Genomic DNA, 57,671 nt, shown 5'->3' with positions numbered 1-57,671 from the left:
ACTGCAAATACATAGTAGTATGGTCAAATCTTGTATAAAAATTATCTAAATAAAAGATATGGCTTTCTCCGATAATAAGCATGCCAACAAATATGATACAAAAACTAATAATATACTTAATGGCTTTCAAATAAACCCCTCCGCCACTTTTAATGATTGTCACTCAATATATTTTCTTCATAGACTTTCATATGTATATTTGGTAATTTTAGAAAATTTCCTGAATTCATTTCCTTTATGATCGATAAAAACTTAAGAAAATAAGAAACAATTCTTCCATAGAACATTTTCATTTGAAGCAAAAATAATACCTATATTTAGAATTACTTTACCATGAACCTCTAATATTAACTCTCAAGATCACCTATGAAAATGTGTTCTGTTGTTTATAGATTGAGATATAAGGCTATGTATATACTATACTCCATCATTTTCGTGCTGGGTGTTCATATAAAATAATGTTTCCAGAAAGAAATTCCTCAGTGTATTTAAGTAATATGTCAAGATAGTTAATCAATCTTTGAAATATACAGTTACGGCGGCTTCATATCATAGTTTTTTATTTTTTCCACGATTTAATTATGATCTGAAGCCGCCTCTTTTGTGTTATATTTCTTTTATTTCGATCGGATCCTTGCAAACATGATTGAAAATTTTAAAGCAACAAATAAGTAAATAGTTTATGGATTTTATACACTTGCTATGCTTGAGCCAGTTGAACAATAGGATTCAACTAGTACCATGGACATTGTTAATTTAATAAGTTATTGAATAATAAACGGTTGAACCACTATGTGTAACCTCTATACCAGCCCAATTACCAGCGCTGTCCTGATCAGAGAAAGTGCCGTTAGCATTTCTTAACTTTTGCGATATGACTTGTTGTACTATGTTTTGTATGGGTAAAATCCTCATTTATAAAGTCAGTGTTAAAACCATATTCAATTACCCAATTCGTACCACTATTGTATGCTGTCCAAGATTTGTCAAAGTTTCTCCCTTTGCTTGAATATTCATACGTTGCAGCAAATGCAGATGTCGATGAAGCTAATAGACCTAAAGCTAAAGAAGCAGAAATTAATGATTTTTTCATATGATCTCCCCCTAAAATATTGAAAAATTGTTAAGTGCTTAAATATGAATGTTTTATCATAATATACATTTTTTTCAATATATTTTTATCTATTTTTAATATTTTTTTAATCATTCATTTAACATTATCTTTCTTAACTAATGAACGTGTTGGCATAAATGCACATAAAAAATCCACCACCTTGGAAATCATATACAGTGACAAAAAATAACTCTCCAAGGGGTGGACACGATCATGATTTCCAATTGGAACAGCGAACATGCATGGTCTTATGAAATCAATCCACTTTTAGCCTCCTTATTTCGATATATTGACTCTCTGTCGTTGCCAGAAACACCGTACGTGACAGGAAGATCGCCAGTGTCGAAAAAAATCGTTGTTGAAATGTTTCTTTTTGAAAACCTATTTTGCTATTAATTCCTTGAGAAAATTTGTACGCATCCTGCAACGTTTTCGCTGTTTTCAACGGGCCTGTGGGCTTGGCGAAGTCCCTTATCTGTCTATGTTTTCGCGTGCGGTGAGATGGTTTCAGAAACGCGGTGGAGATCATGAAAAATGCAAAGTTGTTTTAACCCCTTATAGTTAAGATAAAAACGAATAACGCCATTGTTGATGGAGTTTATTTACTCCTGTTTCAATCCCTCATAGTTAAGATAAAAACTCCAAGTGATTGCTCATGAAATCGGACATCATCTCGAGTTTCAATCCCTCATAGTTAAGATAAAAACGATACCGTTCGATACCTTTATTTTATCGGAGTGGCGTTTCAATCCCTCATAGTTAAGATAAAAACCAAACCTGATTTATCCTGGGCAAAAGTTGGTGATTCCAGTTTCAATCCCTCATAGTTAAGATAAAAACACAGATGAACGCCTTGATACCAATGTGTGCGGTCTTGGTTTCAATCCCTCATAGTTAAGATAAAAACGAATTTTTCTTTGATCGTGCCAATTACTTGATCTTGTTTCAATCCCTCATAGTTAAGATAAAAACTTCGTAGAAGGAAATTTGAAAAGCGAAATTGGATTGTTTCAATCCCTCATAGTTAAGATAAAAACTTTCTTGTATCAATCCGTTGTCTTTCAGAATACAATGGTTTCAATCCCTCATAGTTAAGATAAAAACCCCCCACAATCCATGATTAAATCAACATTTGGAAAATGGATACAATTTTATTATAAACTTATCTTAAAATTCGAGCAATAGCTTCTTTTTCTGATCGCTGTAGGAATTCTGGCGGTTAGAAAATTGTCGTCGATCCCCCGGGTTTTTGACGCTACTGGAGATCGACGACAGTTGAGATATTGGATCTATGATGCGCACGTAATCACCAACTTCCTAAAAGTTGAATTTCTTTAATACGTGTTCTATCCCCGTTTTTCTGAAATAGATTCCCCCTTTCAGTTATCCCTCTCCAAAATTCTGCACTTAAGGAAACAGGCTCGAGCCTATCTCTTTTCAATCGAATCATCATCATGCCAACACGGAATCTCACAATCGATCATTTTATCTGGCCAATAAAATTTTTTATTTACAAACCGACGGTCGGTATTTATAATTAATGATAAATACTCCTATACCCTCGAAAGGAGGCACATAATTGAAGCGTGAACAAAAACGAGAGCAAACGAAGCGATTGCTATTGGATGCTGTGAAAGAATTAATTTATGAAAAAGGATGCACCAATACAACACTCCATGACATTATGGAGCGTTCCGGGTTATCTAAAGGAGCCATTTTCCATTATGTAAAAAGCAAAGACGAACTTTTCAGTTGGGTGTTGAAGGAAAGGCTCGACAAAATAAACGAGCGCTTCTTCCATCAGGCTTCGCAAAAGGCCTCATTTGAGGAACCACTCTATGAAATCACATCCCGATTGTCAGATCTGGAAAATCCGCAAGATCCCGGCAATCAAGTGCTCATGTACCTTTTAGGCAAAAGCGATCAACCTGATATAAAAAAAATACTCCAGCAATATTATGAACAAGCCATTCATATGTCCAAATCATGGATCATTGCTGGGCAAGAGGCTGGCGTTATCTCACAGTCCATTGATGCCGACAAAACAGCAGAATTATTTACGCTTATCTCATTTGGTTTGCGGATGCGCAGCGTCATTGATTCAAACGGCTATTTCTTTAATCAAGATTTTGCCGAACTAATGTCTGAAAGGCTTCAGTCAAAGGCAGAAAGGTAGGAAAAACATATGAAATCTCTGTTATTTATGCATATTGCCGGGGTTGTCCTTTTTTTAGGCAATATTATCGTGACGGCTTTCTGGAAAATGCGGGCAGATCAAACGAGACACCGTGACTTCATTCATCGGACTGCCAAAAATGTCATGCTAGCTGATTTCGTTTTCACTATTCCGGGACTGTTGCTCATTATCATATCCGGAGTTTGGATGGCTGTTCAAGCGGGATATCTCGTTTCAGGATTTAATTGGCTAACCTTGTCCTTGATATTATTTGCATTGACAGGAATACTTTGGGCCGGAGTGCTGCTCCCTTTGCAACGCAAAATGATACATCTCAGCGCTCCAACTGCCGAAAACGAATTCAACATAGAATCGTACCGCCAGGCGTCACGGCACTGGATGATATTCGGAACGCTCGCAACATTGCTCCCTGTTCTCATCTTATACCTTATGATCAGCAAAGGGGTCTGATGGTCAGAATTTAACATATCCAATGAGAAATCTCCCACCTTTAAACAGAGTTTAGGTGGGAGAAGCTCATATACGGATATACAATGAAATTTAATATGATCGTTAGCCAATGAGGACTAGCAGAAAATGTTATAGAGAAATGGTAAGCTAGCTATTTCCTGTTTTCATGATTGCCCTCTCATAAAATGGAATATTTTTTCTATTGAATGCATATCAAGATTCAAACCCTTCAATCGGAGGATTTGGAAGAAGAATGGAAGTCTATAGATTTTTCTTCCAATTGGGCAGCGATTCCTGAAAGCGGCTGTTCCACCATAATTTTATTTTCCCTATGTTCCATCCTGTTTCTGTTGTTCGAAGCGAATGAACACGCCAATACATGGGCGGATGAGACATAAACTGAAATTCCAAAAATCGAAAAAACCAAGAATCCCTTTCCAAAGAAGACAATCTTTCGTCCTTTTCCTCCGCTTCTTGCTCTTCTTCAGGAACGACGTGGTATCCGATTGCTTTTTCCGATGCTTGATCTTGATGCTCAGAGAGGATGGTCAAACTTTTGGCCATTTGAACATTCCCGCCATCCAACAGCGTTGCTCCTAAATGATCGGCCCGTACTTCCATCCACTGCGTAATCAGAGACTGGAAAGCAGGAAGCAGAAAAATTAAAATCCAAAGGACGAAAAAAACGAGGATTTGATGGTTTTTTAGCAAATTCGGATAGGTTTCATGTATAAAGAAAATACCGATGACAATCCATCCAATCAAAACAAATCGCAACAACTGTCCAGTCAAGACGTCTCGCTTTTTGACATGAATGGCCTCATGAGCCAAAATGCCTTCAATGGCTTCAAGGGGAAGCTTCAGCGTTTCCGAAGTCAGCGCCACCAGTGATCGGCCAATATTAGCGCCTGCCGCCAACCCATTATATTCGACCGATTCTGTGACATAAATAGTGACATGGGAAAGTCCAGCACGTGAAAAGACTTTCTCGATGATCGGAAGCAACTGAGGATCGCTTATTTCCTTCATATCTAAAGCCATTTTTAATACGCGATCAGAAATCCACAGATTGAATATCCAAAATAGCAAAATAACCATGGCCGTCACAAGCGGGCTGATACCCATAAAAGTGAAAAGTGTTAAGAGAGCCGCATAGGCTCCTACTCCTTTCACCGTTGCCGCAAAATACCCCTTTCCTAGAAGACGCTTCCAATTACTTTGATGATAAAAAGGTTTTACCTCGATCTCTTCTAGCTTCTTCCTTTCCTCTCTGAGGACGAAATCCATCGATTCCGATGGATCAGGGGTGAGATAGATTTTTTCGCCGGAAAAAGATAATTTCCACGTTTTCCCCACGCTGGTCGTATAGTCCGTATGAGGAGAAAACAAAGAAAAAAGCGGAAATAGTTGCAACACATCCGGCCGTGTTTGAACGCTTGCTTCTGAAAGCTCCTTTAATGGATACTTTTTCGTTTCGATAAAAGATATCGCATATAGCGCCTCTTCCTGTTCTGCGTAAAAAAAACGAAGAGAGCGAAACAGTCTTATTCTTTTCGTCAGCCCAGCCACAAGAGAGACGAAGCTGTACAAAAGTACGAGCGTGATGGGGGAATTCGGACCGAAAAGGAAATAAAGAACAGCGATGCCCATAAACAATCCCGCAAATAAGAAATCCAATAGGATACGCTCTTTATTCTTAGACAATACAATTTCTCTTGATCCTTGTTTTTTCAGTTTACCGATGATCTCTTGCGATTGGGCACCGCTTCTTTCTGGCACCGGAAAGCTAAAAAAGCTAAATAACAGTATAGAAAAAATAATCGTCGCTTCTAGAAACCCTTGTTCCAAAAACACATAGACGATCCATCCAATTCCGAATATAGCAGCGAATATACCTACATACACAGACGAACGCCATTTTTTAAAAAAATCTACCAAGAAGCTGAGAAAAAAGCCGATCACAGCGGTTAAAATTGATATAGTCAAATCCGGCATAAATCGTTCCTCCTGTCCGATTGAAAAAGCGCAAGAAAACTACCTACTATGTTTATCTTATCTGATAGAAAACAAGATTTCCATAACAGGAAAAATTAGATAAAAGGAAGATTGCGTATTTCGCCTGAAATAAAAGGGGGAAACTTCCATGATAGAAAGATAGGATGATACACGGAACGAATCGTTCGAACCATTGATCATGGATTTACCGTCACAAGCCTTTTTCAACTCTCTCATGGCTCACTTCCCCCGTTGCAGAAAGAAATCTTTGCGGTTGCTGTATTTTCGTTTTTGTTTTGGCATATGAAATATGAAAAGCACCGCCCTTGATGGACGCATCCATCAAAGGCGGCGCTGCCTTTTTACGTATGTGGCGCGAATTCGGACTTGCGGTTGTTCAAAGCACTCAAACATCCCTTGTCCATTTTATAAACCTCATCACAAAGAAGGTTAATGTCTTCTGAGTTATGGCTTGATAAGAGAATCGTTACATTTTGCGTTTTTAAATTTTTTATTAAATTTCTGATGTCTGCTATACCGTCCTCATCCAGCCCATTCATTGGCTCATCTAAAATAAGAAGGCTTGGTTTTTCCATAATCGCTTGAGCTATACCGAGTCGCTGTTTCATCCCTAAAGAATAATATTTTGTAGGTCTTTTATCTTCAGGGTCTAACCCTACGATTTCCAAAGTCCTTTTGATTTCCTCCAACGAAATTATCTGATTAATGGAAGCCAATAGTTTCAAATTTTCAAGGCCTGAATAATGAGGAAGCAGGCCGTTTTTATCTAACAACAACCCTATGTTTTTAGGGAACTTCCCTGAAGTAATTGGGTCGCCAAATATTTCAACCATGCCTGAGGTGGGTCTGATCAGTCCGGCTATAACTTTAAATAACATGGTTTTTCCTGATCCATTCCTACCCACGATTCCGCAAATTTTCCCCCTGCTAACTTCTAAATGAATATCCTTTAAAATCTTATGGCCCTTTATCTCCTTACTAAGATTTACAATTTTCACTGCACTGTCATTATGGCTATTCATCATATCCCACCTTATAGCGCATTCTTATGTAATAGACTGTCCATGCGTTTACAGCATATATAATGAACGAGTATTATAATCATAAAAATTACAAAGAAATAGTAACTCAATGACCACGCAAACGGAGAAACCTCTGCGTTTCTCGCTGCAAGAACGCCCTGTGAAAACGGCAGCCATTTATTCACATATGGTGAACTTTGTAGTAAACCTACTGATATGAAAATAAACATAACAGAGATGCTAAAGCCTGCTATTGAATTGCCAGCCAATATCGAAACCACATGACTCATTAACATAATGAAAAAAGTCAACAAGATCAGTAAAACAAATTGAAATAACATGAGTTTTAGAGGAGTATAAGTGTTCAACAAAGGAATATCATCTAAACTAGCACTCATGCTTTTTCCGCCATTTATCAGGTATGATAATAGTATGGAGATGGAATACCCTATCGAATAATAAATCACGATAAATATAAAATTAGCTGAAATCATCCCATTTAACCATAAAGAAAAATGACCTGCTCTTGGAAGTATCCAAAGGTTGTTTTCATTAAGTTGTTTGTTTAAAAAATTCCCACATAAAACATATATCGGCGTTTGATGTAGCAACCATCTTAACAAATCGAAATTAAAATAAGCAGGTCCATAGTAAAATGTTATTAAAAGAGAAGCAGGTCCAGCATTTTGCCAATTATAAAAATTGAATGACACAAAATGAAAAACCACAAAAGTTAAAAGGATGATTATCATATTTCTTTTATACAACAAAGTACGAAGAAAATACCTTAAAAGACGTAAGTATTTCATGATTGCCTCCAACTAAAGTCCATCTTTTTCACCCGCGATATTCCTATAAACAATAATAGGGTCAAAACCGTTCCCCAATAGATTATGGACTGGACAAAGTGACTATAAAATGAGCTCCCCATTTTTCCTACTAAAACATGATAAGTGAATGTAAACGGATAAAAGAAAGTGATTTTACTTAAATATATAACGATGCTAATCACATTAAAGCCGAGCGTGATGATAAAGCTAATGACATTATTTCGGACGATTAAGTTAGCCACAAAAAAAGTGATTCCCAATGTTAGAAAAAATAAATAAACAAGAAGTAGACTAAATAACACCAACGTCGCCGGCTTTATATCGTTATATTTTAATAGGAAGTCATATACGGCCGCCCCATATTCACTCCACCTGTTTTCAAATTTCAATGTCAACAATGATTCAAGGATGCAAATGAAAGCCGACGCTAAAACAAATAATAAGGTTGCCATGCCCATACTGATAACAGAAGTGTAAAACCATTTGGCGCGGCTGGCGAATTTAATCATTGCGTACTGATCAAACGAACGAAAAGTGGTGAAAGGAAAGATACTCACTAAATAAATTAATGATAAGAGAAAGAATACATGGAAAAAATCATGAAATGAAAACAATAATAAATCGAAAACATTTTTTTCCTCTTTATACATGAAAAAAGAATGAAAACGAAATAGACTAATGATAATGAGGAACAATAGAATCGTATAAACAAACTTGCCACTATAAAGAATATTAAGCAATCTAATGCTCAAATTACTCCGCATGTTTGGCAGCTCCTATAAAAAATAATGCAACTCCTATGATTAGCAATATCAAATCGTAAAGTGCGACGTATGAAATCTTTAAATCAGGATCATACTCTAAATCAAATAACATAGCAGAATTGAGGAATTTGTTGATTTGAAATAACAAAGTTCCAGAAAGGATATAAAAAGCAAAAGGAAAAACAATGGTTAAATAATGATTATGAATAAACGTAGATACGCCAAGCGCTAAAGTAGAAAAAACGACCCCGCAAACAAAGCTATTCAAAATCATGATCAAAACAAATAAAACCGGCGAATACTCGTATACCCCGCGCAAGACTATGATATTTAGAGTATCTACAACCGACACATCAAATTTTTTTATCAGTAAAAAGAGGATAAACGATACAAGCAGGCTTGATGCAATCACATAACCGCTTACTAGTCCGTTTACCAGCAGGCGAATCAGCAAATATTTTTTTCGGCTCATTCGATAAGATATATAGTGGATGAAGCCAGTGCGAACATCCGTTACATAAGAAGCAGCAAACGGTAAAGAAACTAACACGGGAAACAACAAACTTAATATGGCTGACGTTCCCTCACTATGTGAGTACATAAATAAATAAATGGCGTTTACACCTGGGTACGGATGAAAAATAAACTCAAAAGAGCCTATAAATATGCAAGCGAAAATTAATAGTTGACTAATGAACGTGTTTCGTGAAAAAAACGCCCTTTTTAACTCGCTGACAAAATATCCATTCCCCATGTTGTCTCATCCCTCCCTTTAAAACCCAGAAAAGCTTAAAATAAGGCATTCTCGATTCACTTTTTTATAAATAGAATGCCAATGAAGATGGACAGATTTCTCGGCTATCCCTTCCATTAATGTAGCCATACTCCCCTCTCTAATAAGCAGGGATGGCGAGCGGACGATCCAACAACGCCGCTTGCAGACGCATTCATTTCTCTGAAAACAGCTGGTTGTTCGGTTCTCGGCCAAAAAAACCGAATTCTCCTTAATTGAATGGGTATCTATCTTCTCGTTCGCTCAAGATCATGTGCAAATGAATGGGATGGCGAAATCATTTATCACTTGTATATAATCCATCAATAGTAAGTGATGTGAAAAATTTTTCTTCATTTTATTCAAAAATCCCTTCTTTTTTTTCAAAAAAATACAAAAATAGTCTTTTAGAAATGCGATTCAATGGATTTATGAATCACATTTTGTCACTTATTTTTTTATAAAGTGAGAGAAAGCGCAACATCTAGATCCATTCAGTTGAAGATTCTGATCAATGTCTGTTCTTGTCGATGCTGCTTCTAAACAGGTTAATCATTGAAAAAGCAGCCTGAAACACAAAGATAGGAATCAGGCTGCTTTCTTAAATTCATATTGTTCTCCGTTGTTTTAATAAATGTTTATATGACCGCTCGATACATTTAGATCAATAGGATGTTCACCGGATCCATGGACGCCTTTGATGCTTTTATGCTCTATTTTTTTCTTGGTTAACGGAAAATCACATGTGATATTACCGCTGCTTGTTTTTCCGTTTAAAGTAAAATCAGCACTTTTCGGAAGATGAAGATCCACCCCTCCGGAACTGACTTCAATATCCACAGCCCCTGTTAATTCGTCCATTTGCATACTTACATTTCCAGATGATAAATCGGCCTCAATCGCTCCACTATAATGCCGCACCTTAAGATTTCCCGAACGAATATCAAATGTTCCTGATTCTGCCGTTAATGAGTCGATATCGGCATTCCCCGATGAACTGTCGTGTTCAAAACGTTGAACCGATATATTTTTTAGTTTGACGTTTCCTGAGCTCACATCGAACAGTAATTTATCTAGTTTCATCGGTTTATTTTTTGAATGACCAGAGAAGCTCAAATTCCCTGACCCCAGATTTATCACCATGTTTCGATCATAATCTTCAGGGATATAAAGATTCAGTTTTGCCTTGTTATGAAATGGCCACCCAAACCGTTTCCGCTCCACACTTATACTCACTTTATCTCCCTGACGCTTAACTGTCAGTTTTCCCTTTCCATCTAAATCAGCTTTTATGTCTTCACGGTGTTTCGGAATAATCGTTGTGCTGACACCTGAAATATCCATTTCAATCATATCAATTCCCTCTGATGTAACCGACTGGTTTTTTGGCTTTCCGAAAGGCCACCAACTAAAATCAACTGGATTCCAAAAGATAAGGGATAAGCTAATCAATCCAATAAGACCTAATAAAACAGGAATTTTCTTTTCCAATGTTTTTCCTTCCTTTCCCATTAAATTTTACATCAGTTTCTTCACCCTACTTCGAACCATCAACTTTTTCAGGCGCCCTTAAAACAGCTGAACCTCACGCATGATCTAATGCTTCAGTCATCTTCCATTTAATGGCATATTCGACATTTTGCCTCGATCTACAACTTGGATGGAATCAGATCAAGCGACTCTTCCTTTTCTTATTGTAAGAATACAGTAAAAGGGAATGTTCCAAAATGGACCTCAAATGTATATTCGAATAAGACTTGAGGCTTATATGATAATAAACAAATAATGGGGTCTATCCCCCATCACGTAAATGTAATGAGGGAAGACCCCATATATCTACCGCACAACATAAAATTTGATCTTAAGTTTCCTGATGTGTTTTCTTAAAGCCATTTCAATCACCACAGCCCTATAATTGACGCGCCGTCGATGGCAGTAAAAACACTGTCCGTGCAAAATGTTTTTATTCCTTGTAGTTAAGATAAAAACGCGGCAAAGGCGGTTTTCCTGTATGATCTAGATTTGTTTCAATCCCTCATAGTTAAGATAAAAACTAAACTGTTACCAAACGACGAACAATGTCCATCATAGTTTCAATCCCTCATAGTTAAGATAAAAACAGCTAAACGAAATTTATTTTATCCCATTTTTAAACTGTTTCAATCCCTCATAGTTAAGATAAAAACCAGGCACTAGACCTGTCTTTGGACATGTAGTACAAGTTTCAATCCCTCATAGTTAAGATAAAAACTTTGTGCCCATGCACCAACTTCTCGAAGAATAGGAGGTTTCAATCCCTCATAGTTAAGATAAAAACTGGCGATTGATTCGCCTTCACGTTGCTCCAACTCCTGTTTCAATCCCTCATAGTTAAGATAAAAACAATCGATGGCCGATGGCGAATTAGAATCGATTCTCGAGTTTCAATCCCTCATAGTTAAGATAAAAACTTCGTTCCCCTTCGTGAACTTTTAAGCTATATGATGCGGTTTCAATCCCTCATAGTTAAGATAAAAACGACATGAAGAGATCAATATGTGAGGATGGTGTCATCGGTTTCAATCCCTCATAGTTAAGATAAAAACACGTGACGTACATGAAAAGAGTGAACGGCAGAAATTGTTTCAATCCCTCATAGTTAAGATAAAAACCCCTGCCGTTTCTGCTTATTGTTACGCTTCTTCTCGTTTCAATCCCTCATAGTTAAGATAAAAACGCAAATGAGGGAGTGACGAAGAAGTCTGCTTCAAATTGTTTCAATCCCTCATAGTTAAGATAAAAACCCCAAAAATAATGATAAAAGCAGCATTTGGAAAATGGATACAATGTCATTATAAACGTATCTCAAAGTTCGAGAAATAGCTTCTTTTTCTGATCGCTGTAGGAATTCTGGCGGTTAGAAAATTGTCGTCGATCCCCCGGGTTTTTGACGCTACTGGAGGTCGACGACAGTTTTTCTTTCGTTCATACGTCATTTTTAGGAAAACAAATGAGGATTTTTGAGTTTGCCGAAGCTTGTTAGATTCGGGCTTGCCTTTTCGTCAACGAAAATGGAAATAACGCCATCCTCAGCTCCGCCCACGTTTCCATAAAGCGGCGCTATGGGTCTGCCCGACCGTAGAAAAAGTCCAAACGCTCTATCTATGTCAAAATTAACATGTCACATTGCATCTATCTACTTGTTCACTTATAATAATTTATAGCCATGAAAGATTCATGATATGATAGGAAGCGCCCTCAAGAAGTTGCAAAATTCTTTGTATCCAATATGAGAACGAAAATCGGCTATCTGATATAGATTTTCCAAAATCAGAGCTACCTGATCTGCCGCGCCGATCGGTCGAATTCGTCGAAACCCAAGATTGACGAATAACCAACAATGTGAATAGGGTGTATGTACATAAAGCGCAAGAACACAGCGCAATATTTCAAAAAAGGATGATCATGGTGGAAGCGCTATTAAATCAAATTCTCGAGAAACTAGTTGAACTTCAATCAGAAATTGACCAGATGAAGACAAAACTGGCAACCAAAGAAGATCTTGCTGCGGTTGCGACAAAAGGAGATCTTATAAGCATTCAACAAGCTATCTTAGAGACCAATCGAATTGTTAAAAACATCGAGCTAAATCAAGAGCGCCACGAGCGTATTTTAGACGTTCTTTCCAAACGTTCCATTGAACATGAGGCAAGATATCAGCGACTTACAGCAAGCGCAGTAAAAGAAAACTAGCGAAAAGTACCGAGAAGTTTATCTTGGTGCTTTCTTTTTTATGAGGCTCTGTTACATTTTCGTGTTGATCATTGCGATTCATGAAGGGAAAACCCATTTTTTAGGCTTCCCTTCGTTTGTGTGTGCCTTTACTTTTTAACTTCATAGTGCAGTTCAACGAATTGATTGAAGTTCCTGACACCTTTCAACGAGAGGTTTAATTGATAATCTCCCTCTCTAAATAGAGGAATTCCTGTTCCAAGTAAAATAGGGGCAACTTTAATGATGAATTCATCAACCAATTGATTTTTTATAAAAGAATGTAACAATTCTCCTCCACCCACAAGCCAAATGTTTCTTCCTTCTTGATTTTTAAGTTTATTGGTGAAATGAACCGCATCTTCATTAACAAATTTTACATCTTCTTGATCCTCAAGAGGAGATCTTGTAAATACATAACATGCTTTGTTTTCATATGGGAGTTTTTCTATACCTTGTTTCAGTACCCAATCGTAGGTCCTTTTACCAAATAAAATCGTATCTACCGTTTCATAAAATTCAGAATAACCGTTATCTCCTTCACCTTCGACTTGGAATAGCCAATCAAGAGATTCATCTTTTGTAGCTATATATCCATCTAAACTCGTTGAAATAAATAATACTAATTTTCGTTTTTTCTCCATAAAATTCTCCTCTAATTTAGAATGAATGTTCCATTATTCCGTTGGTTGAATAAAAACGGCAGAACGAGGTTCCCGAGTTTCGTTCATTAATCGACCACCAACGGAAGAGGTTGGAGTAGCATGGCACTTCCCTCATTGATAGACTTATTCCTTTTTAAAAAGCTTTTTTCCATCCAATCCCCGAATGTTTGTTCTTAATGAGATTATACTATAAATTTGGAAAGGTTTCAAATATCAACAATATTTTTTAACAGAGCCTTTTATAAAAAAACAGAAAATACACCAGCCATTTCTTTAAGTCATTTTCATATTTCTAGCGATACTTAAAAGAAAGGATATTTTTAAGGTTGTTGAAACCAACTATAGAAGATGAATGAATACCAACATGTTAGAAAGATGAGCCATATAGCAGCCAACGAAAACTCATGGGGTCAAAAGATCGGCTGAATTATTTACCATTATTCCCCTTTTTAAAGTGGATGTTTCTGATCATTTAAGAAATGATCCAATTTTCATACAAATAATCAGAACCCCCTTAGTTCCAAAACCAAGTTAATCTCACCTTTATACCCATAGCATGATTGTCTCCAAACTCAGATATATTTTGTTAATCATTTTTCATTGATTGGTTCTTTATATTTATTCGTTCTTTCAGTCCACAGGGTACGCATAAATAACGTATCGCTCTGGGGCCGGTCCAACGTAGTGAAACGGATAACATGTTGATAATGTCAAAACCTCTTCCCCTTTAGGGCCTATGACGGAAGTGTCATGTGCTTCAACAATTTCCGCTTTCTTCATTTCGTATTCAAATGTGCCATAAGGCATTTTTACGACAAACCGATCGCCCACTTCCAAATCGCCAAACTTTCGAAACACCGTGTCCCTGTGTCCAGATAAAAGAATTTGTTCATGATCGCCAGGAAAGGCAGTAGAGACGTGATGTCCCACCCCTTTACGCAACATTTCTTCCTCTGTTCCTTCGACAATGGGCAATGTCCCATCAATTTTTGGAATGTATAAGATCCCTATCACATCATGACCCTTCGGTGAAAATTGTTCTCTAGAAACTCGGAAATCTTTCCCTCCTTCTCCCTTCTTTTCATCCACAATCTGTTCTGCTGTTTGTAACGCCTGCTGAGTCGCTTCTTTCGTTTCTAAAATCTGTTGCATAGAAACGAAGATGATGGACAACCCAATCACAATAAAAATAGCAGCCAATCGTTTTCTCATTTGAACTCTCTCCTTGAACAAGAATAAATGCGTTAAAACTCCCCCTCCCCATATAGTTGGGATTTCCACTTAGAAAACTTCCGATACAGGTGTTTTTTAATGTTGAACATATTATAATTGAATTAAAAATAGAACATGTAACTAAAACGACATGTCGTAAGGAGATAGGATATAGATTGTCCAAACGAAAAATCGCTTTCATATTGTCCGTTTTTCTTCTTATCATAATCATGATTCGTTTTCTTTGGATGAGCGCATTCACCATTCCCGATCATCCGACTGCGGAACGTGGGGTGTTAGATTTGCGCGGCTGGGAACCACTCAAGGAGCATAGCTTACCTCTTGATGGAGAATGGGAATTTTTCCCTAACCAATGGTTGATCACAAAACAAGGGAAATCTGTTGTCTCTAGCAAAGAGGTGCAATGGATACGTGTTCCCGGCAACTGGCGCACATCTACCGAAAATGGTCAAGTCTTCGGTTATGGCTCTTATCGTTTACGGATTCTCCTTGATCCACATCAAGAAGCCATCTATGGCATACACATTCCTAGTATCAGCAGCTCAGCAGAAGTGTATGTCAATGGCAAGCTTTTATCTCAGGCGGGAATCCCCGCCTCAGAGAAAGAGAGCTATCAGCCGCGGACCACTCCGCAAACAGTGTATTTCCCTGTGAACCATGCCACTAAAATTGAACTGATTATCCAAGTGGCCAATTACGATCATTCGTTTCGCGCTGGGATTTTGCAATCCGTACACTTAGGGTTGCTTGAACCTCTTTCACAGGAAATCCAGTTTAACACCACGGTAGCGATTATCACTTGTGTCATATACCTCTTCCATGCTTTGTATAGCTTAATCGTCTTCCTTATTGGAAACCGCAATAAAACGTTTCTTTATTTTTCATTGATGATTCTTTGCATCGTCAATGGTACATTGATAGGAAATGGATTGCTATTTCAATGGGTTCCGCTCTCATTTGAATGGAGCATCAAGATCACGTTGCTAACAATGGTGGCTGGTGGGTACACATTATTGAAATGCATTCAGCATTTCTTGCCTGATAAGTTGCAAACAAAAGTACCGCCTTTGTATTATCTTTTGTGCACCATCACTGTGCTCATGATCTTCAGCTTCCCTATATCGATTCATTTAACATGGCAGTGGTACTATATATTCATGATGCTCATTCCTTGTCTGTTAGCTCCTTTGGCTCTGTATCGAGCCACAACCCGAATCAATGATGACAACATCTTTCTGTTTTTGGCGATCATCGCTGCAGTGGGAAGTCTCATTTGGTTCGTGGTCATCTTTATCTTCAGCATTGAGATGAAATCCTATCCTTTCGATCTGATGATTGCTATGATCTGCTTTTCTACCTATTGGTTCAAACAGTATTTTCGTACATTCTCAGAGTCACAAGAGTTGACTAAGAAGCTTCAAAAAGCAGATAAACAGAAAGATGAATTTTTGACGTCTGTCGCTCACGAGATGCGCAACCCGCTCCACGGCATGATCAACATTTCCCAAGCTGTATTGGAAAACGAAAAGGCCCACCTGAGAGCGAATAGCGCGAAGCATCTTGAGCTGATGGTTAGCATTGGCCGCCATATGTCCACATTATTGGACGCGTTGCTGGATTTGGAACGGTTGAAAGAAAATCGCATCAAAATGAAGCGCCGCCTCCTCTCTCTATATGATGTGACGGAAACTGTACTAGATATGATACGCTTTCTGACAGACGAACAATCAATCCGTCTTGTCAACCGGGTTCCAGCGAATTTGCCGCCGGTTTTTGCCGATGAAAACCGAGTGATTCAAATTTTGTTCAATCTTCTGCATAATGCCGTCAAGTATGCACAAGCTGATGAAGTATCCGTCCATGCCTCTATTCAAGGGGATTGGGTCAATGTCTCTGTTGTCGATACGGGAATCGGAATTCATGAAACCCTCTTGGACACTATTTTTGAACGCTACACGCAAGGAAACGCAGAATCGGCCGCGATGGAAAACGGGGTAGGGCTTGGTCTACATATTTGTAAACAACTCGTCGAGCTTCACGGCGGCACTTTAACTGTCCATTCGACTCCAGGGCAAGGTTCGGTCTTTACGTTTTCGCTCGAGCTCGCTAACACGGAGCATCCTAAGGAAGAGAAGGTTCAGGATTCCACAAAAATTCCGGTGCTTAGCAAAACCGATACAGCGAAGCAACAGCAAGCGCTCGACAAATCGCTTCCAAACCAAGGGAGCGTTCGAATCTTGGCAGTCGATGACGATCCAATTAATTTAAGAATTCTAGAAATCATATTTTCCGAAGCGCCCTATCATGTCGTTTCCGTTACCAGCAGTCAGGAAGCATTGGCGCTGGTCGAATCAGAAGAATGGGATGTAGTGATCGCCGATGTCATGATGCCCTACATGTCTGGCTATGAATTGACGCGAATGATCCGACAGCGTGCCTCTAACTTTGAATTGCCCATTTTGCTTTTGACGGCGAGAAGCCATCCCGAGGACATTGTCGCCGGATTTTTAGCAGGAGCGAACGATTATGTGACCAAACCAATCGAAGGATTGGAATTGAAAGCGCGAGTAAACACTTTGATTCACTTGAAGCAATCGATTCATGAGCGGTTGCGGATGGAAGCCGCATTGCTTCAGGCTCAAATCCATCCTCATTTTCTATTTAATACAATTGACACCATCGCATCATTGAGCACTATCGATCATGACCGAATGATACATTTATTGGTTGAATTCGGAAATTATTTAAGAAAAAGTTTTGACTCGGAAAATTTCCAAAAACTTGTCCCTCTTGAGCATGAACTAGAGTTATTGCGATCGTATCTTTATATTCAAAAAGAACGGTTCGGCGATCGACTCACAATTGATTGGGACATTGATCAACATTTGCATGTACTGATTCCACCACTCATCATTCAACCGTTGGTGGAAAACGCCATTAGACATGGGATTCTTCAGCGTATTCACGGTGGCACTGTTCAAATCCGCATCATCGACCAAGGGAAGCATGTTGAAGTCACTATTGCTGATAATGGTGTCGGCATGACTGAAGAAGAAATACGAAAAATTCTTCACACTACTTGTCAAACAAAAGGCATCGGCATTTACAATACCAATTGGCGTCTCAAACAATTATTTGGAGAAGAGCTTCACATAAAGAGCACTCCGGGAGAAGGAACCACTATTTTCTTTAAAATACCCAAAACATAAAGCATGTGATTCGAAGCTCTTATTTTTTAAGCAGTCCCTAGATCCATGGTTCACTTTCTGGGGACTGCACCAAAATTTTACGGTAACAAGGCTATGGATGAAGCCCCTCGTCACCTAATAACGACTCTCTCTTCTATTAAAGCGGATCATTGTCCTCTTTCCAGATGTGGTACCATGTTTTGATTGTCGCCGGCGGATCCATTTCATATTCTTCTTTGAGCATCTGCTTTAAATTCATATATTGCTGAATGACCGCTTTACGGTCTCCTAATTTATTATACAACTGCATGAGCTCAAAATAGCTGTCTTCCATGAACGGATAATAGTCCTGAATCCGATGACAAAGGGCTATAGCGCCAATATAATCTTTTTTCGCCAATAAAAAGTCTGTCACCTTTCGAATGTGGTGCAGCCAGAGGGCGCGAAGTCGCTCCCGTTCGCTTTCTGCCCATAAATAGCCAGATTCGGCCAAATAATCCCCACCGTACAGATCTAAAATTTCCCGATGTTGGTCAAGAGTCGCTTCTGTCATGATAGGCTGTTCATTGATTCGTCGCTCCCATTCGTCCACATCCAATCGAATTCCATTTAAATCCAATTTATAACTATGGTTAAAACTAACAATGGTGATATGAATCCCCGCTTTTTTTAATGCTTGACGAATCTGATAGACGGTTGAGTATAGCTGAGTGACGCTTTTCTCATAATCGATATCCGGCCACAACTGATCTATAATCGCTGCTTTATGGACAGGATTGTGACGATGATGGATGAGAAACGAAAATAACTCTTTGGCTTTGGTTGTCCGCCAATGCACATCCAAAAAGTAGGAAGGTTTATGCGTCTGTTTAAATCGTAATGATTGAAAACAGCACACCATGACATCCTGATTTGGGGAATGGAAGGGCTGTTTTACTACCAGCTCCTTTTTTAGACGGCGTATCGTCTCGTTCAATCTCTCCCGTTGCACCGGTTTTACTAAATAATCGACTGCATTTAATTCAAAAGCCTCTACCGCATACTCCCGATAGGCGGTTACAAAAACGACTTTCGTGCGAGGCAAAACCGTTTGAATTTTTTCTGCCATTTCTATGCCATTGAGCTCTGGCATTTCTACATCAAGGAAAACAACATCTGGCTGCTTCTGTACAATCGCTTCAAAGGCTTGGCGAGGATCACTAAACTTCCCTACAAGTTGAATTCCTTCATTCCCTGTGATTAGTTTGGCAAAGCGATCAAGAATTAATGGTTCATCATCGACCAAAATAACGCGCATGTCATCCTCTTCCTTTCCAACGCGGATGGTCCGTTGTCTAAACGAAGTCATCGCTTAATTTCCTTGCCATAAACCGATATGATAGTGGTATTTTTTATAAAGAGGCTGCCACACGAGTTGATCTTTGGCAGCCTCTCTTTATAAACTTATCTCTGTTTTCCTTTTTTCTTCATGAGCAGCAAGAGCCCTGCAAGAAGCAGGATCGCTCCTATGAACAGACCATTAAACATGGAAGTGGCTGTGTTTGGCAAGGTCTCTCCCGCTTTTATTCCTTCAGCGTGGTTCGAACCGTAGGAAGCTTGATGATCTTGAGGGTCCACGGGCGGGCCAAGATTCCCTGGTCGATCTATTTTTTCTCCTGTGAGCTCTTGTTTTTCATTTGTCACAATAACCTGTACCACTTTATCCGGGCTGAGCGGAATCGTAAATGATACTGGTGTTGTGCGTAGCTGGTAACCTTTAGGAGCCTTGGTTTCAACGAATTGATACACACCTGGCTTTAAATCGTTCACCAACAGTTTTCCTTCCCTGTTCGTGGTCAATCCTTTTTGCAAGATGTTCCCTTTGTCATCACGAAGATCAAACACGGCGCCAGCTAAAGTGTACCCGTGATTCTGTTGATCCACTTTGGTCAACTGGACGGCCCCTGAAATCAATTCATTTTGCGCCACGATGGACAATGTGATCGTTTGACCTTTTTCAATGGTAAACATAATGGGGGTACTGTCCAATTGATAATGTTTAGGAGCTTTCGTTTCAATGAATTGATATCGTCCCGGTTTTAAATCATGGACAACCAATTTTCCTTCGTCGTTGGTGGTTAACCCTTTCAATAATACGTCACCCGATGCACTTTCTAAACGATACTCTGCTCCCTTCAGTCTTTTTTCGTTGTTTTCCTTGTCTACTTTCATGAGCTCCACGGATCCTGTGCTCACTCTGTTTTCCATTTGTTTCACAATTGTTTCCACTTGCCCTTTTTCAATAGTGAAAGAAATCGGTGTTTGATCTATATCATACCCAAAAGGAGCTTTCGTTTCCACAAATTGATAATTACCTGGCTTTAAGCCCGTCACTGTTAATGTTCCTTCATGATCGGTCACCAGCCCTGTTCGCAAGGTGTTGCCTTTATCATCCTGAAGCTCAAACACCGCACCGGCTAATCTCAGCTGGCGGTTATCGCGGTCTACTTTGATGAGCTGCACAGATCCCGTCATCAGTTCATTTTCTGCACTGACTTCCACAATAGTAGAATCGCCCTGATGAATGGTGAAAGGAATCGGTGTCGGATTCAATTGATAACCAAAAGGGGCTTCCGTTTCTATAAATTGGTATGATCCCGGCGCCAATCCAGTCACTAGCAGTTTTCCAGCATGGTTGGTAGTCAATCCTTTTTGTATCGTGTTGCCCTTGCTGTCCTGCAAGTCAAACACCGCACCTGGCAAAGGAGCTCTCTTATTATCTAGATCGACTTTGGTTAATTCTACCTGGCCATTGATGATTCCGCCCTGATCAGGTACTCTCACATTGTAGGCGGTGACTTTAACTGCTTCGGTTTGTTGATCCACGATAGTAAATGGAATCGGTTCGCTTTGTTTTCGATATCCATAGGGAGCGCTAATTTCAATAAATTGATATTCCCCAGGTTCAAGCTGATCTTGATAGATAATCCCTTGCCCATCGGTTGTAAAACGAGCGATAGCTTCATAAGCTTCACCATTTTTTTTCTGCAGTTCAAACACGGCGCCGCCCAATCTTTTTTCTGAATCTTTATCCACTTTTGTCAGCTCTACCGCTCGCATCATTTTTTTGTTTTCGACGACTACTGGTGTTAATTCACTATTTACATTCACCGTTCGCTGATCGGCAATACCGACAAAATATCCTTCCGGCGCTTTTGTTTCCTTCAGAATATAATCGCCATAAAGCAAGTTGCTAAATTGAACCTTGCCGTCTTCGCCAGTCGTAGCAGTTTTTAAGGCGATTTGGCCGCTTTGGTCAAATAAGGTGAATTCCGCTCCTTCTAGCGGCTCTTTGCTATCGGCATCAATTTTGGAAATCTCAAGGCCGCCAATTTCTCCATCAATGCCTCCGCCCATGCCAGAGAGATTAATAGCGACGCGTCGTGAATGATCTGTCGGCACACTTTTCGTTTCATTCCCATTAAAATGCGCGTCATTGCTAATATTTCCATCGCCCTTATACAAAATATACGTATCGTATTCGAGAATATACGGGCGTTCAATCTTATTCAAGAATTTCAAGGTGAATGTTTCCGTATCATCCTCATTGATTTGGAAATTAAGTGAATAATCGACACCTTCGGTTAACGCCTCGCCTTTTACAATGTTGTTTTCTGTCACAATGGTTTCGTAAAGGGTAAAGGTATCTTTGAGAAACGCTTGGTTTTTACTCGGCGTATCGACTAAAGATACATTGGATACGGTCGATTGCGCAAAATTGATATCGACTTTCCAATGGGCGATTCGCGGATTATTTTGATCTTGATTAACATCTTTTTTTGTGTATTCTCCGCCGCGAGTCGGTTTGACCGACGCGGTTAATTCGAGATCGTCCTTTCCCTCGCTTTTAACAATGGCTTTGTTCTGGTATTCAGCGAAAACCAATTGGTTGTTGAGATTCGTTTGAAAGGTGATAAGATACGGCGAATCGATGTCTCCCAGTTTCACCTGGAATCCTGGTTCGCCATTTGGGCCATCAATCTCAACAACTTCGTATTCATCTGAATCAAGCTCGGCTCCCTTTTTGTAACCATTGGCTCCGCCCGTTAATTCCATATGGAAAACGTGCACAGACGCTAAATCGAAATTTTGATCCCCTTGAATGATATCTTCCACTACGACATCTTTTAATGTGGCTTTGTTGTAGTTAACCCCTATCGTCCAATCGATCGCTTTCGTTTCAAGGTTGTATGAACCGGATTTAAATCCGTTGTTTTTTGTATAGTTATCCGGATTGAAAACAGCTTCTGCTTCTTTTTCTCCCGATCCATTGTTACCGTCTGTGTCCCAAGTCAATTGGGCGCTGTTTGTGAAGCTTCCATTTGCTTCTGGCTGCACGTGATCGAAATCAATTTCCGTTTTGTACGTGATCACGACTCTTTGATCGATCGGCTGCAAAAAGTCAATCGTTAACTTCCCATCTTCAAACTTCCACTCGTAATCTTCTTCCGCTTGCAACGATTGCCCGCCATGTGTCACCACAAGATCTTTCGGGGTAAATCCGGCCGGCAATGTATCCACTACCTGCACATTTTCCATGTGATATTCGTCGCCATTGATCGTGATCGTCCAACCTGTTTCTTTCCCATCATAATTGGTTTGGCCGCCATTATGAGATTTGTGGAAAATTTGTTGGGAAATTGGACGAGAAGCCGTCTTTTCATGATCAAATTCGTCTCGCACCGTATTGGTCAGTGTAAGTCCTTGTTCAACACGTTCCGAAGCTTTTGTTTTGTACGTAATTTTATAGGCTTTATGAAGCGCTTTTCCAAAATCAAGGACAAATCCGTCTGGATTAGAAGTAACCGAAAAATCGTCAATTTTTCTTTGTTCTCCTTCCTTTTCCTTTCCTGTATCTGGGTCAATGTCGACTTCAAAAACTTCAATCCCGTCTTTGGCTTCTGTTTCGTAAACTAGCTCATGGCCTTCTCCAAAAATATCGGTTAACTTCGCTTGGTTGGCCGCGATTTCTTTTTCATCGTAATTGTATTTAATTTCCCAAGTGACCGTTTGCGTTCTTGAATCGTAGCCGGATGCTCTTTTATCCAACGGTTGGCCGCGCGTCACGCCAACGCTTGCTTCTGAAGAGACGCCTTCCATGCCATCGCCGGACAAGGTCACTTTATTTTTATAAGAAGTTCCTGTATCCCCCGGTTCGATTTTCGTTTGATAGACGATCCGATAGGCGGAATCAATCGTTCCTAACTCCAATGGAAATTGCGATCCAAATCCATGATTGGTCAGCTCTTCCGTCTTGCTTTCATCGATGCTTCCATCTGTCCGCATCGCCAATTTGTAAACTTTTATCGAACCTGGGACAAGAGCATGATTTCCTTCTGTTTCATCTTGAACCATCGCATTTTTAATGGTTTGTAAATTTTTATTGAGATCGACTGTCCAAGTAATTGTTTCCGTATTATAACTTTTATTCGGAACGCCGCTTTTATGAATCGCTTCTGCATTCCTAGGAATCAAGGTGACCGGATAATCGATGGAATCCCCTTCTGAAATTGGAAACGAAATCACCTGTTCCGCTTCCCCGCTATAATGTGAATCAAACTCCGACCATAAATCGATAAAACCGCTAATGTTTGAATTTTCTGAAATATTTTCGTTAAAGGTGATCACAATTTCCCCTTGGTTATTGATCACAAAGCTGGCATACTCGACTCCTTGCGGCGTCCGTAACGGGTTAGGTTCGGGATTTGGCGGCACATTAAACACATCGGGAACTTGGATGGTGAATGTGGAGCCCGCGCCATAGTCGTGGTTGTTCGGCAATGCGAATGAGTAGTGAATTCTCACTTTAAACTGGTCGTACGGATTGTCTACTCGAATTTCTTCACCCGGCGCTAATAGGCGCTCCGCTTCATCTTCATTCCGTTGATACAATTTCACGTCGGTAATAATGTTTTCCGTTATCGCTTCTGAAGAAGATGCCGACGATTTTTCCGCCTGATTTTCAGTGGTTTCTGCCTCCTTCTCTCTGCCATCATCACCGGATAGATTCACCGCCGGTGTCTCATTCAAGTCCTCTTCCGATTCCATGGCTTTTTTTTCTCCATCCAGTTCTTGCTCCTTATCCATCTCTTGAAGAGGGACTGGAATGATGACTTGGCGGTCGTCAAGCGCAAAAGAAACCGGAATGTTTTTTTGATCGCCAACGGCATCCTGTTTCAGTACGGATTGTATAGTCAATGTTCCTTGAGCCTCTTCAATATGCTGGGCTTCGTTAAAAGTGATAATGACTGTACCATCCATGGTTGCATGGAAGGTGCCAACGGTCACATTGTCGTTAGAAACAAGCGAGCCGGTTTGTTCCTGCTGAATTTTGAGTTCTTTGGGCAAACCAAACGATTGTTGTTCTCCGTCTTTGAACTCCGCCCCGGATAACTTCCAATGATAACGGAGCTGTAACGACTCATCCACTGCGACACGGCGATCCGGATATCGTGTTGAATCAATCTCCTTTCCTTCTTGGTTGAACATCTTCACATCAAAAAGTACCAATTTTTCTTTTCCTTTGTCTTCAGCAACAACAGGCAGCCCTAAATGACTAAAAAAACTTGTTAAAAAAAAGACAAGCGTTAAAACAGCAATACTTACTTTTCTTTTCCTCATTCTCGCCTCTTCATCCTTTCTATACTTTACTGCATTTGTTTGAGTGGCGGGACTCCTCCCGCCTTCCCAGCTAATGGACCATTCCCGCCTCTCAACACAATATTCGCCCCATTGCCACAGGTCGAATATTTACAGTGTAACTGGATATTCTATACAATTTCTGAACATAAAAAATAATCATTCATCTTTTATTTTCCCAGCAAAAACAAAAAGTCGCCTATGCGCGGCAAACACATACTTCCAATCAAAATCGTTTCATCAGCAAATTGATAATATTTTACAACTGCCCATTTTTTAGAAATCCCATCACTTCCATTTTTGAGCATCCTTCTTTTTTTCATTATGGAGCGGCTATCAAAGATCCTATAACCGCTGTTTGCAGCATAACCACGATCATGATGCTTGCTTTGACACGAGTTGGCCACAAATTAAGAACCCATTCGAATTCGAACGGGTTCCGCAGTTTTAAGGATATATCAAGTTTTTATAATTGCTATGAGTAAAGGTACCCCTATTGTTCTTAAAGGTATTTGAGATAACCTCCATTACTTTCGAACAGGTTCAAACGTAACTAGTTGAAATTTTTTAAAGGGCGTTTTAGCTGAGTAAGTTATTTCAAAAAAATTAATGCTTTCTTGAATTCTTCAAGTCTAAGTCTATATCAACTTAACCACAAGCCGAAAAACATTTATTCACTAACACCTGTATATTACGCAGATTGCGAACATGGTATGGATTACAAAACCAACAGCAAGGGAGACATTTGGGGAAATGACAATCAACATGGAACGAAAGCATGTAGCCAGACATTTAGTAAAGGAAGCTGACTTACAATATGCAATCTTACATGATCTCAAAACACTTGCATCCTCACTGAGCAATGTTTCTCCCATACATTCTAGAAAAGAAAAAATGAGAATCAGAAAAGCAAATGAAATTCCTACGGAAAAAAATCGAATGATCGCAATCAAAAAAGAAGAAAACTCTGAACTTATTAGTGGATGAGATCATTTCAAAAGAAGAATATGGAGAATTCATTAATGGACATGAATAAAAAAATCGATGATTTATCGCTTCGAGAATTGAGACAGTCACTTGAGGCAATTGATCGTATTGAAATAAAAGCAGATTGGAGTTCGAGAATCTTTTACAGATTCTCGAACCAATCTGCTTATTCTTCAACTCTCTTTATCAACGCACAGCACTCCACATGATTCGTATGCGGGAACATGTCGACAGGCTGGATTTCGAGTGTTTGGTAGCCGCCATCTTCGAGAATGCGCAAATCGCGCGCTAATGTTGCCGGGTTGCAGGAAACGTAGACGACTCGCTTCGGCTTCATGGCGATGATCGTTTGTAAAAGGGCTTCATCGCATCCTTTGCGCGGCGGATCGACAACGACGCAATCGGCTTGTACGCCTTGTTCATACCAGTGCGGAATGACCGTTTCTGCTTCTCCGACAGCAAACTCTGCATTGGTGATGCCATTGAGCTTAGCGTTCCGTTTCGCGTCTTCAATCGCCTCTGGCACAATTTCGACTCCATACACTTTTTTCGCCTTTTTGGCCAAGAAAAGCGAGATGGTGCCAATGCCGCAATAAGCATCGATCACCGTTTCCTCTCCCGTTAATTGCGCGTACTCGAGCGCCTTTTCGTACAACACCCTCGTTTGTTCCGGGTTCACCTGATAGAAGGAGCGTGCGGAAATGGCAAATTGAATGCCGGCAATATCATCATAAATATATTCTGCTCCCCACAATACGTTCGTTTCATCCCCCATAATCACATTGGTGCGTTTTGGATTGATGTTTTGGATGATAGATTTCACGTTCGGCACCTGTTCCGCAATGGCTTGTACGATTTTCTTTTTATGGGGCAGCTCCTTCGTACGCGTAATGAGGACCACCATGACCTCCTTCGTTGCCGCTCCATAACGCGCCATAATATGGCGAAGCGTCCCGCGATGCGTAGCTTCATCATACGGCTCAACTCCATAAGCCTCACAGATGTTTTTGACCGTCTGCACCACCACATCGTTCATTTCCTGCTGGATTAGACATGCTTGCATATCAATAATGTCGTGGGTACGCTGCTGATAAAAGCCAGCGACAAGCCCGCCAGCGCGCTCGCCAACCGGGACTTGAGCTTTGTTGCGATAGCGCCATGGGTCCTTCATCCCCAGTACAGGATGAATGGTCACATTCGTGATTTTTCCGATGCGCGTCATCACTTCTTGAACATGCTTATGCTTAGCTTTTAACTGCCCTTCATAGCTTAAATGCTGAAGTTGGCAGCCGCCACATTGTTTATAAACCGCACAGGGAGCGTCGATGCGGTCCGGGCTCGGCTGATATAGCTCGACTAAACGGCCATAGCCATAGCCTTTTTTCACTTTAATGACTTTAATTTTTGCCCGTTCTTCCGGCAGCCCGTTCGCCACAAAAATCGGGAAGCCGTCGACTTTCGCAACTCCCGCGCCATCATGTGTTAAATCTTCAAACACAACGTCATAATACTCGTTTTTTTTCACTGGTGCTTCTATCTTTGCCATCGTTCCTACTTCCTTTACATGAGCATGCTGCACTGATTGTATCATACGATCTAGCTGAACACAAAAAGAGAACAGGATTTCCGCTCAAAATCCTGCTCTCATTTGCTCTGCTTTTTCCTTGGGGACAAATACCTCCAAGTGGCGGTACAAGTTGACAAATTCTCCTGGAAGCATGCCGCCGTATTCACCGTCTAAATTCAGCTGCATATGATTCGGGGTGGTCACCTTAATCCGGTTTGCCTTTGTATAAATTAAATGCGGATCGTTAATATGCTCTCCTCTTGAAGCCAGTGTAACCACACGAATAAATTCGGCAAGGTTCGTTTTCTTTAAAATAATTAAATCGAACATGCCATCATTTAACGATGAATCAGGAGCAAGCTTTTCAAATCCGCCGACGGAGTTCGTCAAGGAAACGAGAAACAGCATGATTTCCCCTTCATATACTTTGCCATCATACTCAATTCTCGCTTCAGCTGCGCGAATGGACGGCAGCATTTCGATCCCTTTTAAATAATAGGCGAGCTGGCCCAGCATTGTTTTCAGCTTGCTCGGCACTTCATACGTCAATTCGGTTAAGCGTCCTCCTCCGGCAATATTAATAAAGTAGCGCATTTTTTCTTCAATGATGACTGAGCCAATGTCAATCGGCACGGCTTCGCCATTGATAATGACATCACAGGCTCCTTCAATGGAGCGAGGAACGCCAATCGCACGGGCAAAATCGTTCGTTGTTCCAACCGGAATGATGCCAAGCTGAGGACGGTAGTCTTGATTGGCAATCCCATTGACGACTTCATGAATCGTTCCATCTCCTCCGGCGGCGATGACAAGATCAAAGCGGCGCTCGACGGCTTGTTTTGCCGCTTCTGTGGCATCGCCAGCGCCGGTTGTCGCATGACAGGACGTTTCATATCCGGCTTCCTCTAAACGAATTAAAACATCGGGCAGATGCTTTCTGAACAATTCACGGCCTGAGGTAGGATTATAAATGATTCTTGCTCGTTTCATATCCCATCATCCTAGTTCATGTTTTAGTCGATTCCACTATTTAACATAATAGCGGAAGAAACAAATAGATGCAATTTTTCCGCTTGTCTATTTTGATGTATTCCTTCGGCGCAACATTATATCAGAAAGCAGGCATCTGCTCAATGAATGACCTGTACAGAAGCCTGTTCAATATCAAACAGCTGCAAGCGATGCTCTCCCTTTCCCACTTGCACGCTTCCTTTGGTGGGCTGTTCAGGTGTTTCTTGTTGAGAAGCTTCAATGTCTTTTTTCCAAGCCACATTGCCATCCTTTAAGCTCCCATGAATGGCTGCCGTCACTAACAGATTGGCGCTACTCTCCACCTCAACGGCCACACTGCTTGCGTTTGAAACCGTCCAATCAGCGACAAGCTGACGCGGAGCCACGCGCATTTCGTTGTGAGTGCCGCGCACTTCAAGAGGGATATGGGCCGGTACAACGACAGTTGGCGATAATTCTCCTCCTGTATAAAACCATCCCCTCTGTTTCGACAAGCTTTTGATGATCACATACATCGTGTCCCCCGTTAACTGGATCGCAACATAATCCGCTGGTTTTTTCACATCATGAGACGAAGCGGATTGATAGGTGCCAAAAATATGAACGCTCTTGTCGTTGCTCCCTTCGACCACAACAGGGTCGGTGCCTGTTTGCAGAACAATCCGCTTAATGTCCGGCGCCACCTGATGGCGGGCATCTGGCAGCTGAAAGACGCGCATTTTGCCGCTGGCCGCCGCGCGGATTTCCCCCAATAGACCTGTTGAAGAAAGCAGAAAAAGGGCAATGGCGAAGAAGCCAAGCAGGCCGATAAATACAATACTGAAAAGATCATATTTAACAAATGTATTCTCTCGTTTTGTAAAATAAAGATAGATCAGAATTTCCAGGCCGAGCAATATGAGCAGAAATGGCCACCAACCCATAAAAATATCAGTCGCCTCCACTCGCTTCCATTGCGCAAAAAACAACGCAAAGCCCAGCAAAATAAGCGAGGCCCCCATCGATACCGTTCCAACACGCCACGTTCTCATGTTCTATCCTCTCCCTCCTTTTTGTTTGCTTCCTAACAGAAGTTTGATTCCTCCAGCGATCAACAGCAGGCAAACAACCGTCGTTTGAAAGAACTGATGATATAAAGGGTAAATATCGACATGGAAAAGCGCTGAAAGGCGCGATGCAAAGGCTGGGAGAAAAATGCTGTCCAACAAATAATAGAGACCTAATAACACTAAGCCGATCCCCAACCATTTTTGATGGTGAACAAAATAAGAAACAATCGGTTCATCCTTTAATTCCTTTTCACCATAGCTTGACGCTTTTTGCAGCGCATCGAAAAAACTATAAAACCAAATAATTGGAATAAGGAAGAAGAAAGCGGATAACCTTAATACATCCATCACATAAATGGTTAACAAAAAAGCGGCCATTAATTGCAGTCCCCTCTTTTGTAGCCCTAAATACATATGCCCTGCTCCGGGAAACATGGACAGCAGCATGGCGATGGTTTTGCTTTTTCTTCCATCCTGACGAAGGTTCTCTAATTCCTCGAAAATGGCGCGATCAGCCAGCGGTTCGCCTCTTTGCTTGCGATTAAGCTGCTGAACCGTATCAAACATGCTGTAAATCCAAATGATTGGCAAAATACCTAAAAAGATTAAAAAGCTCCCTTGGTTTGTTAGCACGGCGACAAAGAAAATCATCATCATGAGTCCAAAAAAGCTGACCAATAGTGTCAATCCGCGATTCATAAGCCCCAATTGCAAGTGGCCAAGCCCTGGAACGAATGATAATAAGATCGTATAAAATTTCTCACTGTCCTGATTGCCTCCTTCTTGAGCAGCCATATGCACCGGCTGTCTTTGCATCAAAATGCGAATGATGTCAAGCATGCTGATTAGCCAGATCATGAATGAAAGCAGCACGAGCAAAAGCGGCTCTCTCTGACCTGTTAAAACGAAAAGTCCCGCTCCTAGTACAATTGGAGCGAAAAAACTTAAACTATAAAAGACCCCTCTTCCTTTTTTATTTAAATACAAATGGCCTGCGCCTGGAATGAACGATAAAAAGAATGCGACAAGTGGATGTTTTTTCATCGGCGATGCGGTTCCTCCTTTTGATTCAATTGGATACAATCAAGCAGCGAGATGGTTTTGTTCATCAGCTGCTCTGCATAGGACGGCCGTTTTTCTGATATGCTTGCGCCTACGGCAGCGTTGGCAATCGATTGAAAAATCCCTGAAGACAAAAGCGTAATCGTAATCGCAGCAGCAATACCGTAATGAAGCAGCTTTTGCCCCACTTTTTCCTGCTGCTGGTGCGGCTCCTGTCGAACTTGTGCGATAATCTCATCAGCCGAAATAGAGAATGTAGAAGGAGAAGGCAAAGAAGCTGCATGTTCTTCCATCAGCTCCATATAGATCTCTAAACACCGATCACATGTATACAAATGATCCTCCATTTCGATTCTTTTCGCTTCGGTCAGTTGATCGCTTATAAACTGCTGCCATTCCTCTTTTGAATAGTGACTCATTGAAAATCGCCCTCCTTCCAATGCTTTCGGAGCCAATTGCGCGCTCGATACAGCTTGGTTTCCACCGTTTTGACGGCTATATTTTGCTCTTTGGCAATTTGCTGATATGATTTTTCTTCAATATAATAAGCATAAATAATTTCTCGATAGCTAGGCGGGATCTCCTCCAGCCTTCGCCGCACTTGTTCTTTTTCCGCTTTTTTGATGACGAGCTGCTCTACATTTTCAGCAGCTTCTGGTTCCGTTGCTTCGAGCGCTTCTTCTCGCTTTCGTTCCCTTTTACGCTTCACATCAATGGCATAATTAACAGCAATGCGCGTAATCCAGGCTTTAAAACCTTGTGATTGGTATTGGGAGAGGGAAAGGAAAATTCGAACCAATACTTCTTGTGTCGCATCTTCTGCATCTTTTTCATGCCGGATAATCGAATATACCGTTTTATATAAATAGTCACGGTATTTCTCGATTAGCATGCGCAAGGCGTGCTCGTCGCCGTTTTGAACTTTGTCTATTAGCACATCGTCTTGAATTCCACTCTCCCCCTTTCGATCCTTCTTCACTTATATAGACGAAATGGCTTGGCGCTTCCCCTACACTTTTTTTGTTTTTTATTTTTACCCCATTTTCTCTGAAGTGCGACGAGAGCAGGCTAACTGCAGATGGCTTGAACATCCAAGCCCCGTCTTTGTTTAGCCCATAAAAAAAGGCGCCCCTAAGCGCCTTTTTCCTTCGATTATTCTTGATTCTCCGATCCTTTTGCTTTTTGTTCCGCCAGCTCCTGCGTTAGCTGGTCGATGCTGCTCTTTACATTTCCTTTGCCTGAAAAGTTCTCAAGCATTTCTTTGACATCAATGCCAGAAGCCGCTTTTAGAGACTCCTGCAACGTCGCCATCAGATGGGTCGCATAGCCTGCAACACGATTGGCACCGCCATTCGCATCACTGCCGCCCGTGTCCACAATCGTAATCTTGTCAATATTAGCAAGCGGGCTTGCCACTTGTTTCGCATATTCAGGAAGCATTTTGATCATCATATCGAGAATGGCCGCTTGACCGTATTGTTCGAATGCCTCGGCAATTTTTTGTTTTGCTTCCGCTTCGGCCAGACCTTTTAAACGAATAACTTCCGCTTCGGCTTCCCCTTTTGCCTTTTCTGCTTCCGCCTTGGCCAGACCGTCAATGCGCACTTTCTCTGCCTCTGCTTTTGCCATTGCTTCCACCCGGTATTTTTGCGCATCGGCCTCCGCCATTTGTTTAGCTTTTTCCGCCGCCGCTGCCTGCTCCACTGCATAACGGTCGGCATCGGCTTTCTTTTTCACCTCTGAATCATATTGACGTTCACGGCGCAAAATTTCCTTTTCTTCAAGCTCAATTTGTTTTTGCCGCTCGATAATTTTGATTTGCATTTGCTGTTCAGTAACTTCCTGCTTCGCTTTCGCTTCTTCTAGGTGATAGGCTTGGTCCGCACGCGCTTTGGCAATATCTTGCTCACGCCGGAATTCGGCAAGCTTCAGCTGGTTCATTTTTTCAGATTCCGCAATTTCCGTCAAGCGCTCCAATTCGGCTTTACGAGCATCTTTATCCGCTTCAGCGCGCTTAATACGCGTTTCCTTTTCCGCCTCTGCGGTCGCAATGTCCGCATCGCGCTTCACTTGAGCGATGCGCGGTTTTCCTAACGCATCCAAGTAGCCATTTTTGTCACGTACATCTTTAATAGTAAACGAAACAATAACGAGCCCCATTTTCGCTAAATCATGAGAAGCAACACGCTGCACTTCTTGTGAAAACTTATCGCGGTTTTTATAAATTTCTTCTACTGTCATGGAGCCGAGAATGGAACGAAGATGCCCCTCCAGCACTTCTTTCGCTTCATTCTCCATATCTTGCTTGGACTTTCCTAGAAATTGCTCAGCGGCAGTAGCAATTTCGCCAATCGAACTGCCCACTTTAATAATGGCTACACCATCTGCCATAACCGGAACTCCTTGCTCGGTATAAACTTCCGGCGTTTGGACATCTAGTTTAATAGATAGCAAGCTCAATGGTTCAGCTTGTTGAAAAATCGGCAAGACGAATGTTCCGCCGCCCCGGACAATCTTAATCTTATTTCCTGATTCATCTACATGTACGTTTTTGCTGCCAAGATAGCTGCCGGTTACGATTAAAGCTTCATCTGGTCCAACGGTACGGTACCGCATCATAAAAATGGCAACCAGTCCAAGCAGCAACACAACGACTACTCCGATAACAATTAAAATCGGCGTCATACAAGCTCCCCCTTTATTTATGAAATATAATATGGATCACGCTTCGCCACTACAGCGACACCGTTTTCCATGCTAACCACAATCACCTCTGCTTCCAACGGGATTTCCTCATTTTTCAAGCTTTTTGCCGGTTTTGAAATGGCACCGCTTGCCCGCTGAATTAAAATTTCGCCGAATCCATCTGCCGGCACCGTAATAATCACCTTAGCTCTGCACCCTTCTAAATCCTCTTGAGCATAGTTCAGGGAGGACTCCGCTGAGCGAAGTGGAACAAACACAAAAAAGTGCAAAAGCAACACGACAATCAGTGCAACTCCTGCGCTGATGAGCCCAATGAAATAAGAGGCTGCTGCGGTGTAGCGCTCAAGCAAATACCCAGTAGCGCTGAGAACGGTAAAAAAGGATAAAAATAATTGAGGGCTTAATAAGGGATGATCGAATGCATCAAAGATGCCATCTAACACATCGCTTAACAAAATATAAAGAAAGGTTAAGCCGCCGCTGATGACCAGCGTAAATAAATAAACCGTCTCGATTGGATACCCAAACATCGCTTCCCCCCCCCTTTTTTTGCCCGATTTATCTGTATATACGAATCTTCTAAGCGAACGGTTTCAGTTTTTCCATCATTTTGATAAAATTTCCTTTTCTTTATTTTACTAAATTTTCACTTCTTTTTCATCAAAATTCGCTAAAATTTTTATAAATAAACAGTCATCCCCAATGAAAAAATGGAGGGAACAGTCTCGAAGCAGGCCCATCCAGCAAGTGATATTCAGGTTTTTTTATTCGATCGTCAACATGTCTGATGACCTCCCTCACCTCCATTCCATTTAAGGGGCGGGAGACTTCCTGATGGATGAACACGGCTCCAACTTTTTATTTACAAAATGAAAAACCGAATGATTGAGGTTATACTTGATAATAGAAAACTGAATAAAAGTCACGAATTTTGAATGCCACCGTATAGAGTTTGCATTAGGAAAGAAGGGAGAACAAATGAAGCTGCTGCTTGCAGAGGATGATGTATATTTAGGAGAACTCATCGTTCACATGCTAAAGAAAAAAGGAGCCGATAAAGTCGATTGGGTGCAGGAAGGAGAAGAAGCTTACGATTATGCGCTCGCTTCTTTTTATGATGTGCTCATTTTAGACTGGATGCTCCCAAATGGCGATGGCGTCGAGATTTGCAAGCGACTGCGCAAGCAAGGATATTCAGGTGCTATTCTCATGCTTACCGCTAAAGACGCCGTACAAGATCGCGTCCAAGGCCTTGAAGCAGGAGCCGACGACTATCTTGTCAAACCATTTGAAATTGAAGAGCTAGTAGCTCGCTTGAAAGCATTATCGCGCCGGACATTTATCCCAATTCAAGAAGAAATCGTCCGTTTTAAAGATTTTACCTTAAATCGCACAAGCCATACGCTGCATCGAGGCGGCCAAGAGATCTTTTTGACGCCGCGCGAATTTCAGCTGCTCGATTTGCTCCTGCAAAACAAAGGGCGGGTTTTATCCCGCGACATCTTGTTAGATCGAATCTGGGGATATGATGCCGATGTTTCCCTCAAAACGATTGATGCGACTGTCAAGCTGCTGCGCAGAAAGCTGGATGCAGACATGATTCAAACCGTGCGCGGGGTGGGATACAAAATTGATGAATAAATGGGGGGATTTTTTTAAAAATGTAAAAAATCATGATATATTCCGCCTCGCCCACTGGCGCCTTACCATTTTGTACAGCGGCATTTTCATGATTTTCTTAACTGCCTTTATCCTGATTGTTTGCTTTCTTCTCTATATGATTGTCACCAACGACCAAGAACGGAGAATTTCTAGCCTTGCCAATCAGGAAAAGAAAGTGATTGAGCAGTTTCTGATCAAACAAAGCGATTTCGATCTTATGGACAATGAAAATATTTTGTTTTTAAGCGAGGATCAATTCTTTTTTTATGTAATCGACATGAATGGACAGCTTCTCATGGGCGATGAAGTGAATCAGGACATGCGCCCCTTGCTTCTTGAATCGCTGGCACAATCGGCACCAGAGCAAAATAAGCAAAAATATATAGATGTTCGTCTGCCCGCATACATGAGCAAGTTTTCAAGATTTCATACAAATGAGCTAAAAATTTTAACCGCAGCTCGCCCCGTTGTTGTTCATGGCAATTTGATCGGCATGTTGTATGTAGGTATGGATGTCACCTCATTTTCGAGTGTATTTAAATGGCTTTGGATCGTTCTGATCAGCTTAGCGGTTTTATTTATTGGCATTGCTGTTTTGCTGAGCTACTTTCTGTCCAGGCGGACGCTCGTCCCCATTCATGAAGCTTACAACCGCCAGCGCCAATTTGTGGCCGATGCTTCTCACGAGTTGCGCACCCCGCTGAGCGTGATTTTTTCATCGGTGGAAGCTCTTGAAATGGAAGAAGAAATCACAAACAATGAATTTGCGCAAAAGATGTTGCACCGTTTGCGCGAGGAGATCAAACGAATGAATAAGCTCATGACTGATTTGCTTACATTAGCGCGCGCAGATGCTAGAAACGCCGCGCTTGAGCTTGCGAAGGAGGCATTTGATTTCCGCCCTCATGCGGAACGAACGCTGCAGCTGTTAGCGGATGTGGCCGCAAAGAAAAGCATTGAATTGCAATTTCAAGCGCCTGAAGCAGCACAAATGATCGGCGATGCCGACAAGCTGACGCAATTGCTTTATATTTTGCTAGACAATGCCATCAAGTATACCCCGAACGGAGGCCATGTCACGCTATCGATTCATATTGAGAAAGCAAAGCAGCGCCGGCTGATCATTTCTGTTAAAGATACAGGCATAGGCATTCCAAAAGAAGAAATCGGCCGCATTTTTGATCGCTTCTATCGCGTCGATAAAGCAAGGTCACGGCAGCAAGGAGGGCATGGTCTTGGCCTTTCCATTGCCAAATGGATCGTCAACGCCCACGGCGGAACGATTGATGTCCAAAGCGAGCTGGGGAAAGGTACTGAATTTATTGTTACCATTCCTTTTTAACATGCTTTCCATTTGTGGAAGGCATGTTTTTATTTTAAATTGTCTTGAGAGCTCTTGACCGATAAGGAATGCGGACAATGGCAGTGTGGGACTCAGGATGAGAACGTTTATCAACAGTTAATAAAAAATTTTCTTTTCTCCCTTCTTTTTTCACCTGATTTTCTCTTTTTTTCTTTACAATGCGAATTGTAAGCAGCCATGCGAGAAAACTCAGCAAAAAAAGGAGGTGAGAAGTGATGAAACGGCCCAATCTATTTCTTATTCTTCTCGCAACAATCGCTGCTGTGAGTGGATTGTGTTTGCTCATAAATGCCGGGGTTTCCGGAAGAGTACAAGCGATCCCAATCATGGACATGCCCCATCGCCATGATTTATTTATGGGACGCCACTATGTTGATCACAGTCCACCCATGATCAGAATCTATGAAAACAGTTGGGCCATATGGATTCTCTTCCCTCTGTTGATGAAATGGACCATGATCATCAGCGGCTGGATGCTTTGGAGAACAGCCAAAAGCTCTAGCGGATGGAAATGGGGAGGCTTGGCCCTTATGGGAATCGGCATCACGGCGCTTCTGCCTAAAATATTGCTTGTTCCGTTTATCTTATTTGCGATTTATATGATGTATCACAAGCGACAAGTCCGTGAAGAATGGCCAACAGTTGCCCCTTCATCCGGACAAGCCATAGATTTTCTAGATGAATGGGAAAAAACGATACAGAAAAAGGAGGAATAGAGACGTGGGGATTTTCAAGCGCCTGAAGCGGATCGTCACGGCCGATTTGCACGATTGGATTGACAAATGTGAAGATCCTATTCGCATGACGAAGCAATATCTTCGTGAGTTAAATGAGCAGATTGACAACACCCAGCAAGCACTCGCCCAGCAATTCGCCATCCAGCAGCGCTATGAAATGCTCATTCATCGTACCGAAGAAATCGTGAAAAAAAGAGAACGCCAGGCCAAGCTCGCTATCGAAAAAGAAGAAGAGGCCATCGCAAAAATGGCCCTGCAAGAAAAAATATCCTATGAGAAAAAACTTGAGACATACAAACAGCAGTATAACACATTAATTGAAAAAACAACATACTTAAATGAACAGCTAAAGAAACTGAAAGAAAAGTATGAAGAGCTAAAAATCAAGCATTTTGATTTCATTGCACGAGCTCATGCCGCCAAAGCCATTACAGATGTCAACACGTCACTCGTTTCTTTCAATCCGGAACAGATCCTAAAAGGATTTGAACGTATCGAAGAACATGTTCGGTCCCTTGAAGCAAAAGCCAAAGCAAGCACATACGTATATGAAACACAAAAAACGTTGTCCCTGCCTCCCGTTTTTCATGAAGAAGTAGAACAAGAGCTAGCCAAATTAAAAACAGCCAAATAAAAACGCGTACCCCCCTTTCATATAGATCACCCCCTTGCCAGCCGGCAAGGGGGATGTGTGTTTAGGAGATAATCGATTGATATCGGTCTAAGAGGCTTTGGCCATACATCGTACATGCAAGTAAAAACGCGCCAAGTCCAATATACAAAACCAACCATAGCCACTTCGTTTTTGTATCTGACGCATAATACACTTTTTCTTTTCGCATAGCTTCCTCGCCATCACGGATGGCCTCTTCCAGCTCGTCTTTAGCCTTAAGCAACTTTTCCTCATCGATCATCCAAAAGCTTGTAGCATTTAATAGCAAATCAAGGTTTTCTTTGTAGATCAGCGCTTGATGCTTTCGCAATTTTTGCTGATCCTGTATAACCGGTACGTAACGTTTTCTATCGATTTCCATGCGGCTTTGCTCTTCTGCCCATTTTCGGCGCATCTCATATTGTTCCTGTTCGGTTGCTGACCGGTATGCTTCCAATTGCTCAAGAGCATGCTTGTCTGCTTTTTGTTCCACCTTCAGCATTTCATAACGAAAAGCCTGCCTCATCAGCTCCCAGCATTTCATCGCTCCAAAAAGCAAGATCAAAGCTAATATTCCGTTCGGGCGCCAAATCCAATAAAGCGCTCCTCCTATCAGTCCAAAGAACCAGATTTTTGGAGAGATCACCCCCACAATTCTTCCGCCGTCAAGAGGATGAATCGGAAGCAAATTAAATAAATTAATGATCGCTCCCAGCGCGATTACAAGTCCCCAAAAAGGATCCTCTGTCATCCAATACAGCGGAAAAGCCGGCAAAAACGCCAATGTCCCCCACAGCGGCCCGGCATATGCTAAATAAGCTTCATCATTCGCTGATTCTGGTTGTTTTTTCAGCGCCACCACCGCGCCAATGAAAGGGAGAAAAATCGCTTTAGACGTCGGTATGTCTTTTTTCCGCGCTGCCATGAGATGCCCCATTTCATGCACATAAATCAGATAGATCAACGCCACAGCAAACTTCCATCCATAGACAAGCGCATATAAACCAAAGGAAATAAATAAAGAAATGAGAGAGCTTAGCTTCAAAAATTTTGCAAGCGCCAACAGCCATTTTAGCTTTCCGGCCATAAACAACCCGACAGTCCCTATCGTCACCCACGCTTTTTTCATCCGTGTCAATCCGTTCAATCTTCCTTTCATTTGCGATGCATTTTAAATTCAAGGAACAGTTCATTGTAATAAGCGAGCATCCGTTTTCCCAAATTCTCGTACACTTCTAATCGGCCAATCGAATGGAAATCAGGATAAAACCGTTGATCCTTTACCACTTCTTTTGGCATATATTCCAGCGCTTTTTTGTTTGGCGTGGAATAGCCAACATATTCAGCATTCGCCGCCGCATGCTTCGGATCCAGCATAAAATTAATAAACTGATGCGCTCCTTCAATATTTTTTGCCGTTTTCGGAATCACCATATTATCAAACCATAGATTGGAGCCTTCCTTTGGCACAACATAGTCCAGCTTGTCATTTTCCGCAATAATTTCCGCCGCATCGCCAGACCACACGACCCCAATCGCCGCTTCTTCATTGGCCAGCAACATCTTTATTTCGTCACCGACAATCGCCTTCACATTGGGCGTCAAGGAATCAAGCTTTCTTTTGGCCTGCAATAAATGCGCTTGATTCGTATCATTTAATGAATAATGAAGACTGTTTAGCGCCATTCCCATCACTTCTCGGGCCCCGTCGACAAGCAAAATTTGATTCCGCAAATCCTTGTTCCATAAATCATTCCAGCTTGTCAGCTTTTTGCCGCCAAGCATTTCTGAATTATAGACGATTCCGACCGTGCCCCAAAAATACGGCACAGAATATTGATTGCCCGGATCAAATGATAGATTCAAAAAACGAGGATCGAGGTATTTCAAGTTCGGCAGCTTGGAATGATCAAGCGGAAGAAGCATTCCTTCCTCTTTCATTTTGCTGATCGCATACTCTGACGGTACCGCTACATCAAAGGTCGTTCCCCCTTGAGCGATTTTTGCCATCATAGCTTCGTTCGAATCAAAGGTTTGATAAATGACCTTCCATCCCGTTTCTTTTTCAAATTCCTTAATCAGCTTCGGGTCAATATAGTCGCCCCAGTTATAAACAGTCAGCGTATGGTTTCCAGCATAGCCTTCTGATTCATTTAGGCGATAGGATATATAAAGTAAGGCGGCAGTAATCAGCAAAACAGCGGCAAACGATTGAACAAGCCTTCTCATCTGCGCCCTCCTTCCCCGTACAAACGGCCGCCTTTTTGGCTAATGACATAATATCCAACGATAAGAAGGATCGTAAATAAAAACAGAAGGGTCGACAACGCATTGATCGACAAGGAAATTCCTTGCCGCGCTCGTGAATAAATTTCCACCGACAACGTCGAAAAGCCGTTTCCGGTTACGAAAAACGTCACAGCAAAGTCATCAAGTGAATATGTAAGCGCCATAAAGAATCCGGCAAAAATACCGGGTGTAATAAACGGCAAAATGACTCGTGTTAACACTTGCCATTGATTCGCCCCTAAATCGTGCGCCGCATCCATTAAAGTCGGACTCATTTCCTGCAGCTTTGGCAGCACCATCAATACGACAATCGGAACACTGAAGGCAATATGTGATAAGAGAACAGAGATAAACCCCAGCTTGATTCCGGCAATCGTAAATAAAATTAAAAACGAGGCACCAATAATGACATCAGGACTTACGATGAGCACATTGTTAAACGTAAGCAGCAAATTTTTGGCTCTCCGTCTTTTTACATAATAAATCGAAAGCGCCCCCGCCACACCTAAAATCGTCGAGATCGTAGCCGATAACAAAGCGATCACAAGCGTATTGATGACAATAATTAAAAGGCGAGGATCATGAAATACCTCCTTGTACCATTCGAAGGTAAATCGCTGAAAATGATGCATCGTGCCGCCGCTATTAAACGAATAATACATAAGATAAAAAATAGGCATATATAAAATGACAAATACGATCACTAAATAAATTTGTCCCCATGTCCGATTTCGCTTCATCTGCCTTCCTCACTTCCGGTTTCCTGTTAACCCGATAATAACCGCCATTGCAATCATTAAAAACACGGCAATGGTCGCTCCCATTCCCCAATCCTGGGTCACGAGGAAATGCTCCTCAACCGCCGTCCCCAGAGTAATGACGCGATTGCCAGCGATTAAACGCGTAATCATGAACAGAGATAATGACGGGATAAACACCGCTTGGCAGCCCGCTTTTACACCATCCAGCGTCAATGGAAACACAACGCGGCGGAATGTCGTCCATGCGGAAGCCCCGAGATCGCGTGCAGCATCCACAAGCGACGGATTCAGCTCTTCAAGCGCATTGAAAATAGGAAGCACCATAAACGGGATAAAAATATAAACCGATACGAAAACAAAGCTAAAGTCTGTAAATAAAATTTGCTTTTTGCCGATTCCCAACATTTCCAAAATAGCATTAGCCAAGCCGAACGTTCCAAAAATGCCTAAAAAAGCATACGCCTTCAGCAACAAATTGACCCACGTCGGCAAAATAATCAATAAAAGCCATAGCTGCTTATGTTTCGTTTTTGTTAAAAAATAAGCGGTTGGATAAGCAATCAGCAACGAAAACAACGTAATTAAAAACGCATACCAAAACGAATTCAGCGCCATTTTCAAGTAGATAGGAGTAAAAAATTTCTCGTAATTGGCAATGGTCCATTTTCCTTCAATATCGAAAAAGGAATAATACACAATAAGCAAAATGGGCGCCGCGACAAATAAAGCGATCCACAACACATACGGAATTAAATAAAGGTTACGCACATTATGTCTCATGGCGGCCATCATCCATCTCCCCCATGTGCATAACATGAATCGCCTCCGGTTCAAAATAAAGGCCGATCTCTTCTCCAACTTCCGCTTTTTTCGTAGAATGGACAAGCCACTCATTGCCGTTTTCATCATAGGCGCAAATTTCATAGTGCACGCCGCGGAACAACAGAGAATCTACCCGCACACGCAATTTGCCGCGCTCCGGTGCCGTCATTTCTAAATCCTCTGGGCGAATGACAATCTCGACGTGTTCATTTGGCAAAAATCCGCTGTCTACGCATTCAAACTGTTTTCCGGCAAATTCCACAAGAAAATCTTGAATCATGCGTCCCGGCAAAATGTTCGATTCGCCGATGAAATCCGCAACAAACCGATTCACGGGTTCATCATAAATATCTTTCGGCGTGCCACTTTGCTGGATTTTTCCTTTGTTTAGCACAAAAATTTGATCCGACATCGCCAGCGCTTCTTCTTGATCATGTGTAACAAAGATAAAGGTAATGCCTAATCGGCGCTGCAGCTCCCTTAATTCATATTGCATTTCTGTCCGCAGCTTCAGATCAAGGGCTGATAGCGGTTCATCAAGCAGCAGCACCTCCGGCTCGTTCACAATCGCGCGCGCGATCGCCACCCGTTGCCGTTGTCCGCCCGACATTTCTTGAATTCTACGATTTTCATATCCTTCTAAATTGACAAACCGCAGCGCTTCCTTCACTTTTTTATCAATCTCGGCCTGCTTCATTTTTTTAATGCGCAGCCCGAATGCCACATTTTCAAACACATCCAAATGAGGAAATAAAGCATAATCTTGAAACACGGTATTCACTTGCCGCTTATTAGCCGGAACCTGGTTGATCGGCTGATCATGAAAATAAATCGTTCCGTGCGATGGCTCAATAAAGCCCGCAATCAGCCGCAGAATCGTCGTCTTTCCGCATCCTGATGGCCCCAGCAGCGTATAAAACTTTCCTCTCTCAATTTCGAAGCTTACATCGTCAAGCACCGCAACCCCATCATACAGCTTTGTCACACGCTCAAAGCGGATGATTGCATCTTTCAACTTCCAGCCCTCCATTGTATGCAAAATCGGCGAACCAATCATTCGCTTTACTATCATTCCTATTAGAACATGTGAAAGTCGAAAGCGCAACGGGAAATTTTCTAAAAAACAGAAAAGATCCGCTCCTTTCCAGATTCGCATAAAGCAGGAGCGGAAAAACGGCAGACGATGACAAAATAAGGGCGGCGGAGCCATCCATACAATGAAGCCGCCTAGAACACCGAAGATCGGAAGAGGGTGACAGACTTGTCTCTGTCACAAAAGCACACAGCAAAGAATCGAACAGCAAGCGGTCTAGTTCAAAACATTGATCACCTTAAGTTGAATTCCTTATAGTTAAGATTAAAAACGCATTGTTGATATAAAAAAACAGAAAATTAAAGTAAAATTTATAAAAAGTATACCCGTGATGCTAGATAAAATCAGACAAGCATAAAAAATAGCCCTTGCATGAGGATCTCCTTAAAATGAAAGTGCGACCAAACATTGAAAAGGAGAATTCACATGCAAGAGCACTTTCATTTTACAACAGATCGTGCCAAACTTCAAAAACAATATGGATCGATTTTGTGTTTTGTATCCGCTCCACTATCCAGTATCCAGATTCATCTTCAACGTCGAAATCGTCATTTGTTGAAACAAAAGGACGAGGTCATCATCGCCGTTCATGTCCTTGGAAAGTTGTTAGGCTTCACTTCCGAACGGGCTTGGCACCGGTTTGTGATCGGGAATTTGTTTTCCAAGGACCTTGTTCCCTGAACGTTCTCGATACAACCGTCGTTGCCGAGCGCTTGGCTTGGCGATCAAGTGGAGGCGGCACCAACTGGCCAAGCGTGGACAACACCATGCGTATGCGGTCGTGGACAGTTTGCCGATCGAGTTGTGTCATTCATCCTTCATCCCGAATGTATCGCGCCAAACGGTTTCGTGGAATCGCCGATATGGACGATTGTGCTTCCAAAAGGATCATGTTCTATGGGTGGAAACTTCATCTGCAGGTCACCGACCAAGGGCTTCCGATGGGATAGATTGTCACCAAAGCATCCTGTCACGACCGGACAACTGCGAAAACCGCCGTAGATGAGCCAAAACTTGTGAAAGAAACTGTATAGTGAACACGAAATTGCTTTTTGGATGCCCGTTCGGAAAAAACATCAATCGAAAGCATAAAAACGATGGATGAAACGAAAGCGCAAAGTCATGGAAACCGTGTTTTCCGTTCTCGTTGATCAGTACCGGATCACAGAGATTCGAGCCAACTCTGTTTCCGGATTTGAATCAGCTTTCGATGACATTTTACTAGCTTATTCCCTCGTCATTCTTAGGCTAGTTGAGCGTTAGGGTTCAACTAGCCCTAGGGGATAAAAGAAATATTATATTTCTTACTGTCTCTTAATTTACTATTTCAAAAAGCCCCGGTAACTTATTAATATCTTCATCCATAACCTTCTTTATAATTTTTAGATATAAATCTTGCTTAAAATCTTCCCTATATTCAATTGGAATCTGGTTAAGTACTTTTGTTATAGCCGGCTTAAGCATTTTGATTACTTCTTCTATTAAAATTTTTTTATCCATCATAAGCTCACCCCCTTTCCATACAACTGCTATCAAATGAACGACAGCATCGCTAACCTTTCTAGTGTTTTCTCGAATTGATACAATAAATAGTTATTAGAAACCTAATGTTCTTAATAAGTTAGACAATATTAAAGTCATTCATTACACCATTGTCTCCTTAACTTGTTCAATGCTAATTTTTTCGTTTTAGAAACAGCCTGTTGTGAAATTCCTAATTTATCAGCTATTTCCTTATCCCTCATGTTTTGAAAAAAAGAATACTTAATCACTTCTTTTTGACGTTTTGTAAGGACTTTTATTGAGTTTCGAATAACTTCATTAGTTATGTTATCTTCCCAATTTTCTAAAGATATATTTGAGACATATTGAGAATAATCAACAATCATATCTTTCATGGTAATATTTTCTTCCTCGTCAATAGGAGAATCTAAAATCACCAAAAATCTATCAGCTATTTTTCTTCTTTTCTTATCAAAATGTTTTGCCTCAAAGCTAATCGTTTTTGAGAAGTACGAAAATGTCTTAATTTTCAAATAATAAATTTTAAACGCTTCATCTAATCTTTCTAAATTTTCATTTGAAGGTTGAGATAAGTACATTTTTAAAAGTTGCTCTCCCTTTTCACTTCTAATAAAAGCATTAAACAAACGATTTTGAACGGTCTCTAAACTACATAGACCTTTCACAATATGAATCCCTCCTTGTAAGATTATTGCAAAAAATGAATAAAGATTCATTTTTTAATTAAGAAGACAGAAAATTTTCTTATCTATATAATAATAAAGGGAGTTCAAATCTTTAAAAATAAACCATATATATAAAAATATAGGTTCTCAATGTAAAGATATTCGGATTCTTTAACAAAGTTTAGAAGAAAATATAAATGATCCTTATTTCGGAGAAATTGATATCAAATAGCTTGAGGAATGAGCCTTATAATAAATCAAACAATTCAAAAAAATAGTTTTCCGAATACAAAAATTTGATATAATGAAAAAAATGGCTATACGGGGAGATATTAGATGAAAAAGCTACTTATAAGTATTGTTGTAATTGTTATTTTTATCGGAGGTGGCTACTGGTTACATAGCCGTCAGCCTTATGATGAAGAATACCTAATCCCGAAAAATTTTAAAGGATGTATTTATATTGTGTATAATATACAAGGAGCCCCTCCCTTAACGGTAAGAGAACACACTATTTTTTATACGTTCGATCAGAATGGGGTGCTGATCACATCCTCTCCTGAAGATTTTGGATGGGAAGGAAAATTACAATCTGGATTTTTTAAAACCCATTATTTTTATATTGATGAAAATGGAAAAAAAATAGCCAAAATCCCACAGGAAATGATTGGACAAGTTGTATTAGGTGACTATACTAATGAGCACGCGGTCACTATTACAAGAAAGACCTTCTCTATTGGGGATCCACACGCAACATGTGATACTAATTATAATGAGCTTTTAAAAAAGTTAGAGAAAAACTATAACATAAATTTCTGAAAAATGATGAAAATAGTTGTTATTTCATTCTCCCAAACTCCTTTTTTAAGTGTAAGGTACAGCATCTTACAAAAACTTAAAAAGGAGTTGTTTATATGGCTAAACTCGAGTTACGCGTACGTACATTTATCCCCCATCAAAGAATTTTTTTTACAGAAACAGCGACATCTTATATTTATTATCGAGGAGACAACCGTAATGAAGCATGGGAAGGAAGCTATCGTACATCACAGCGTTTCGTAATCGATACATCACCTTCAAACTATAGTGTATCAGCTTATGCTGATACAGGTACTACTGTTCGAGAAGTATACGACAAAACAACAGGTAAACTTATTTCTACGTCGTCAGCTAAAGCTTCAACCTCTGGTCTTACTTATAAAAAACGTGTCGAGGATGGTATTTTATATCTAGATATTAAATGTTCTGTGGCTAATCCATTAGAGCTTTTAGCACCAGCTATTGATTATGAATTTACCTTGAAGGTAACCCGTCTTGGAAGTGTCCGCATTACTGGACAACATGATGGGTTCCCAGCATACGAATTCTGGAGAAAATTTGATGGACAAAGCGCTGAATTAGTATGGTCTCACGATCCACGCGATACAGGAGAAGGGATCTATTCTCTATTTCCTCCAATGGAGCACTCCATTGACAAAGGCTTAGCTGCTTAATCCATCAGCTTTATAGTTTTTCGGGTAAAGAGCCATGTTCACAAAACGATCCTGGCTCTTTATTTTTTGAAAAGCAACACAATACAATAGAAAACAAAATCAAAAAGATCATTCTGGCTATTGGAATTTTTTGTAGTTAAGGATAGAAAGAGCACTGCAATCGCTCTTTCAGATATTTATTAAGTTTCAATCCATCTTAATTTAATTTATTAAGTTTCAATCCATCTTAATTTAATAAATATGAGATAATAGTATCTGTCATCTTTGCAGTAATTAAATTATTATCATAACTTCACCCTCCTAATAAAAATTGAAAATTTAGTGTCAGTATGACCAGGATATCCAACATAAAAAATTTCAATCCTCAATAGTTAAGATAAAAATGTTGATGTAGATGCATCATGACCTGTCATCTTTGCAGGTTTCAATCTCTTATAGCTAAAATAAAAATTTGGAAATACAGGCTGTAATGTTACTTCCGTCAAATTTCAATCTCTGATAGTTAAATAAAATTTGCCGAATCAACATTTAGAAAATCAATACAACGTTATTATAAACTTATCTAAAGATTCTATCAATATTTTATTTCTCTTATCACGATAGGAATTTTTGCAAATAGAAAATTGTCGTCGATCCCCCGGGATTCGTACGCTACTAGAGGTCGACGACAAAGAAATACAACTACTCTATGATCTCAAACATTCCAAATCCCTGCGAGTTTTTGGAACCGACCCCAACATCATACATAAATTTCAAATAAGCAAGCGGGGCCTGAATTTCATAAGTTCCATTCCATGCATTGATACGGAAATCTTTAAACGCTGTAATCACTTTATCTTTTTCTGTTACTTTGATCGGCTTAATCTTGACTCTCTCCGTTGGCTGCACTTGAAAATAGGCTTGAAACTTATTGCAAAAATTTTTCTCTATCATATCTGAAAAAACAAGATCAAGCGGCGAAAAAAAATGGGTTCGCTTATCGCCATATCGGTTTTCATAAGTACTGTAGACCGTAAGCGGCGATAGCATTCGAATTCGATAGGCGTGCTTTTCAGTGATATCTAGCGCTTTCACTATCGTTTCCTCAATATGAATCGGCTGTCCATTAAGGTTAAAGTGTTCCTTCAATACATAGTTTCTTCCCAAATCGACAATAAGAGACTCCACCACAGATGAAACATGCCATGTCACTTGGTCAAAAAACTCGATTTTTTTCTCATGCCGATGTATACGGTATGTTCCATAAAGCCGGCTAAAGGTAAATAGTTTAAACCTCCGCTTTTCTTTTGTATATCCAACATTGTGCAAAAAATCCGCAAGGTCAAAATCTTGAATGGAACGGTATAAAAATCCTTGCAACACTTCTTCATAGTTGATCGGTAATATAAGGGTTCCATCTTTTGGTCTAAATCGAATCGTAAGCCTCATCTGTTCCTCCTATAAAATGTTGTCTTCTCCGCCTTTTCGTAACCCCATCTCTTCGCGTTTCGAATATTTTTGCGTGCGAAACGTATAAAACACAATAGAATCTGTATTGGGATCCATGATATTCGCCAGTTCCATTTTTAGCTTGACATAATTGGCTTCGGAAATTTCCCCTTCTAACACCGAGTTTTGCACCCAATATAAATACTTCCTTGCAATCTTTAACGCTTTGGCGACACGCTTTTTATCAAAATCATAGACGAGTATCACAAACATAGCAACACCTACCATAACGAGCGATACGGCTCATATTCTTTTTCGCCGAGAAGATGCTTTTGAATCTTATAAAGCTCAAGACGAATGAGACGACGGTATGAGACAGACTTACCTAGATGCCTGTGATTGACCGTTGTTTTCATGCGCTTGTCCAATTCTTCAATAAATTTTCTCCGCCCCTCTTCTGACAGCAAAATCCCTTCCATATGTTTATCAAACTCTTTTTTCGTAATCATCTTTTTATTAATAAGTGTAAAAATGAGACGATCGACCATAATCGGTTTAAATATTTCCGCAATATCCAAGTTTAACGAAAAACGCCGAAAATTCGTCGCGTGCAAAAAACCGATACGCGGATCTAAATAAGTTTTGTAGATTTCACTTAACACCATCGTATAGCAAAACTGATTCCCAAAGCTAATCATGGCATTTAACCGATTGAGCGGCGGCCTTTTTGAACGCTTTTCAAATAAAAAATCCGGATGATGGTTTAAAATATCATCAAACATACGATAATATTTCTCACGCACATGCCCTTCTGTTGACATCATTTCCTCGACGCTTGTCCATTGCTCCAATTTCGCCCGGCTTGACTGGAAATCGAAAATCATCTCCTTAAATTTTTCTTGATTAGTTTTTACACGATTTTGATAATATTTCAACACTTGGATCATTTGTCCGATCGAACCGTCGATAAATTTCCGCGCTAAGGCGAGACGTTTTTCCGGATCTAAATACGCTTCGGCCTGTTTTAAAATAACGTGTCCGGCATTTAAATGTTCACGTGGGTAAAACGTTCCCGTATAATAACCGTGATAATTAAAATAGTGAATACAAATACGTTTTTGCGCCATGAGCTCCAAAAACTTCTTGGTGACATTCACTTCGCCAAAAATATAGATGTCATTAATATCTTCAACAGGCAAGACCCGCTTGCGCTCAGCTGTTTCAAAACAAATACTATTGTCTTGCCGGAACAACTCGCCGCTTTGAAAAATATAAAGTGTTTTTTTCATCATGATTCCTCCGCAAAACAATATTCACGATAGGCGCAGCTTCGGCAAAATTGAATTCTTTTTGGTTCTGGCGGAATAGGTAACCGGGCAATGCGGCGAATATCAGCGACCGCTTCTTCCAATACTTTTTTTCCTTCTTCTGTCCATTCCACTTTCGTTACTTTCTTTTCTTTTGGAAACAATAACTCCCCTTTTGCCTCAATCCCCATTTTCTTCAATGTATCCAGATAGTACAAGAGTTGATAGTAGGCACTTTTTTCATAGGTGGATGATTTTTTCACTTCTCCAACAACCAAAGTGTCCCCCTCGCGACGAATACGGTCCACTTTAATATTGCCAATTAGCATTTCTTTTTTCTGGCGCTGATACGTTGTTTCCGAGATGAAGCGGCCAATTTCGAGGTTATCGTCCTCTTGATCGGCCGCAATTTGGTGGGCAATCAGCCAAACCTCGCGTTTACAAATAAAGTAGTACCAAATATGCGTGCCATTTACATCCACTACATAATCCATGCATCCACCATCTCACTCGAGCGAATCAGTCCATATTCGCTGTTATAATATTGGTTTAATAGATCATTAGACAAATGAAGCATTCGTGTTTTTTCATATAAATCGCGGTCTAAATTTTTCACAAGCTGAATCGGTGCCGAAATTACATACTGACGGATATCTCTTTTTAAACGCAAATCGTTTTCAAACCGCTTCTCGAAATCTTTTTCTTCCACTACATTCTGCATATATTGCCGCCAAATATCTTGTGCCTGTTCGTCTATTTCGACGAACACATCCACTGATTGGCGGGCGTCTTCAATCAATTGAAATTCCGATACATATTTGGGCTTATTTTTATCGATCATTCTATCCTTCGCGTCAAATTTCAGCATTTCCATCGCGCGGATGAGCCCTTCAGAAGCGTCGTGCGATTTTCTTTCCCGCACTTGTGTAAAGTATTGAATGATGATATCAAAAAACCGCTGTTCCGATACGGGTTCTTTCGGTAATATTTCTTTTGCAATATAGGTATGGACACTTTTATATACATATTGCGCTTCCAATTTCCCGTCTCTCTCAATCGGTGTGATATATACCTTGCCAAGTTCACTAGATGTTCCATTACGATTGCAACGGCCTGCCGCTTGGACAATGGAGTCAATCGGTCCTAAATCGCGAAACACCACATCAAAATCAAGATCGACTCCCGCTTCCACCACTTGTGTTGAAATCACCACGACTTTTTGATTATGCTTTAAAAGCTTGCGGATTTTTTCAATGCGCGATTTCCGTTTACGCGGCACAATGTTTGTTGAAAGATACACCACCTCATACTCACGTTCTTGTAACCACTTTTTAACCCCTTTATAGATTTCTATCGACGTCCTGATCGTGTTAAAAATGGCTAAATACGTTTTTCCATCTTCAAAGAGATTTTTAAGCAAGTCCTGCCACTCTTCTGGACTATAGGCTCCCTTGTCGCTTCCTAACCAATGAATTTCAACCCGCTCCATTTCTTGAAAAAAGTCCAGCGGTTTGACCGTTTCAGATTCCAAAAGCTCGACGGTTTCTTCTTCTGGAAAAATCAACGGCTGTGTCGCTGTCAATAGTAAAATTTTACAAGAAAATAAATCCGCCATTTGGTACAATACCGTACGCAGCAAAGGCCAATACTCAACGGGCACATTTTGGATTTCGTCGAGAATGAGAATGCTTCCGGCCATTTGGTGGAATTTTTTTAACGCGCGATTTTCATAGCCGATGAGCGTATGAAACAATTGCACAAATGTCGTGACAATCAATTCGGCCTCCCAGCTCTCTGTCAACAGCAGCGCCTTCCGTAAAGGCAGTTCTTCGTTTTCCGCCTTATACTGAAAGGTTGATAAATGGTGGTGCTTGACTAAATACCGTTGTTCGTTTTCGTGAAAATCATGTAATGGACTGAACAAATCACGGATAACCTGCTCATTTTGATCAATCACGCTCGTAAACGGCAGAGCGTAAATAATTTTCGGTGAATAACCGTACTGCTTTTCCGCTTGCTCCCGCCATTTTAACGCCACAGAAAGAGATAGCAGTGTTTTTCCCGCTCCCGTTGGCGCTGTCAATGTAAATAGCTTTTGGTCAGGATTGGCGCGGGCCATTTGTTCGATTCGTTCCATGACCGTCTTGTACATTCGATTGCGCCACCCGTTTGTGCCTTCTGTCACGCTCACATCATAATTCGCTTCACGGTACAAATCAACAAGATGCGCCGGAATGTGGAGGCGCGCTTTCCGTTCGATGTTAGCCGCTGATAATTTATCGGCATCAATGAGTGCAGAATATAGCAGTAATACATAATAATAAAGCTCCTTCGTCACTTCCTGCTTTTTTTGCTTATCGATCCAGTAATATTGCCGATACACTTCATCAAACGCCTTTTCATAATGTTGCACGAAGCTGTTCAGTTCATCTGCAAGCGACAACGGAATGGACAGTTCCGCCCATAAAGGGGACAAATCTTTGACAATCTTGGAAGCATGGATCGTTATATCGTCAATTTGTTGTTTTAGCACTCTAACTCGGTGATATAATGAATCTTGGACATTATTTTCCGCAATATGGCGTGATTTGGTCACATCTAAAGAAATATCGCGTAAATTTCCATGATGGTGCATAACGACGAAGTAGCCGATGAGCGGGGCAAATGAAAACCAAGAAGCTTGCCATTTTGAGGGATGGCGCAAAAGATGGGCGGCGAACACGGCGGAAATAAAGGAATGATGATGTAAATCTCCTTTTGTTTCACCTGTTTGCAAATATTGTTGAAAATAAGATACATATTTGCCAAAATCGTGTGACACCGCCACAATCTTCCCGATATATTCAAGGGCCGCCCGATCTTGTTTTGATAAAGGCACATACTTAAGCATATCTAGCAAATACACACATACTTCCTGTAAATGAATTGTCAATTTTTTATTTGGATTATTATGGGACAAATACATAGGACTCTCCCCCTTAAAATAAGACAGCGATGTAATCACCGCCGCCTTACATCCATAAAATGTTTTCTTTTTCTCCTCCATATGCAACGGCTACATATGGAACAGTCGGAATCGCGACCATTTGCCGTGATTGTTCAAATACGTAATAGTCTGTTGCTTGAATCATGCGCCCATTGATAAACTGGCGGGTCATAAATTCTTTTAAAAAGCGGGTTTCCTTTGAAAATTGGATGGAACGCTCGCGCAAATCCGAAACGCGCACAACCGAATGGATCGGCACTAAATCGTGGCTTTCCATTAAAATTCCTTCTGCTTCAGCGACCCATTCCAACTGCCCAAGCAATTCGGAAATCCCTAAATATGGTGGATAAATATACCGGTTTGCTTGAATTCTTTCCCGCACGCGTTCATAAACAGATCGGTCGGAGTGAGAAAAATAAATGCGGTATCGCAAATGGTCTTCTTCTTTGGGAAGCACAAATTCAAGCGGGATTTGCGTATGTCCTTTGCTATTGTTGAAATCTCCCTTTCCTTTGACAAACATATAGTTCACCGTTTGCATCATTTTGCGGACTCGTGTGCGCACAGATACCGCCAGTTGGCATTGCTGCGGTGAAAACAGATCATAGTAGCTGTCGCGCTCCATTCCTAAAATGCCAGCGAGTATGCCGGCTATTGTCGTTCGCGGTGGAAAAGAGTATGAAAGCGACGATGAGTTTGTATCGATTTTACGGAAATGCCCCATCTTTCCCACAAGATCAAAAATAAGTATTTTCATAAACGTCACCCTTTTTATAATACAGGAACGAGTTTATCCGCCAGTTCAGATGGAAGAAGGTCTGCCAATAGCCCTTTTTGCCCTTCATAGTTCAACAGCAAATGGGAATCTTGCCAATAATGAATGCGGACAATTTCGTTGTTGATTTCAAGCCACTTATTTACAAGTGCATCAGCACGTAACGCAACTTCCGAAATGCTGCGTAACCCTTCTGTTTCCTCTAAGCGGACAAAATCGCGCAAATCGCCGGCGACAAATTCCGGTGAATGATATTCCACACGCAAGTAAAGCCGAGGGTATTGTCCGACTTTGCTTCGTGTCGCATTTAACGGGATCGCCTTGACCATCGCCTGGTCAAATAAGCGAACATCGTCTTCTTTTAATCTCGTATGTGCCGCGCGGTGGCCGCTAATCAATCCGTGAAACGCCAAGAAGGAATAATATACACGATAGTCCTTGCCGATATTCCCCCCGTCATTTTTACCATCTGAACCAAATTGGGATGTGATGCTTGCCGATTCAACAAGCGTCACTTTGTTTAATGAATAGCCCCAATTAAATTGAATCGGGCCGATAAACGTCATGGAACTTCCTTTATCCTCCGATTTAATCGGCATCGTCGCGCCAAACATACGGACATCGATGAATTGATCAAGCATCCAGTTTTGTTCTTCTTTTGATAGTTTATTCACATTGACCTTTCCTTCATATTTTTGTTCGAACAACCGTTTAATTCGCTCTGTCGCATTGACCGTTTCGCCATCGACTTTCCCGACAAAAATTTCGTTGCCGAGCTGTTGCAAATAATCGCGAATATATCGTTTTAAACGCACATCACTCACTAAGTTTAATGAACGTTCATAATCCATGCGCGGGCGATTTTCATCGTCAATATCGCCGTTTGGATTGGTTAACTTCGCATCATAAAGAAATAAAATTTCGCTATTATCTATCATAAAGAAACAAGCCTCCTTAGCATATTGGTTTTTATCAAGTTGAGCCTTTCTCGCTCATTTTTTAAACAGGAAAAAGTTCCATTTGGTTTCAGTATTTTTCTTCTTCGTTTTTATCATCAGATTGGGAAGCATGAGCTTTAACACCTTTTAAAATACGCTTTGTGCCATACCCATAACCGGATAATAAATAAAAAACACTTTCATGGTCAGAGAGCCATTTTTCTTGTAGGGCCAATTCAAAAAGACGCTTATGTTCCGCATGAATCGCTTCATTTTGTAGCGAATGAATCCCTAATTGTTTAAGTTTGTCGAAAACTTCATTGGAAAGTATCACCAACCGATGTTTATTCATCCCTTGGAAGTTGATTTTGGCCAAGATCGGTTTATGGGTCGTTTTTGCCCCGTGTGCTTGTCCAAGATTTTCCGCCCGGTCGTTCAATTTGCTGACTTGTTTCGCGCCAATCATGGCAATTAAATAGCCTAGCAAAAATAAAGAGCTTTGTGCGGCATTATAATTCATCGTTTCCATATATTCAGCCATATGGGCATCAGGTAAATCGTAATCGACTTTTTTCATCTCCTTTTCCTCCTTTATTAAGTCGAGATTTTGCAGCAATTTTAAAAATAACTGCGCGCGCACCATCGCGTTTACCAAGTTAAAATCATTATTTTCTTTATGATCGCTAAACTGGTAAGTTTCGTAATTCGCATACATGTGAATGTTGGCAAGCCGCACAAATTGTGAAATGATCCATGGATAAGAGAGTGGTTTATTGGTTAACAGCGTCTCATAAACTTGCAAAATCTTTCTTTTTTCCACGTTTTCATTTTTGTTCATGTGCATGGGGATTAAGTAATAGATCGGTTCTAGGCCTAAATTAAATTTTTTATCGCCAAAAGCACGCTGTCCCATTTCCCCGACCTTCCTCATTTCAGCACGAAGCCGGCGCAAATGGGCAAGAGGAACATCGGATAACAGCTTATTCACTTTTAAAGCCGCTTGCGCTTTTGTATAAAAAAGAAAATGCAGTGAGATATGATTGTCCATTTGTTCTTCGTATTCTTTGTAGTCTTCGATTTCTTTTTCCAATTTCTCTGCCGTGTTCACCGTTTTGACCGTGCGGATAAATTCGTGGATATGTTCGCTCAGCTTTTGTAGCGGGACATCTTCAAATGGAACATCGTATAAAAAGTCAGGGATGATATAACAAGGGAGGCCGCTGAAACGAGTATTGAAGTGGCGAAGAACATAAGCTTCTCCCGCCATAAGGGCTTGATAAGCGCCTTTGCCAATGGATAAATTTTTCACAAACCCTTTCTTTTCAAGACCGCTTGCAAAGCTGATCTTGTCATTAATGTAATAGTTGAATTTTAATTTTGTCGTTTCTCCTGTCACTACATCCTCTTTATTGGTTAAAGCACATATTCCTTTTTTCCCATCTTCAAACACACTGAGTTTCTCTGCCATCACTAGCTGTTCATATTCTGGTTGCGCAACCGCCAGTTTCCCGTCAATCGCCAATGTGTAAAGCAAAACATCTTTCGTCCGCACATTCGCTTCTTTTTCCATAAATGCTTGAAATTGTTTCGCAACAGTATTGACCGCTTTTTTCACTTCTTTTTCCGTTAATTGTCCGTCAATATAGGCTGGGTTCAAGATGTAGCGATACCGCTCATCCGCTTTTTTCGTTGCGCCAAGATCGAGAAAAAAAACATGTTGCGCCTCTTGTAAAAGAGAATAGTAGGGATCCGCTTGGTTCCAACGCTCAAGTAGATTGGGAATCGTCTGACTGAGCAAATATTCGACATTGCTCACGGTTCCAAACCATTGCGGGCTCGCAGCTCCGTCGGCAGTGCCGATCCATAACCATTCGAAAGACGTTGACTTTCCTATTTCTGTTGGCGTAATCTGAACTTTCTTTTCTGCAAGCGAGAAGTCAACAATAACCGCATACTTGGTGGCATCATCTGAGGTTCGAATCGGCAAAGTAAGCGATTGAATGAATGACACGTTTTCTTCTGATAAGTACTTGTGCCCGAGGTTGTATATGGTCTTAATCATCGTAAGCACCTCCTTTTAAAAAATGTAAATTTCTGTCGTCATTTTAATTTTATCAATATTAACTGTAATTTCAATATTTTCAATACTATTTAACATTTTGTTTAAAAATACAAATCATTTCCTACTCTTAATGATTTCTAGCAATCCAATCACCTCTTTCGATTTCTGTGTGCAATTAAAAACAAGAAAAGCGATCGGCTTCCATATGCAGGCCAATCGCTTTTCTCTTAATTATAAAAACACGAATTACGACTTTAATCCTTTTGGCGTTACTTTGTTTTCTATTTTCTTTAATATGAGGTCAAATAAAATGGCCAAAATGGCGGCAGGGATCGCTCCCGCTAGAATAAGATTTTTGTCTGCCACCCGCAAGCCGCGGTCGATCAGATCGCCAAGTCCTCCGGCACCGATGAATGTCGCCAGCGCCGCAACACCGATCGTTAACACGGTCGCGGTTCTTACTCCTGCCATAATCACTGGCAAAGAGAGGGGAAGTTCGACCATCCACAAAATTTGCCATGAAGTCATTCCCATTCCTTTCCCCGCATCCACAAGCGCCGGATCAACACCCAAAATGCCTGTATAGGTATTTCGTAAAATCGGAAGCAAGGCATACAGGGTCAACGCGATAATAGCCGGAAGCTTGCCAATTCCGAAGATCGGAAGCATAAATCCCAATAAAGCAAGGCTTGGAATAGTTTGAATAATCGCGGCCACTCCGATGACCGGTTCAGCAATCCTTTTATTCCTTGTCAAGAGAATGCCAAGCGGAACAGAGACAAGGATGGCAACCGCCATTGAAATGGCGGATAACATAATATGCTCTTGAAAGGCAAGCCAAATATCTTGCTTCCTGTCAATAAACGTTTGGATGAGATTCATCTGTTATCACTCCCTCACTGTTGCTTATGAAACTCCCATTCGGCTAAGCCGCGCATCAAGCTCGATCTTGTAATCACCCCTGCGAGCCGATCTCCTTCTAATATCGGGATCACGTTTATATCCTTATTTTGGAAAATTTCAGCCACATTTGTCACATCATCATCTTTCGTTAGCGTCGCACAATTCTCGGCCGTAATATCGGCCAGCACCCATTCTTCTTTGTCATATTGTTTTTCCAACTCTTTTAATGTCACGATGCCAAGAAAGACTTGCTTTTTGTCTGTAATCATTAAACTGTCTACTTTCTTTTCCTTCATCAAGCGAAAAGCCTCGGCTAATCCGCGGTTGGGAGAAGCAGTGACAACAAATGAGGACATTAAATCTTTCGCCGTCGGCACTAATGAGTTCCCCTGCTGAAGCCGGTTTTCCCCAATAAAACCGCGGACAAACTCATTGGCCGGACGTCGTAAAATCTTATCCGGGGTATCAAACTGGACGATTTCCCCTTCTTTCATAATAGCAATGCGATTGGCGATTTTTAGAGCCTCATCCATATCGTGAGTCACAAATACAATCGTTTTTTGCACTTCTTCTTGAAGCTTTACAATATCATCCTGAAGCTGCTCGCGGCTGATCGGGTCCAGCGCGCTAAACGGCTCATCCATTAGAATAATATCCGGTTCCGCTGCCAATGCGCGAATAACCCCTACACGCTGCTGCTGCCCGCCGCTTAATTCCGATGGATAGCGATGCTTAAAAGTGGATGGATCCAAGCCAACTAAGTCAAGCAGCTCATCGACGCGCTTTTCATACATATCGGCTTTCCACTTTTTCAATTTGGGCACAAGGGTAATGTTTTGCGCAATGGTCATATGGGGAAACAAACCAATCTGTTGGATCACATACCCAATGTTGCGGCGCAGTTCTACCGGATCAATCGTCGATATATCTTGACCGCCAATATAAATTTTTCCAGAGGTCGGTTCTGTCAAGCGGTTAACCATTCGCATCGTCGTCGTCTTTCCGCAGCCGCTTGGGCCGATTAACGTCACCAATTCTCCTTTTTTTATTTCGAGATTGATATTTTTTAAAGCAATAAAACCATCATCATACTGCTTTTTTACATTTTCAAATCGAATCATGCTGTCCCTCCTTCAAACTGGCTGTTTAG

The 57,671-nt window shown here is 40.9% G+C and carries 51 protein-coding genes, 2 pseudogenes and 2 CRISPR repeat arrays (2 of these 55 cut by a window edge); of the genes and pseudogenes, 13 read left to right on the top strand and 40 right to left on the bottom strand.

What is annotated here, in order from left to right; all coding sequences use genetic code 11:
• The 3 genes from GGQ95_RS10290 to GGQ95_RS10285 form a co-directional block, all read right to left on the bottom strand.
• Positions 1 to 130, bottom strand: partial view of a bacteriocin-associated integral membrane family protein gene (locus GGQ95_RS10290; protein ID WP_183186717.1) — the beginning only. The gene continues 1,844 nt to the left of window position 1, outside the view; only the first 130 of its 1,974 coding nucleotides appear in the window; the start codon lies at positions 128 to 130; its stop codon lies beyond the left edge, outside the window.
• A gap of 626 nt (positions 131 to 756) precedes the next feature.
• A complete protein-coding gene (locus GGQ95_RS18965) occupies positions 757 to 915 on the bottom strand; it encodes a mediterrocin family bacteriocin (protein WP_458294272.1) in 159 nt (52 codons plus the stop codon).
• Positions 851 to 1,093, bottom strand: a complete 243-nt coding sequence (locus tag GGQ95_RS10285; RefSeq protein ID WP_183186716.1) for a mediterrocin family bacteriocin — start codon at positions 1,091 to 1,093, stop codon at positions 851 to 853. Before GGQ95_RS10285 ends, GGQ95_RS18965 begins: the two co-directional genes overlap by 65 nt.
• Positions 1,094 to 1,327: 234 nt before the next feature.
• Here GGQ95_RS10285 and GGQ95_RS18845 point away from each other — a divergent pair.
• The 3 genes and pseudogenes from GGQ95_RS18845 to GGQ95_RS10270 all read left to right on the top strand — a co-directional run.
• Positions 1,328 to 1,634 (top strand): annotated as a pseudogene (locus tag GGQ95_RS18845) (transposase); the annotation flags it as partial.
• A gap of 24 nt (positions 1,635 to 1,658) precedes the next feature.
• Positions 1,659 to 2,218: a CRISPR direct-repeat array (repeat unit 30 nt; unit sequence GTTTCAATCCCTCATAGTTAAGATAAAAAC).
• A 475-nt stretch (positions 2,219 to 2,693) separates the two neighbouring features.
• A complete protein-coding gene (locus GGQ95_RS10275; RefSeq protein WP_080859886.1) occupies positions 2,694 to 3,290 on the top strand; it encodes a TetR/AcrR family transcriptional regulator in 597 nt (198 codons plus the stop codon).
• A 9-nt stretch (positions 3,291 to 3,299) separates the two neighbouring features.
• Positions 3,300 to 3,761, top strand: a complete 462-nt coding sequence (locus GGQ95_RS10270; protein ID WP_080859884.1) for a DUF2269 family protein — start codon at positions 3,300 to 3,302, stop codon at positions 3,759 to 3,761.
• Between the two features lie 261 nt (positions 3,762 to 4,022).
• Here GGQ95_RS10270 and GGQ95_RS10265 read toward each other — a convergent pair whose 3' ends face one another.
• The 6 genes from GGQ95_RS10265 to liaG all read right to left on the bottom strand — a co-directional run bounded on the left by GGQ95_RS10265 (position 4,023) and on the right by liaG (position 10,656).
• The gene (locus GGQ95_RS10265) at positions 4,023 to 5,756 is read right to left on the bottom strand and encodes a M56 family metallopeptidase (RefSeq protein ID WP_183186715.1); all 1,734 of its coding nucleotides are present in this window, start codon (positions 5,754 to 5,756) and stop codon (positions 4,023 to 4,025) included.
• A 362-nt stretch (positions 5,757 to 6,118) separates the two neighbouring features.
• Entirely contained in the window at positions 6,119 to 6,799 is a 681-nt protein-coding gene (locus GGQ95_RS10260; protein WP_080859880.1) for an ATP-binding cassette domain-containing protein, read from the bottom strand.
• 11 nt (positions 6,800 to 6,810) lie between these two features.
• On the bottom strand, positions 6,811 to 7,608 hold the full coding sequence (locus tag GGQ95_RS10255) for a hypothetical protein (protein WP_080859879.1): 798 nt from the start codon (positions 7,606 to 7,608) through the stop codon (positions 6,811 to 6,813).
• Positions 7,605 to 8,393, bottom strand: coding sequence for a hypothetical protein (locus tag GGQ95_RS10250; protein ID WP_183186714.1), 789 nt, complete (start codon positions 8,391 to 8,393; stop codon positions 7,605 to 7,607). The genes GGQ95_RS10255 and GGQ95_RS10250 overlap by 4 nt, the downstream gene beginning before the upstream one ends.
• Positions 8,383 to 9,147, bottom strand: coding sequence for a hypothetical protein (locus tag GGQ95_RS10245; RefSeq protein ID WP_183186713.1), 765 nt, complete (start codon positions 9,145 to 9,147; stop codon positions 8,383 to 8,385). The genes GGQ95_RS10250 and GGQ95_RS10245 overlap by 11 nt, the downstream gene beginning before the upstream one ends.
• 645 nt (positions 9,148 to 9,792) lie before the next feature.
• Positions 9,793 to 10,656: a LiaG family protein gene (gene liaG / locus GGQ95_RS10240; RefSeq protein ID WP_052660998.1), complete on the bottom strand. Its 864-nt coding sequence runs from the start codon at positions 10,654 to 10,656 to the stop codon at positions 9,793 to 9,795.
• Positions 10,657 to 11,124: 468 nt separating this feature from the next.
• Positions 11,125 to 11,948: direct repeats of the CRISPR family, unit length 30 nt; unit sequence GTTTCAATCCCTCATAGTTAAGATAAAAAC.
• Between the two features lie 661 nt (positions 11,949 to 12,609).
• Between liaG and GGQ95_RS10235 the strand changes: the two genes are divergently transcribed.
• Positions 12,610 to 12,897: a hypothetical protein gene (locus GGQ95_RS10235; protein WP_044746206.1), complete on the top strand. Its 288-nt coding sequence runs from the start codon at positions 12,610 to 12,612 to the stop codon at positions 12,895 to 12,897.
• A 128-nt stretch (positions 12,898 to 13,025) separates the two neighbouring features.
• On the opposite strand, the gene GGQ95_RS10230 is transcribed toward GGQ95_RS10235, so the two are convergent.
• Positions 13,026 to 13,559, bottom strand: a complete 534-nt coding sequence (locus GGQ95_RS10230; RefSeq protein ID WP_066151100.1) for a dihydrofolate reductase family protein — start codon at positions 13,557 to 13,559, stop codon at positions 13,026 to 13,028.
• Between the two features lie 651 nt (positions 13,560 to 14,210).
• A complete protein-coding gene (srtD, locus tag GGQ95_RS10225; protein ID WP_044746208.1) occupies positions 14,211 to 14,792 on the bottom strand; it encodes a class D sortase, LPxTATN-specific in 582 nt (193 codons plus the stop codon).
• 176 nt (positions 14,793 to 14,968) lie between these two features.
• Between srtD and GGQ95_RS10220 the strand changes: the two genes are divergently transcribed.
• A complete protein-coding gene (locus GGQ95_RS10220; RefSeq protein WP_183186712.1) occupies positions 14,969 to 18,022 on the top strand; it encodes a hybrid sensor histidine kinase/response regulator in 3,054 nt (1,017 codons plus the stop codon).
• A gap of 136 nt (positions 18,023 to 18,158) precedes the next feature.
• Here GGQ95_RS10220 and GGQ95_RS10215 read toward each other — a convergent pair whose 3' ends face one another.
• The gene (locus GGQ95_RS10215) at positions 18,159 to 19,349 is read right to left on the bottom strand and encodes a response regulator (protein ID WP_082063832.1); all 1,191 of its coding nucleotides are present in this window, start codon (positions 19,347 to 19,349) and stop codon (positions 18,159 to 18,161) included.
• A 95-nt stretch (positions 19,350 to 19,444) separates the two neighbouring features.
• Complete coding sequence (locus tag GGQ95_RS10210; RefSeq protein WP_183186711.1) at positions 19,445 to 24,661, bottom strand: SpaA isopeptide-forming pilin-related protein; 5,217 nt, start codon at positions 24,659 to 24,661, stop codon at positions 19,445 to 19,447.
• 726 nt (positions 24,662 to 25,387) lie between these two features.
• Here GGQ95_RS10210 and GGQ95_RS10205 point away from each other — a divergent pair.
• Positions 25,388 to 25,666 carry a hypothetical protein gene (locus GGQ95_RS10205; RefSeq protein WP_183186710.1) on the top strand — a complete coding sequence of 93 codons (279 nt, stop codon included), beginning with the start codon at positions 25,388 to 25,390 and terminating at the stop codon, positions 25,664 to 25,666.
• A gap of 166 nt (positions 25,667 to 25,832) precedes the next feature.
• Here GGQ95_RS10205 and rlmD read toward each other — a convergent pair whose 3' ends face one another.
• From rlmD to GGQ95_RS10165, 8 genes are all read right to left on the bottom strand, one after another.
• Complete coding sequence (gene rlmD / locus GGQ95_RS10200; RefSeq protein WP_183186709.1) at positions 25,833 to 27,212, bottom strand: 23S rRNA (uracil(1939)-C(5))-methyltransferase RlmD; 1,380 nt, start codon at positions 27,210 to 27,212, stop codon at positions 25,833 to 25,835.
• Positions 27,213 to 27,296: 84 nt separating this feature from the next.
• Positions 27,297 to 28,223, bottom strand: coding sequence for a diacylglycerol kinase (locus GGQ95_RS10195; protein WP_183186708.1), 927 nt, complete (start codon positions 28,221 to 28,223; stop codon positions 27,297 to 27,299).
• A 140-nt stretch (positions 28,224 to 28,363) separates the two neighbouring features.
• The gene (locus GGQ95_RS10190) at positions 28,364 to 29,275 is read right to left on the bottom strand and encodes a hypothetical protein (RefSeq protein ID WP_066151090.1); all 912 of its coding nucleotides are present in this window, start codon (positions 29,273 to 29,275) and stop codon (positions 28,364 to 28,366) included.
• Positions 29,276 to 29,278: 3 nt separating this feature from the next.
• Positions 29,279 to 30,337 carry a hypothetical protein gene (locus GGQ95_RS10185; protein ID WP_183186707.1) on the bottom strand — a complete coding sequence of 353 codons (1,059 nt, stop codon included), beginning with the start codon at positions 30,335 to 30,337 and terminating at the stop codon, positions 29,279 to 29,281.
• A complete protein-coding gene (locus GGQ95_RS10180) occupies positions 30,334 to 30,774 on the bottom strand; it encodes an anti-sigma factor (RefSeq protein ID WP_080859846.1) in 441 nt (146 codons plus the stop codon). Before GGQ95_RS10180 ends, GGQ95_RS10185 begins: the two co-directional genes overlap by 4 nt.
• Entirely contained in the window at positions 30,771 to 31,292 is a 522-nt protein-coding gene (locus GGQ95_RS10175) for an RNA polymerase sigma factor (RefSeq protein ID WP_231734688.1), read from the bottom strand. Before GGQ95_RS10175 ends, GGQ95_RS10180 begins: the two co-directional genes overlap by 4 nt.
• Positions 31,293 to 31,507: 215 nt before the next feature.
• The gene (gene floT, locus GGQ95_RS10170; protein ID WP_044741385.1) at positions 31,508 to 33,040 is read right to left on the bottom strand and encodes a flotillin lipid rafts scaffold protein FloT; all 1,533 of its coding nucleotides are present in this window, start codon (positions 33,038 to 33,040) and stop codon (positions 31,508 to 31,510) included.
• 17 nt (positions 33,041 to 33,057) lie between these two features.
• On the bottom strand, positions 33,058 to 33,591 hold the full coding sequence (locus GGQ95_RS10165) for an NfeD family membrane protein (RefSeq protein WP_080859842.1): 534 nt from the start codon (positions 33,589 to 33,591) through the stop codon (positions 33,058 to 33,060).
• Between the two features lie 448 nt (positions 33,592 to 34,039).
• Between GGQ95_RS10165 and GGQ95_RS10160 the strand changes: the two genes are divergently transcribed.
• Together GGQ95_RS10160 and GGQ95_RS10155 are read left to right on the top strand one after the other, a co-directional pair.
• Complete coding sequence (locus GGQ95_RS10160; protein WP_183186706.1) at positions 34,040 to 34,702, top strand: response regulator transcription factor; 663 nt, start codon at positions 34,040 to 34,042, stop codon at positions 34,700 to 34,702.
• Entirely contained in the window at positions 34,692 to 36,065 is a 1,374-nt protein-coding gene (locus GGQ95_RS10155) for a sensor histidine kinase (protein WP_376768710.1), read from the top strand. The genes GGQ95_RS10160 and GGQ95_RS10155 overlap by 11 nt, the downstream gene beginning before the upstream one ends.
• 34 nt (positions 36,066 to 36,099) lie before the next feature.
• Here the strand turns inward: GGQ95_RS10155 and GGQ95_RS10150 are convergent, their stop codons facing one another.
• Positions 36,100 to 36,414 (bottom strand): hypothetical protein, encoded by a 315-nt coding sequence (locus GGQ95_RS10150; RefSeq protein WP_183186705.1) that lies wholly within the window; start codon positions 36,412 to 36,414, stop codon positions 36,100 to 36,102.
• A 112-nt stretch (positions 36,415 to 36,526) separates the two neighbouring features.
• Here GGQ95_RS10150 and GGQ95_RS10145 point away from each other — a divergent pair, with 112 nt between their 5' ends.
• Together GGQ95_RS10145 and GGQ95_RS10140 are read left to right on the top strand one after the other, a co-directional pair.
• Complete coding sequence (locus tag GGQ95_RS10145) at positions 36,527 to 36,802, top strand: hypothetical protein (protein ID WP_183186704.1); 276 nt, start codon at positions 36,527 to 36,529, stop codon at positions 36,800 to 36,802.
• Positions 36,803 to 36,806: 4 nt separating this feature from the next.
• A complete protein-coding gene (locus tag GGQ95_RS10140) occupies positions 36,807 to 37,457 on the top strand; it encodes a PspA/IM30 family protein (protein ID WP_066151067.1) in 651 nt (216 codons plus the stop codon).
• Positions 37,458 to 37,518: 61 nt separating this feature from the next.
• Here the strand turns inward: GGQ95_RS10140 and GGQ95_RS10135 are convergent, their stop codons facing one another.
• From GGQ95_RS10135 to GGQ95_RS10115, 5 genes are read right to left on the bottom strand one after another with little or no spacing between them, the layout of a single operon-like run.
• On the bottom strand, positions 37,519 to 38,604 hold the full coding sequence (locus tag GGQ95_RS10135) for a site-2 protease family protein (protein ID WP_244963683.1): 1,086 nt from the start codon (positions 38,602 to 38,604) through the stop codon (positions 37,519 to 37,521).
• A gap of 26 nt (positions 38,605 to 38,630) precedes the next feature.
• Complete coding sequence (locus GGQ95_RS10130) at positions 38,631 to 39,704, bottom strand: ABC transporter substrate-binding protein (RefSeq protein WP_080862698.1); 1,074 nt, start codon at positions 39,702 to 39,704, stop codon at positions 38,631 to 38,633.
• The gene (locus tag GGQ95_RS10125) at positions 39,701 to 40,504 is read right to left on the bottom strand and encodes an ABC transporter permease (RefSeq protein ID WP_183186702.1); all 804 of its coding nucleotides are present in this window, start codon (positions 40,502 to 40,504) and stop codon (positions 39,701 to 39,703) included. Before GGQ95_RS10125 ends, GGQ95_RS10130 begins: the two co-directional genes overlap by 4 nt.
• Before the next feature lie 9 nt (positions 40,505 to 40,513).
• Entirely contained in the window at positions 40,514 to 41,305 is a 792-nt protein-coding gene (locus GGQ95_RS10120) for an ABC transporter permease (RefSeq protein WP_080862704.1), read from the bottom strand.
• Entirely contained in the window at positions 41,295 to 42,362 is a 1,068-nt protein-coding gene (locus GGQ95_RS10115) for an ABC transporter ATP-binding protein (protein WP_369815516.1), read from the bottom strand. The genes GGQ95_RS10120 and GGQ95_RS10115 overlap by 11 nt, the downstream gene beginning before the upstream one ends.
• A 504-nt stretch (positions 42,363 to 42,866) precedes the next feature.
• On the opposite strand from GGQ95_RS10115, the pseudogene GGQ95_RS10110 reads away from it, so the two are divergent.
• Positions 42,867 to 43,703, top strand: a pseudogene (locus GGQ95_RS10110) (IS982 family transposase).
• A 51-nt stretch (positions 43,704 to 43,754) separates the two neighbouring features.
• Here the strand turns inward: GGQ95_RS10110 and GGQ95_RS10105 are convergent.
• On the bottom strand, positions 43,755 to 43,943 hold the full coding sequence (locus tag GGQ95_RS10105; protein ID WP_044741378.1) for a hypothetical protein: 189 nt from the start codon (positions 43,941 to 43,943) through the stop codon (positions 43,755 to 43,757).
• 134 nt (positions 43,944 to 44,077) lie between these two features.
• Positions 44,078 to 44,629 (bottom strand): sigma-70 family RNA polymerase sigma factor, encoded by a 552-nt coding sequence (locus tag GGQ95_RS10100; RefSeq protein WP_183186701.1) that lies wholly within the window; start codon positions 44,627 to 44,629, stop codon positions 44,078 to 44,080.
• Between the two features lie 336 nt (positions 44,630 to 44,965).
• Here GGQ95_RS10100 and GGQ95_RS10095 point away from each other — a divergent pair, with 336 nt between their 5' ends.
• Together GGQ95_RS10095 and GGQ95_RS10090 are read left to right on the top strand one after the other, a co-directional pair.
• Positions 44,966 to 45,448: a DUF6843 domain-containing protein gene (locus GGQ95_RS10095; RefSeq protein WP_044741376.1), complete on the top strand. Its 483-nt coding sequence runs from the start codon at positions 44,966 to 44,968 to the stop codon at positions 45,446 to 45,448.
• 95 nt (positions 45,449 to 45,543) lie between these two features.
• Complete coding sequence (locus GGQ95_RS10090) at positions 45,544 to 46,122, top strand: DUF3238 domain-containing protein (RefSeq protein ID WP_044741375.1); 579 nt, start codon at positions 45,544 to 45,546, stop codon at positions 46,120 to 46,122.
• 681 nt (positions 46,123 to 46,803) lie between these two features.
• On the opposite strand, the gene cas6 is transcribed toward GGQ95_RS10090, so the two are convergent.
• The 11 genes from cas6 to GGQ95_RS10035 form a co-directional block, all read right to left on the bottom strand.
• Positions 46,804 to 47,550: a CRISPR-associated endoribonuclease Cas6 gene (cas6, locus tag GGQ95_RS10085; protein ID WP_080862700.1), complete on the bottom strand. Its 747-nt coding sequence runs from the start codon at positions 47,548 to 47,550 to the stop codon at positions 46,804 to 46,806.
• Positions 47,551 to 47,559: 9 nt separating this feature from the next.
• Positions 47,560 to 47,823, bottom strand: a complete 264-nt coding sequence (cas2, locus tag GGQ95_RS10080; protein ID WP_066148459.1) for a CRISPR-associated endonuclease Cas2 — start codon at positions 47,821 to 47,823, stop codon at positions 47,560 to 47,562.
• Between the two features lie 8 nt (positions 47,824 to 47,831).
• Positions 47,832 to 48,839, bottom strand: coding sequence for a type I-B CRISPR-associated endonuclease Cas1b (gene cas1b, locus GGQ95_RS10075; RefSeq protein WP_080862701.1), 1,008 nt, complete (start codon positions 48,837 to 48,839; stop codon positions 47,832 to 47,834).
• On the bottom strand, positions 48,839 to 49,351 hold the full coding sequence (gene cas4 / locus GGQ95_RS10070; RefSeq protein WP_183186700.1) for a CRISPR-associated protein Cas4: 513 nt from the start codon (positions 49,349 to 49,351) through the stop codon (positions 48,839 to 48,841). Before cas4 ends, cas1b begins: the two co-directional genes overlap by 1 nt.
• Positions 49,339 to 51,822 carry a CRISPR-associated helicase Cas3' gene (gene cas3, locus GGQ95_RS10065; protein ID WP_183186699.1) on the bottom strand — a complete coding sequence of 828 codons (2,484 nt, stop codon included), beginning with the start codon at positions 51,820 to 51,822 and terminating at the stop codon, positions 49,339 to 49,341. Before cas3 ends, cas4 begins: the two co-directional genes overlap by 13 nt.
• A gap of 46 nt (positions 51,823 to 51,868) precedes the next feature.
• The gene (gene cas5b, locus GGQ95_RS10060; protein WP_183186698.1) at positions 51,869 to 52,600 is read right to left on the bottom strand and encodes a type I-B CRISPR-associated protein Cas5b; all 732 of its coding nucleotides are present in this window, start codon (positions 52,598 to 52,600) and stop codon (positions 51,869 to 51,871) included.
• Positions 52,601 to 52,614: 14 nt separating this feature from the next.
• The gene (gene cas7b / locus GGQ95_RS10055; protein WP_221212069.1) at positions 52,615 to 53,556 is read right to left on the bottom strand and encodes a type I-B CRISPR-associated protein Cas7/Csh2; all 942 of its coding nucleotides are present in this window, start codon (positions 53,554 to 53,556) and stop codon (positions 52,615 to 52,617) included.
• 88 nt (positions 53,557 to 53,644) lie between these two features.
• Positions 53,645 to 55,618 carry a TIGR02556 family CRISPR-associated protein gene (locus GGQ95_RS10050; protein ID WP_183186697.1) on the bottom strand — a complete coding sequence of 658 codons (1,974 nt, stop codon included), beginning with the start codon at positions 55,616 to 55,618 and terminating at the stop codon, positions 53,645 to 53,647.
• 246 nt (positions 55,619 to 55,864) lie between these two features.
• The gene (locus tag GGQ95_RS10045; RefSeq protein ID WP_066148447.1) at positions 55,865 to 56,500 is read right to left on the bottom strand and encodes an ABC transporter permease; all 636 of its coding nucleotides are present in this window, start codon (positions 56,498 to 56,500) and stop codon (positions 55,865 to 55,867) included.
• Between the two features lie 14 nt (positions 56,501 to 56,514).
• A complete protein-coding gene (locus tag GGQ95_RS10040) occupies positions 56,515 to 57,642 on the bottom strand; it encodes an ABC transporter ATP-binding protein (RefSeq protein ID WP_183186696.1) in 1,128 nt (375 codons plus the stop codon).
• 25 nt (positions 57,643 to 57,667) lie between these two features.
• Positions 57,668 to 57,671, bottom strand: partial view of a glycine betaine ABC transporter substrate-binding protein gene (locus GGQ95_RS10035; RefSeq protein ID WP_066148443.1) — the 3' portion only. The gene runs 899 nt beyond the window's last position; only the last 4 of its 903 coding nucleotides appear in the window; its start codon lies beyond the right edge, outside the window; its stop codon occupies positions 57,668 to 57,670.

Origin of the sequence: Anoxybacteroides rupiense (assembly GCF_014196195.1) — a bacterium.
In the GTDB taxonomy this organism is placed as follows: domain Bacteria; phylum Bacillota; class Bacilli; order Bacillales; family Anoxybacillaceae; genus Anoxybacteroides; species Anoxybacteroides rupiense.
This window is presented reverse-complemented; position numbering and strand designations above follow the sequence as displayed.

What these genes read in the sequence shown, in the direction of transcription:
- GGQ95_RS18965 (WP_458294272.1), bottom strand. Translation starts at nt 915, where the DNA reads ATGAGGATTTTACCCATACAAAACATAGTACAACAAGTCATATCGCAA.
- GGQ95_RS10285 (WP_183186716.1), bottom strand. Translation starts at nt 1,093, where the DNA reads ATGAAAAAATCATTAATTTCTGCTTCTTTAGCTTTAGGTCTATTAGCT.
- GGQ95_RS10270 (WP_080859884.1), top strand. Translation starts at nt 3,300, where the DNA reads ATGAAATCTCTGTTATTTATGCATATTGCCGGGGTTGTCCTTTTTTTA.
- GGQ95_RS10265 (WP_183186715.1), bottom strand. Translation starts at nt 5,756, where the DNA reads ATGCCGGATTTGACTATATCAATTTTAACCGCTGTGATCGGCTTTTTT.
- GGQ95_RS10260 (WP_080859880.1), bottom strand. Translation starts at nt 6,799, where the DNA reads ATGAATAGCCATAATGACAGTGCAGTGAAAATTGTAAATCTTAGTAAG.
- GGQ95_RS10255 (WP_080859879.1), bottom strand. Translation starts at nt 7,608, where the DNA reads ATGAAATACTTACGTCTTTTAAGGTATTTTCTTCGTACTTTGTTGTAT.
- GGQ95_RS10250 (WP_183186714.1), bottom strand. Translation starts at nt 8,393, where the DNA reads ATGCGGAGTAATTTGAGCATTAGATTGCTTAATATTCTTTATAGTGGC.
- GGQ95_RS10245 (WP_183186713.1), bottom strand. Translation starts at nt 9,147, where the DNA reads ATGGGGAATGGATATTTTGTCAGCGAGTTAAAAAGGGCGTTTTTTTCA.
- GGQ95_RS10235 (WP_044746206.1), top strand. Translation starts at nt 12,610, where the DNA reads ATGGTGGAAGCGCTATTAAATCAAATTCTCGAGAAACTAGTTGAACTT.
- GGQ95_RS10230 (WP_066151100.1), bottom strand. Translation starts at nt 13,559, where the DNA reads ATGGAGAAAAAACGAAAATTAGTATTATTTATTTCAACGAGTTTAGAT.
- srtD (WP_044746208.1), bottom strand. Translation starts at nt 14,792, where the DNA reads ATGAGAAAACGATTGGCTGCTATTTTTATTGTGATTGGGTTGTCCATC.
- GGQ95_RS10215 (WP_082063832.1), bottom strand. Translation starts at nt 19,349, where the DNA reads ATGACTTCGTTTAGACAACGGACCATCCGCGTTGGAAAGGAAGAGGAT.
- GGQ95_RS10210 (WP_183186711.1), bottom strand. Translation starts at nt 24,661, where the DNA reads ATGAGGAAAAGAAAAGTAAGTATTGCTGTTTTAACGCTTGTCTTTTTT.
- GGQ95_RS10205 (WP_183186710.1), top strand. Translation starts at nt 25,388, where the DNA reads ATGGTATGGATTACAAAACCAACAGCAAGGGAGACATTTGGGGAAATG.
- rlmD (WP_183186709.1), bottom strand. Translation starts at nt 27,212, where the DNA reads ATGGCAAAGATAGAAGCACCAGTGAAAAAAAACGAGTATTATGACGTT.
- GGQ95_RS10195 (WP_183186708.1), bottom strand. Translation starts at nt 28,223, where the DNA reads ATGAAACGAGCAAGAATCATTTATAATCCTACCTCAGGCCGTGAATTG.
- GGQ95_RS10190 (WP_066151090.1), bottom strand. Translation starts at nt 29,275, where the DNA reads ATGAGAACGTGGCGTGTTGGAACGGTATCGATGGGGGCCTCGCTTATT.
- GGQ95_RS10185 (WP_183186707.1), bottom strand. Translation starts at nt 30,337, where the DNA reads ATGAAAAAACATCCACTTGTCGCATTCTTTTTATCGTTCATTCCAGGC.
- GGQ95_RS10180 (WP_080859846.1), bottom strand. Translation starts at nt 30,774, where the DNA reads ATGAGTCACTATTCAAAAGAGGAATGGCAGCAGTTTATAAGCGATCAA.
- floT (WP_044741385.1), bottom strand. Translation starts at nt 33,040, where the DNA reads ATGACGCCGATTTTAATTGTTATCGGAGTAGTCGTTGTGTTGCTGCTT.
- GGQ95_RS10165 (WP_080859842.1), bottom strand. Translation starts at nt 33,591, where the DNA reads ATGTTTGGGTATCCAATCGAGACGGTTTATTTATTTACGCTGGTCATC.
- GGQ95_RS10160 (WP_183186706.1), top strand. Translation starts at nt 34,040, where the DNA reads ATGAAGCTGCTGCTTGCAGAGGATGATGTATATTTAGGAGAACTCATC.
- GGQ95_RS10150 (WP_183186705.1), bottom strand. Translation starts at nt 36,414, where the DNA reads ATGATTGGGATCGCTTGTACTCTTCCGGAAACCCCGGCATTTATGAGC.
- GGQ95_RS10135 (WP_244963683.1), bottom strand. Translation starts at nt 38,604, where the DNA reads ATGAAAAAAGCGTGGGTGACGATAGGGACTGTCGGGTTGTTTATGGCC.
- GGQ95_RS10130 (WP_080862698.1), bottom strand. Translation starts at nt 39,704, where the DNA reads ATGAGAAGGCTTGTTCAATCGTTTGCCGCTGTTTTGCTGATTACTGCC.
- GGQ95_RS10125 (WP_183186702.1), bottom strand. Translation starts at nt 40,504, where the DNA reads ATGAAGCGAAATCGGACATGGGGACAAATTTATTTAGTGATCGTATTT.
- GGQ95_RS10120 (WP_080862704.1), bottom strand. Translation starts at nt 41,305, where the DNA reads ATGAGACATAATGTGCGTAACCTTTATTTAATTCCGTATGTGTTGTGG.
- GGQ95_RS10105 (WP_044741378.1), bottom strand. Translation starts at nt 43,943, where the DNA reads ATGATGGATAAAAAAATTTTAATAGAAGAAGTAATCAAAATGCTTAAG.
- GGQ95_RS10095 (WP_044741376.1), top strand. Translation starts at nt 44,966, where the DNA reads ATGAAAAAGCTACTTATAAGTATTGTTGTAATTGTTATTTTTATCGGA.
- GGQ95_RS10090 (WP_044741375.1), top strand. Translation starts at nt 45,544, where the DNA reads ATGGCTAAACTCGAGTTACGCGTACGTACATTTATCCCCCATCAAAGA.
- cas6 (WP_080862700.1), bottom strand. Translation starts at nt 47,550, where the DNA reads ATGAGGCTTACGATTCGATTTAGACCAAAAGATGGAACCCTTATATTA.
- cas2 (WP_066148459.1), bottom strand. Translation starts at nt 47,823, where the DNA reads ATGTTTGTGATACTCGTCTATGATTTTGATAAAAAGCGTGTCGCCAAA.
- cas1b (WP_080862701.1), bottom strand. Translation starts at nt 48,839, where the DNA reads ATGAAAAAAACACTTTATATTTTTCAAAGCGGCGAGTTGTTCCGGCAA.
- cas4 (WP_183186700.1), bottom strand. Translation starts at nt 49,351, where the DNA reads ATGGATTATGTAGTGGATGTAAATGGCACGCATATTTGGTACTACTTT.
- cas3 (WP_183186699.1), bottom strand. Translation starts at nt 51,822, where the DNA reads ATGTATTTGTCCCATAATAATCCAAATAAAAAATTGACAATTCATTTA.
- cas5b (WP_183186698.1), bottom strand. Translation starts at nt 52,600, where the DNA reads ATGAAAATACTTATTTTTGATCTTGTGGGAAAGATGGGGCATTTCCGT.
- cas7b (WP_221212069.1), bottom strand. Translation starts at nt 53,556, where the DNA reads ATGATAGATAATAGCGAAATTTTATTTCTTTATGATGCGAAGTTAACC.
- GGQ95_RS10050 (WP_183186697.1), bottom strand. Translation starts at nt 55,618, where the DNA reads ATGATTAAGACCATATACAACCTCGGGCACAAGTACTTATCAGAAGAA.
- GGQ95_RS10045 (WP_066148447.1), bottom strand. Translation starts at nt 56,500, where the DNA reads ATGAATCTCATCCAAACGTTTATTGACAGGAAGCAAGATATTTGGCTT.
- GGQ95_RS10040 (WP_183186696.1), bottom strand. Translation starts at nt 57,642, where the DNA reads ATGATTCGATTTGAAAATGTAAAAAAGCAGTATGATGATGGTTTTATT.